50 protein-coding genes (2 of these 50 only partly in view) are annotated in these 57,671 nt (G+C 61.2%); 17 read left to right on the forward strand and 33 right to left on the reverse strand.

Annotation, left to right across the window (positions count from 1 at the left end; all coding sequences use genetic code 11):
• The 19 genes from BLT89_RS12335 to rpsB form a co-directional block, all read right to left on the reverse strand.
• On the reverse strand, positions 1-827 hold the 5' portion of the coding sequence (locus tag BLT89_RS12335; RefSeq protein ID WP_090195790.1) for a CTP synthase. 805 nt of this gene lie to the left of the window's left edge; only the first 827 of its 1,632 coding nucleotides appear in the window; it begins with the start codon at positions 825-827; its stop codon lies off the left edge, out of view.
• 156 nt (positions 828-983) lie between these two features.
• Complete coding sequence (tilS, locus tag BLT89_RS12340; RefSeq protein WP_090195792.1) at positions 984-2,303, reverse strand: tRNA lysidine(34) synthetase TilS; 1,320 nt, start codon at positions 2,301-2,303, stop codon at positions 984-986.
• Between the two features lie 58 nt (positions 2,304-2,361).
• The gene (gene accA, locus BLT89_RS12345; RefSeq protein ID WP_090195795.1) at positions 2,362-3,312 is read right to left on the reverse strand and encodes an acetyl-CoA carboxylase carboxyl transferase subunit alpha; all 951 of its coding nucleotides are present in this window, start codon (positions 3,310-3,312) and stop codon (positions 2,362-2,364) included.
• A 128-nt stretch (positions 3,313-3,440) separates the two neighbouring features.
• Complete coding sequence (gene dnaE, locus BLT89_RS12350; protein ID WP_090195797.1) at positions 3,441-6,962, reverse strand: DNA polymerase III subunit alpha; 3,522 nt, start codon at positions 6,960-6,962, stop codon at positions 3,441-3,443.
• Positions 6,963-7,073: 111 nt separating this feature from the next.
• Positions 7,074-7,673: a ribonuclease HII gene (rnhB, locus tag BLT89_RS12355; RefSeq protein ID WP_090195800.1), complete on the reverse strand. Its 600-nt coding sequence runs from the start codon at positions 7,671-7,673 to the stop codon at positions 7,074-7,076.
• A complete protein-coding gene (gene lpxB / locus BLT89_RS12360) occupies positions 7,673-8,803 on the reverse strand; it encodes a lipid-A-disaccharide synthase (RefSeq protein WP_090195803.1) in 1,131 nt (376 codons plus the stop codon). Before lpxB ends, rnhB begins: the two co-directional genes overlap by 1 nt.
• A gap of 3 nt (positions 8,804-8,806) precedes the next feature.
• Positions 8,807-9,583 carry an acyl-ACP--UDP-N-acetylglucosamine O-acyltransferase gene (gene lpxA / locus BLT89_RS12365; protein WP_090195805.1) on the reverse strand — a complete coding sequence of 259 codons (777 nt, stop codon included), beginning with the start codon at positions 9,581-9,583 and terminating at the stop codon, positions 8,807-8,809.
• Positions 9,580-10,020 carry a 3-hydroxyacyl-ACP dehydratase FabZ gene (fabZ, locus tag BLT89_RS12370; RefSeq protein WP_090195808.1) on the reverse strand — a complete coding sequence of 147 codons (441 nt, stop codon included), beginning with the start codon at positions 10,018-10,020 and terminating at the stop codon, positions 9,580-9,582. Before fabZ ends, lpxA begins: the two co-directional genes overlap by 4 nt.
• A gap of 48 nt (positions 10,021-10,068) precedes the next feature.
• Positions 10,069-11,127 carry a UDP-3-O-(3-hydroxymyristoyl)glucosamine N-acyltransferase gene (gene lpxD, locus BLT89_RS12375; protein WP_090195811.1) on the reverse strand — a complete coding sequence of 353 codons (1,059 nt, stop codon included), beginning with the start codon at positions 11,125-11,127 and terminating at the stop codon, positions 10,069-10,071.
• A 1-nt stretch (position 11,128) separates the two neighbouring features.
• Positions 11,129-11,632 (reverse strand): OmpH family outer membrane protein, encoded by a 504-nt coding sequence (locus BLT89_RS12380; RefSeq protein ID WP_090195813.1) that lies wholly within the window; start codon positions 11,630-11,632, stop codon positions 11,129-11,131.
• Positions 11,633-11,678: 46 nt separating this feature from the next.
• Positions 11,679-14,120, reverse strand: coding sequence for an outer membrane protein assembly factor BamA (bamA, locus tag BLT89_RS12385; protein WP_090195816.1), 2,442 nt, complete (start codon positions 14,118-14,120; stop codon positions 11,679-11,681).
• Between the two features lie 65 nt (positions 14,121-14,185).
• Entirely contained in the window at positions 14,186-15,538 is a 1,353-nt protein-coding gene (gene rseP, locus BLT89_RS12390; RefSeq protein WP_090195819.1) for a sigma E protease regulator RseP, read from the reverse strand.
• Positions 15,539-16,738 carry a 1-deoxy-D-xylulose-5-phosphate reductoisomerase gene (gene ispC, locus BLT89_RS12395; protein ID WP_090195822.1) on the reverse strand — a complete coding sequence of 400 codons (1,200 nt, stop codon included), beginning with the start codon at positions 16,736-16,738 and terminating at the stop codon, positions 15,539-15,541.
• A complete protein-coding gene (locus tag BLT89_RS12400) occupies positions 16,735-17,550 on the reverse strand; it encodes a phosphatidate cytidylyltransferase (RefSeq protein WP_090195825.1) in 816 nt (271 codons plus the stop codon). Before BLT89_RS12400 ends, ispC begins: the two co-directional genes overlap by 4 nt.
• Positions 17,544-18,296 carry a polyprenyl diphosphate synthase gene (uppS, locus tag BLT89_RS12405; RefSeq protein WP_408003075.1) on the reverse strand — a complete coding sequence of 251 codons (753 nt, stop codon included), beginning with the start codon at positions 18,294-18,296 and terminating at the stop codon, positions 17,544-17,546. Before uppS ends, BLT89_RS12400 begins: the two co-directional genes overlap by 7 nt.
• An 18-nt stretch (positions 18,297-18,314) precedes the next feature.
• Entirely contained in the window at positions 18,315-18,872 is a 558-nt protein-coding gene (gene frr / locus BLT89_RS12410) for a ribosome recycling factor (protein WP_090195830.1), read from the reverse strand.
• Positions 18,869-19,612 carry a UMP kinase gene (gene pyrH / locus BLT89_RS12415; RefSeq protein WP_090195833.1) on the reverse strand — a complete coding sequence of 248 codons (744 nt, stop codon included), beginning with the start codon at positions 19,610-19,612 and terminating at the stop codon, positions 18,869-18,871. Before pyrH ends, frr begins: the two co-directional genes overlap by 4 nt.
• 180 nt (positions 19,613-19,792) lie before the next feature.
• The gene (gene tsf / locus BLT89_RS12420) at positions 19,793-20,662 is read right to left on the reverse strand and encodes a translation elongation factor Ts (protein ID WP_090195836.1); all 870 of its coding nucleotides are present in this window, start codon (positions 20,660-20,662) and stop codon (positions 19,793-19,795) included.
• A 125-nt stretch (positions 20,663-20,787) separates the two neighbouring features.
• Positions 20,788-21,534 carry a 30S ribosomal protein S2 gene (gene rpsB / locus BLT89_RS12425; RefSeq protein ID WP_090195839.1) on the reverse strand — a complete coding sequence of 249 codons (747 nt, stop codon included), beginning with the start codon at positions 21,532-21,534 and terminating at the stop codon, positions 20,788-20,790.
• A 268-nt stretch (positions 21,535-21,802) separates the two neighbouring features.
• Between rpsB and map the strand changes: the two genes are divergently transcribed.
• From map to BLT89_RS12460, 7 genes are all read left to right on the forward strand, one after another.
• Positions 21,803-22,588, forward strand: coding sequence for a type I methionyl aminopeptidase (gene map / locus BLT89_RS12430; protein ID WP_090195841.1), 786 nt, complete (start codon positions 21,803-21,805; stop codon positions 22,586-22,588).
• A gap of 26 nt (positions 22,589-22,614) precedes the next feature.
• The gene (locus BLT89_RS12435; RefSeq protein ID WP_090195844.1) at positions 22,615-25,314 is read left to right on the forward strand and encodes a [protein-PII] uridylyltransferase; all 2,700 of its coding nucleotides are present in this window, start codon (positions 22,615-22,617) and stop codon (positions 25,312-25,314) included.
• A 34-nt stretch (positions 25,315-25,348) separates the two neighbouring features.
• A complete protein-coding gene (dapC, locus tag BLT89_RS12440) occupies positions 25,349-26,551 on the forward strand; it encodes a succinyldiaminopimelate transaminase (protein WP_090195847.1) in 1,203 nt (400 codons plus the stop codon).
• On the forward strand, positions 26,548-26,895 hold the full coding sequence (locus BLT89_RS12445; protein ID WP_090195851.1) for an ArsC family reductase: 348 nt from the start codon (positions 26,548-26,550) through the stop codon (positions 26,893-26,895). Before dapC ends, BLT89_RS12445 begins: the two co-directional genes overlap by 4 nt.
• Before the next feature lie 29 nt (positions 26,896-26,924).
• Complete coding sequence (gene dapD / locus BLT89_RS12450; RefSeq protein WP_090195854.1) at positions 26,925-27,962, forward strand: 2,3,4,5-tetrahydropyridine-2,6-dicarboxylate N-succinyltransferase; 1,038 nt, start codon at positions 26,925-26,927, stop codon at positions 27,960-27,962.
• A 64-nt stretch (positions 27,963-28,026) separates the two neighbouring features.
• Positions 28,027-29,232, forward strand: coding sequence for an aminotransferase class V-fold PLP-dependent enzyme (locus BLT89_RS12455; RefSeq protein ID WP_090195857.1), 1,206 nt, complete (start codon positions 28,027-28,029; stop codon positions 29,230-29,232).
• On the forward strand, positions 29,229-29,636 hold the full coding sequence (locus BLT89_RS12460; protein WP_090195859.1) for a SufE family protein: 408 nt from the start codon (positions 29,229-29,231) through the stop codon (positions 29,634-29,636). The genes BLT89_RS12455 and BLT89_RS12460 overlap by 4 nt, the downstream gene beginning before the upstream one ends.
• 63 nt (positions 29,637-29,699) lie before the next feature.
• Here the strand turns inward: BLT89_RS12460 and tcdA are convergent, their stop codons facing one another.
• The gene (tcdA, locus tag BLT89_RS12465) at positions 29,700-30,512 is read right to left on the reverse strand and encodes a tRNA cyclic N6-threonylcarbamoyladenosine(37) synthase TcdA (RefSeq protein ID WP_090195862.1); all 813 of its coding nucleotides are present in this window, start codon (positions 30,510-30,512) and stop codon (positions 29,700-29,702) included.
• Between the two features lie 155 nt (positions 30,513-30,667).
• Here tcdA and BLT89_RS12470 point away from each other — a divergent pair, with 155 nt between their 5' ends.
• The 4 genes from BLT89_RS12470 (at position 30,668) to BLT89_RS12485 (ending at position 35,833) form a co-directional block, all read left to right on the forward strand.
• Complete coding sequence (locus BLT89_RS12470) at positions 30,668-33,256, forward strand: glycosyltransferase (protein ID WP_090195864.1); 2,589 nt, start codon at positions 30,668-30,670, stop codon at positions 33,254-33,256.
• A 242-nt stretch (positions 33,257-33,498) separates the two neighbouring features.
• Positions 33,499-34,641, forward strand: coding sequence for a succinyl-diaminopimelate desuccinylase (gene dapE, locus BLT89_RS12475; RefSeq protein WP_090195867.1), 1,143 nt, complete (start codon positions 33,499-33,501; stop codon positions 34,639-34,641).
• Positions 34,635-35,444, forward strand: a complete 810-nt coding sequence (locus tag BLT89_RS12480) for a putative RNA methyltransferase (RefSeq protein WP_090195870.1) — start codon at positions 34,635-34,637, stop codon at positions 35,442-35,444. The genes dapE and BLT89_RS12480 overlap by 7 nt, the downstream gene beginning before the upstream one ends.
• A 17-nt stretch (positions 35,445-35,461) precedes the next feature.
• The gene (locus BLT89_RS12485; RefSeq protein WP_090195872.1) at positions 35,462-35,833 is read left to right on the forward strand and encodes a hypothetical protein; all 372 of its coding nucleotides are present in this window, start codon (positions 35,462-35,464) and stop codon (positions 35,831-35,833) included.
• A gap of 386 nt (positions 35,834-36,219) precedes the next feature.
• On the opposite strand, the gene BLT89_RS12490 is transcribed toward BLT89_RS12485, so the two are convergent.
• From BLT89_RS12490 to BLT89_RS12500, 3 genes are read right to left on the reverse strand one after another with little or no spacing between them, the layout of a single operon-like run.
• Positions 36,220-38,052, reverse strand: a complete 1,833-nt coding sequence (locus tag BLT89_RS12490) for a Gldg family protein (RefSeq protein WP_090195875.1) — start codon at positions 38,050-38,052, stop codon at positions 36,220-36,222.
• Positions 38,053-38,054: 2 nt separating this feature from the next.
• Positions 38,055-38,789: an ABC transporter permease subunit gene (locus tag BLT89_RS12495; RefSeq protein ID WP_090195877.1), complete on the reverse strand. Its 735-nt coding sequence runs from the start codon at positions 38,787-38,789 to the stop codon at positions 38,055-38,057.
• Positions 38,786-39,709, reverse strand: coding sequence for an ABC transporter ATP-binding protein (locus BLT89_RS12500; RefSeq protein WP_090195879.1), 924 nt, complete (start codon positions 39,707-39,709; stop codon positions 38,786-38,788). The genes BLT89_RS12495 and BLT89_RS12500 overlap by 4 nt, the downstream gene beginning before the upstream one ends.
• Before the next feature lie 195 nt (positions 39,710-39,904).
• Between BLT89_RS12500 and plsB the strand changes: the two genes are divergently transcribed.
• The 4 genes from plsB (at position 39,905) to BLT89_RS12515 (ending at position 43,875) form a co-directional block, all read left to right on the forward strand.
• The gene (gene plsB / locus BLT89_RS12505; protein ID WP_090195882.1) at positions 39,905-42,379 is read left to right on the forward strand and encodes a glycerol-3-phosphate 1-O-acyltransferase PlsB; all 2,475 of its coding nucleotides are present in this window, start codon (positions 39,905-39,907) and stop codon (positions 42,377-42,379) included.
• A 162-nt stretch (positions 42,380-42,541) separates the two neighbouring features.
• Positions 42,542-42,685 (forward strand): hypothetical protein, encoded by a 144-nt coding sequence (locus BLT89_RS17815; RefSeq protein WP_172829131.1) that lies wholly within the window; start codon positions 42,542-42,544, stop codon positions 42,683-42,685.
• 49 nt (positions 42,686-42,734) lie between these two features.
• Positions 42,735-43,154 (forward strand): VOC family protein, encoded by a 420-nt coding sequence (locus BLT89_RS12510; protein WP_090195885.1) that lies wholly within the window; start codon positions 42,735-42,737, stop codon positions 43,152-43,154.
• Positions 43,155-43,194: 40 nt separating this feature from the next.
• Positions 43,195-43,875: an SDR family oxidoreductase gene (locus BLT89_RS12515; protein WP_090195888.1), complete on the forward strand. Its 681-nt coding sequence runs from the start codon at positions 43,195-43,197 to the stop codon at positions 43,873-43,875.
• Positions 43,876-44,694: 819 nt separating this feature from the next.
• Here the strand turns inward: BLT89_RS12515 and BLT89_RS12520 are convergent.
• Together BLT89_RS12520 and BLT89_RS12525 are read right to left on the reverse strand one after the other, a co-directional pair.
• Positions 44,695-47,772 carry an efflux RND transporter permease subunit gene (locus BLT89_RS12520; RefSeq protein WP_090195891.1) on the reverse strand — a complete coding sequence of 1,026 codons (3,078 nt, stop codon included), beginning with the start codon at positions 47,770-47,772 and terminating at the stop codon, positions 44,695-44,697.
• 6 nt (positions 47,773-47,778) lie between these two features.
• A complete protein-coding gene (locus BLT89_RS12525; protein WP_090195894.1) occupies positions 47,779-48,885 on the reverse strand; it encodes an efflux RND transporter periplasmic adaptor subunit in 1,107 nt (368 codons plus the stop codon).
• A gap of 88 nt (positions 48,886-48,973) precedes the next feature.
• On the opposite strand from BLT89_RS12525, the gene BLT89_RS12530 reads away from it, so the two are divergent.
• The gene (locus tag BLT89_RS12530; RefSeq protein WP_090195898.1) at positions 48,974-49,621 is read left to right on the forward strand and encodes a TetR/AcrR family transcriptional regulator; all 648 of its coding nucleotides are present in this window, start codon (positions 48,974-48,976) and stop codon (positions 49,619-49,621) included.
• Here the strand turns inward: BLT89_RS12530 and BLT89_RS12535 are convergent.
• From BLT89_RS12535 to ppc, 5 genes are all read right to left on the reverse strand, one after another.
• Positions 49,606-50,409, reverse strand: a complete 804-nt coding sequence (locus tag BLT89_RS12535; protein WP_090195900.1) for an NYN domain-containing protein — start codon at positions 50,407-50,409, stop codon at positions 49,606-49,608. The two genes, BLT89_RS12530 and BLT89_RS12535, sit on opposite strands and share 16 nt — an antisense overlap.
• Positions 50,410-50,436: 27 nt before the next feature.
• Positions 50,437-51,216, reverse strand: coding sequence for a class I SAM-dependent methyltransferase (locus BLT89_RS12540; RefSeq protein WP_090195903.1), 780 nt, complete (start codon positions 51,214-51,216; stop codon positions 50,437-50,439).
• 41 nt (positions 51,217-51,257) lie between these two features.
• Positions 51,258-51,941 carry a tRNA (adenosine(37)-N6)-threonylcarbamoyltransferase complex dimerization subunit type 1 TsaB gene (tsaB, locus tag BLT89_RS12545; protein WP_090195906.1) on the reverse strand — a complete coding sequence of 228 codons (684 nt, stop codon included), beginning with the start codon at positions 51,939-51,941 and terminating at the stop codon, positions 51,258-51,260.
• A gap of 80 nt (positions 51,942-52,021) precedes the next feature.
• On the reverse strand, positions 52,022-52,669 hold the full coding sequence (gene adk / locus BLT89_RS12550; protein ID WP_090195908.1) for an adenylate kinase: 648 nt from the start codon (positions 52,667-52,669) through the stop codon (positions 52,022-52,024).
• A 153-nt stretch (positions 52,670-52,822) separates the two neighbouring features.
• Positions 52,823-55,459, reverse strand: a complete 2,637-nt coding sequence (gene ppc / locus BLT89_RS12555) for a phosphoenolpyruvate carboxylase (RefSeq protein WP_090195911.1) — start codon at positions 55,457-55,459, stop codon at positions 52,823-52,825.
• 145 nt (positions 55,460-55,604) lie between these two features.
• On the opposite strand from ppc, the gene BLT89_RS12560 reads away from it, so the two are divergent.
• Positions 55,605-55,940, forward strand: a complete 336-nt coding sequence (locus tag BLT89_RS12560; protein ID WP_090195914.1) for a pilin assembly protein — start codon at positions 55,605-55,607, stop codon at positions 55,938-55,940.
• 1 nt (position 55,941) lies between these two features.
• Here BLT89_RS12560 and BLT89_RS12565 read toward each other — a convergent pair whose 3' ends face one another.
• The 3 genes from BLT89_RS12565 to BLT89_RS12575 form a co-directional block, all read right to left on the reverse strand.
• Entirely contained in the window at positions 55,942-56,271 is a 330-nt protein-coding gene (locus BLT89_RS12565) for a hypothetical protein (RefSeq protein WP_090195916.1), read from the reverse strand.
• A 95-nt stretch (positions 56,272-56,366) separates the two neighbouring features.
• Positions 56,367-57,281: an alpha/beta hydrolase gene (locus BLT89_RS12570; protein WP_090195919.1), complete on the reverse strand. Its 915-nt coding sequence runs from the start codon at positions 57,279-57,281 to the stop codon at positions 56,367-56,369.
• 11 nt (positions 57,282-57,292) lie between these two features.
• Positions 57,293-57,671: the final stretch of a flavohemoglobin expression-modulating QEGLA motif protein gene (locus tag BLT89_RS12575; protein WP_090195921.1), read on the reverse strand. 917 nt of this gene lie beyond the right edge of the window; only the last 379 of its 1,296 coding nucleotides appear in the window; the start codon falls outside the window, past its right edge — the gene reads right to left on this strand; it ends in the stop codon at positions 57,293-57,295.

Genomic DNA, 57,671 nt, shown 5'->3' on the forward strand with positions numbered 1-57,671 from the left:
TCCCACTCGGACAGGTCGGCCGGCTTGCAGTCCAGCCCGAAGCGCTCGACGACAATCTCGTCCAGGCCCTGGGCGTGCAGCACGGATGGAATCTTGTAGATGGTATCCACATCTTCCAGACCGATCACCGCACGTTCCTCGACGTTGGTGAACAGGGCGATCTTGCGCCGCGAGGACAGATCGATTTCGTGGTCGGAGCGGCAGATCAGCACATCCGGCTGCAGGCCGATGGAACGCAGTTCCTTGACCGAATGCTGGGTCGGCTTGGTCTTGGTTTCGCCGGCGGTGGCGATATACGGCACCAGCGTCAGGTGCATGAGCATGGCGCGCTTGATGCCTACTTCCAGACGCAACTGGCGAATGGCCTCAAGGAACGGCTGCGACTCGATATCGCCTACCGTACCGCCAATTTCCACCATGGCGACATCGGCATCGCCGGCACCCTTGATGATCCGCCGCTTGATTTCGTCGGTGATGTGCGGGATGACCTGGATGGTCGCGCCCAGGTAGTCACCACGGCGCTCACGGCGCAGCACATCTTCGTAGACCCGCCCGGTGGTGAAGTTGTTGTCCTGGGTCATGGTCGTGCGGATGAACCGCTCGTAATGCCCCAGATCCAGGTCGGTTTCGGCACCGTCGTGGGTAACGAATACTTCACCGTGCTGGAACGGGCTCATGGTGCCCGGATCCACGTTGATATAAGGGTCCAGCTTGAGCATGGTGACCTTCAGGCCCCGCGCTTCCAGGATGGCCGCCAGTGATGCCGATGCAATGCCTTTCCCCAATGAAGAAACAACACCGCCCGTGACGAAAATGAAGCGCGTCATAAAAACCCTAGAAGTCTGCGTTTAGGCGGTCAGGCCGCCGGGGGAAAAGCTCAACAGGCTTTATCAGCCTGCCTGAAATAGCCGACTTCCACGGATCCGCTGGGGTTCCGCAAAAGTTGTATCAAGACGGGAGAGCAGTCTACCGGAAAGGCCTATCTAGCTCAAACCTTGTGCGCTGTCTGCGGGACGCCAGATGAGCTGCCACGATTCACCCGCCGCAGCCCCTGATCCGGGCAGGTTGGCGACTGCCAGCAACTCTTCGCCACGATAGAGCAACGGCAGGCGCGCTCTGGCAAAGGCCGGAATCTGCAGCTCATTGAGCAATCGCTTGAGATCACGATGCCCCCGGCCGGGGATGTACAGGGATTCACCACCCTGCCGGTAGCGAACACCCAGCGGTCCGGCTGGCGCCTCACCGGCAAAATACAGCTGTCCGTTATCGGGGAGCTGCAGCCGCTGGCGTGGATCTGGCCAGACGAGCTGGCCCGCCAGCGGGCGCAGCCAGGTCTCGGGCACCCACCACAGGCGATTGGCGCAGCGCTGCAGCTCGCCACTGGCCAGGCACCAGCGCGGCTGGGCATCAATCGCTGCATCGCGCAGGGCGTACCAGCCGGCCCAATGCGCGCTGTCCGGCAGCTCCGTCAGGGGCGCAAGAAAGGTCCGCAATAGATTGCGCTGGCGTGCCTCACTCAAACGCTTCAGCGCCTGCAGGTCCAGCGATGGCAGTGCCAGCCAGACCGGCTGCGCAGGCAGGACGACGGTGCGCAGATCCTGCTCAGCAAACTCGTCCAGCAGCGCTTGCGCCTCGGCCAGATGCCCGGCGGTGCGCGCAAGAACGTCACTGCTGGCCGGCCAGCGCTGTTCGAGCAGCGGGATTACCTGCTGCCGCAGGAAGTTGCGCGCGTATTGCACATCCTGATTGGACGGGTCCTCGATCCAGACCAGCCGATGCTGTCGCGCATAGGCTTCCAGTTCGGCACGCGAGACATCCAGCAGCGGCCGCAGCAAGCGGCCCGCACCCAATACCCGCTGTCGGGGCATGCCGGCCAGCCCCTTGACGCCGGAGCCGCGCAGCAACCTGAACAACAGGGTTTCCGCCTGATCGTCGCGATGCTGTGCAGTCAGCAGCACCTCTTCAGGCGCAAGCAGTCGTCCGAACGCCAGATAACGGGCGTTGCGGGCGGCGCGCTCAAGGCTGGCGGAGCTGCGCTGCACGCTAACCTGTTCAACCCGCAATGGCACGTCGAAGGCCTGGCAGACCTGCCGGCAGTGGTCCGGCCAGCCCTTCGCCACTGCCTGCAAACCGTGCTCGATATGGATCGCCGAAAGCGCTGGCAGCTTTTCCACCCGACCGAGGCAGGTCAGCAGATGCAGCAGAACCGTTGAGTCCAGCCCGCCGGAAAATGCCACACGCCAGGCCGGCGCATCACGCCAGGGCAACAGGGATTCAAGCAGGCGCAGTTCAAGAGATTTCATGGAATACCCGCTAGAAACAACAACGGGCCCTCAGGCCCGTTGTGCGTGCAATGCCTGATCAGGCAATGCCGTAACTCATCAGGCGCGCATAACGGCGCTCGAGTAATTTTTCCGTATCGAGCTGCTTCAGCTCCGCAAGTTGCTTTACCAGATGATCACGAATGTTCGCAGCCGTGTCTTGCGGGTTGCTGTGGGCGCCGCCCATCGGTTCGGCTATGACATTATCGACAATGCCCAGCCCCTTCAGGCGCTCAGCGGTGATGCCCATGGCCTCCGCCGCTTCCGGGGCCTTTTCTGCCGTCTTCCAGAGAATCGAGGCACAGCCCTCCGGCGAAATCACCGAATAGGTCGAGTACTGCAGCATGTTCAGCGTGTCGCAGACGCCAATCGCCAGCGCTCCGCCGGAACCGCCCTCACCAATCACCGTGGCAATGATCGGTGTCTTCAGGCGCGCCATTACCCGCAGATTCCAGGCAATCGCCTCACTCTGGCCGCGCTCTTCCGCATCGATGCCCGGGTAAGCACCGGGCGTATCGATGAAGGTCAGAATCGGCAACTTGAAGCGCTCGGCCATTTCCATCAGGCGGCAGGCCTTGCGATAGCCTTCCGGCCGCGGCATGCCGAAATTGCGCCGCACCTTCTCGCGCACTTCACGGCCTTTCTGATGGCCAATAACCATCACCGGTTCACCTTCCAGGCGGGCAATGCCCCCGACAATGGCGGCGTCGTCCGAGAAGTGCCGGTCACCGTGCAGCTCATCGAATTCGGTGAAGATGTGCTCCAGATAATCCAGGGTGTAGGGCCGCCGCGGATGACGGGCCAGACGGGCGATCTGCCAGCTGGTCAGATTACTGAAGATACTTTCGGTAAGTGCGTTGCTCTTGTCCTGCAGTCGGGCAATCTCGTCACTGATATTCAACGAGTTGTCATTTCCCACCAGTCGCAGCCCGTCAATCTTGGCTTGCAGGTCGGCAATCGGCTGTTCGAAATCAAGAAAATTCGGGTTCATGGTCTTTCCGTCTGAAACCGGCGGCCTGTTGCCCTGCCGGTTTGGTGTCATTTACGCCTTACATTACGGGATCAGGCGCCACGGGTCGATACCAATGCGGCTATTAGCTAAACATCAGCGGCCACGCATCAGCGATAGTGCAAAAAGACGTTGTCGCGTCCGAACTGGTCACGCAATGCCTGTATCAGCGCATCTGCCGGGTCGATCCGCCAGCCATCGCCGAACTGCAACAATGCCTTGGCACTGCTACCGGTATAGTCCAAAGTCAGCGGACAGGCACCCCTGTGCCTTGCACAAAGTTCGCCAAGCCAGCGCAAGCGATCACCCTGCAAACCGGCTGCATCAACCTTCAGACGCAGACTTTCGGCCAGCGCGGTACGCGCCTCTTCCAGCCCCAGCACGCGTTTGGCGCGCAAGCGCAAGCCGCCGGAAAAGTCGTCATTGCTCACTTCACCTTCGACCACCACCAGCGCATCGGTCTGCAACAGGGCCTGGGCGGCGGCAAAAGCCTCGGCAAACAGTGACGCCTCGATACGCCCGGAGCGGTCATCCAGGGTCACGAAGCCCATCTTGTCGCCTTTCTTGTTCTTCATCACGCGCAGGTTGACGATCAGCCCGGCCACTGTCTGCGTATCACGCGCAGGCTTCAGGTCGATGATGCGCTGACGGGCGAAACGCCGGACCTCGCCTTCGTACTCATCAATCGGATGCCCGGTCAGATACAGCCCCAGGGTTTCCTTTTCGCCACGCAGCCGCTCCTTGAGAGACAGCGCGCGGGCACCGCGGTGATTGGCATAAACGTCCAGATCCGGCTCGGCAAACAACCCGCCGAACAGATCGGCATGCCCACTGTCATGGCTGCGCGCGGCCTGTTCCGCCGCCGTGACCGCCTCTTCCATGGCCGCCAGCAACACCGCCCGGTTACGATCGACATTGGCCTGATAGGCCTTGAGCTCTTCATGGAAACAGGGGCCGAGCCGATCCAGGGCACCGCCACGGATCAGCGCCTCCAGGGTGCGTTTGTTGATGCGCTTGAGATCGACCCGCGCGCAAAAATCGAACAGATCCTTGAACGGCCCATGACTGCGGGCTTCTACCAGCGCTTCAACCGGGCCCTCGCCCACCCCCTTGATCGCGCCGAGTCCGTAGATGATGTGGCCATCGGCATCCACGGTAAACTTGAATTCCGAGTTATTCACATCCGGCGCGTCAAGGCGCAGCTTCATGCTGCGGCACTCCTCGATCAGCGTCACCACCTTGTCGGTGTTGTGCATGTCCGCCGACAGCACCGCCGCCATGAATGGCGCCGGGTAATGGGTCTTCAGCCAGGCGGTCTGGTAGGAGACCAGACCGTAGGCCGCCGAGTGCGACTTGTTGAAACCGTAACCGGCGAATTTTTCCACCAGATCGAAGATATTGCCGGCCAGCTCGGCATTGATGCCATTGCCGGCACAACCTTCGATGAAGCCGCCGCGCTGCTTGGCCATTTCCTCGGGTTTTTTCTTGCCCATGGCACGACGCAGCATGTCGGCGCCACCCAGCGTGTAGCCGGCCATGACCTGGGCAATCTGCATTACCTGTTCCTGATACAGGATGATGCCGTAGGTCGGCGCCAGTACCGGCTTGAGGCCATCGTACTGATAATCCGGATGCGGGTAGGCCAGCTCGGCACGGCCGTGCTTGCGGTTGATGAAGTCATCAACCATGCCCGACTGCAGCGGGCCTGGGCGGAACAGTGCCACCAGCGCGATCAGGTCTTCCAGACAGTCGGGCTTGAGCTTCTTGATCAGCTCCTTCATGCCACGCGATTCCAGCTGGAACACCGCCGTGGTTTCAGCCTTCTGCAGCATCTGGAAGGTCTGCTTGTCATCCAGCGGAATGAAATCGATATCCAGCGCCGGCAGGCCCTGCTTGGCCTGCTCGCGATTGATCGTTTCCATCGCCCACTTGATGATGGTCAGCGTACGCAGGCCGAGGAAGTCGAACTTGACCAGCCCGGCCGCCTCCACATCGTCCTTGTCGAACTGGGTTACCAGGCCATCGCCTTCGTCATCGCAGTAGATCGGCGAAAAATCGGTCAGTTTGGTCGGCGCAATCACCACGCCGCCGGCATGCTTGCCGACGTTACGCACCACGCCCTCGAGCTTGAGCGCCATTTCCCAGATTTCCGCTGCCTCTTCATCGACCTTGAGAAAGTCGCGCAGCGGCTCCTCCATCTCGAAGGCCTTTTCCAGCGTCATGCCGACTTCGAAGGGAATCATCTTCGACAGGCGGTCCGCCAGCCCGTAGGACTTGCCCTGCACCCGGGCCACATCACGCACCACCGCCTTGGCCGCCATGGAGCCGAAAGTGATGATCTGGCTGACGGCATCGCGACCGTACTTGTCGGCCACGTAATCGATTACCCGATCACGCCCGTCCATGCAGAAGTCGACGTCAAAGTCGGGCATCGAGACCCGCTCGGGATTGAGGAAGCGCTCGAACAGCAGGTCGTAAGCCAAGGGGTCCAGGTCGGTAATGCGCAGCACATAGGCCACCAGCGAACCGGCGCCGGAGCCACGCCCCGGGCCCACCGGCACTCCGTTGTTCTTCGCCCACTTGATGAAGTCCATGACGATCAGGAAGTAACCGGGGAAGCCCATCTGGATGATGATATCCAGCTCGAACTGCAGCCGGTCCAGATAGACCTGCCGCTTCTGCGCATAATCCGGCGTGGTTGCCTGCGGCCAGAGTACTGCCAGTCGCTCTTCCAGCCCCTCATGGGAGACCAGTCGCAGGTAATCATCGATGCTCATACCTTCCGGCGTCGGGAAATCCGGCAGGAAGTGCTTGCCCAGCTGCACCTCGATATTGCAACGGCGGGCAATCTCGACCGAATTGGCCAGCGCCTCGGGCAGGTCGGCAAACAGCTCGGCCATTTCCTCGGGCGACTTCAGGTACTGCTGATCGGAATAGGTACGCGGCCGCCGCGGATCATCCAGCGCCCGCCCCTCGCCAATGCAGACACGGGTTTCATGGGCCTCGAAGTCGGTCTGTTTGAGGAAGCGCACATCATTGGTTGCTACCAGCGGCACCTGACAGCGCTGGGCCAGCTCCACCGCCAGATGCAGGTGCTCTTCATCATTGACGCGGTTGGTGCGCTGTACTTCTAGATAGAAACGCTCGGGGAACACTGCCTGCCATTCGGCCAGCAGGGCCTGCGCCTCATTGCTGTTGCCCGCCAGAAGGGCCAGGCCGACCTCACCCTCGCGGGAACCGGACAGGGCAATCAGCCCCTCGGCTGCCTGCTTGACCCAGTCGCGCTCGATGATCACTTCACCATTGCGCTGGCCTTCGATAAATCCGCGGGAAATCAGTTCGGTGAGATTGCGGTAACCCTTGCCATTCATCGCCAGCAGGGTCATGCGCGTCAGCGGGCCGTCCTCGGCAGGATTGGCCAGCCAGATATCCGCACCGCAGATCGGCTTGATTCCGGCCGCCATGGCCGCCTTGTAGAACTTCACCAGCGCACACAGGTTGCCCTGATCGGTAACCGCAACCGCCGGCAAGCCGGCGGAAACCAGGGCCTTGATCAGGGGTTTGACCCGCACCAGGCCATCGACCAGGGAGTACTCGGTGTGCAGGCGCAAGTGGACAAAGCTGGCAGTCATGAAAATTCCACGGGACTCAAAAATGACAGAACCCGGATTGTACCGGCCTGCGGCTGGCGACGAAGGGCAAAATCATGCCGGAATCATTGTTTTTTCAAAGACTTCAGTGATTCAGTCGGCTTCCAGCAAGCGCCTGACCGGGGCAAAGCTGCGCCGGTGGATGGCCAGCGGGCCAAGCCGCTGCAGGGCTTCGAGATGCTCCGGGGTTGGATAGCCCTTGTGCCCGGCGATGCCGTAGCCGGGATAAAGAAGATCCAGCTCGCGCATTTCGCGATCGCGGCTGACCTTGGCCAGAATCGATGCCGCTGCAATTGCCGGCACTTTGCTATCGCCTTTGACCACTGCGGCACTGGGCACCTGCAGTTGCGGACAACGGTTGCCGTCAATCAGCGCCAGACGCGGCGTTACACTCAGACCGGCCACCGCCCGTTGCATCGCCAGCATGGTCGCCTGCAGGATGTTCAACTGATCGATTTCGGCCACTTCGGCGCGGGCGATACACCAGGCCAGCGACTTTTCGCAGATCTCATCGAACAGCGCCTCACGGCGTGCCTCCGTCAGTTTCTTCGAGTCATTCAGGCCGGTAATCGGTGCGGCCGGATCCAGAATCACCGCCGCCGTTACCACCGGCCCACACAGCGGGCCGCGACCCACCTCGTCGACACCGGCCACCAGCGCTTCGACCAGCGCAAAATCCAGTCCCAGCTGCATCAGCGCCCGACCAGCGCCAGCACGGCTTCCGCGGCCCGACTCGAGGCATCCTGGCGCAAGGTCTGCTGGATCGCCGCAAAACTTTCGGTCTGCTCCTTGCCGTTGACCAGCAGGGCGGCAACCGCCTCTGCCAGCACTTCCGGCGTGGCGGCGTCCTGAATGTACTCCGGCACCAGTTGCCGGCCGGCCAGCAGGTTCGGCAAGGAGAAGAAAGCGGTTTTCATGAAGCGGCGCAACACCCGATAGGTCAGATTCGCCACGCGGTAAGCCACTACCATGGGCCGCTTGTGCAGCAAGGCTTCCAGTGTGGCGGTGCCGGAAGCAATCAACACCGCATCGCAGGCAGCCAGTGCTTCGTGGGATTGCCCGTCAAGCAGGCGCAACTTAAGGTCGCGCCCGCTCAGCATTTGCTCTAGCTGCTCGCGGCGCGGCGCGCTGGCGCAAGGCAGCACAAACTGCATACCCGGATGCAAGCTGGTCAGCCGTTCCGCCGCATCCAGGAACAACGGCCCGAGACGGCTGACTTCGCCCCCGCGGCTGCCCGGCAGTAGCGCGACCACCGCCGACTGATCCGGCAGGCCGAGACCCTGCCTGGCCCCCTCGCGGTCCACTTCAAGCGGGATGGTATTGGCCAGCGGATGGCCGACAAAACTCACCGGAACGCCGTGCTCCTGATAAAACCGCGCCTCAAAGGGAAACAGCGTCAGCATCAGATCGCAGGCTTCACGAATCTTGAATACCCGCTTCTGCCGCCAGGCCCAGACCGATGGACTGACGTAATGCACCGTGCGGATACCGGCTCGCCGCAGTTTCAGCTCCAGCCCCAGATTGAAATCCGGCGCATCAATACCGATGAACACATCGGGACGCTGGGCAATCAGTGTGCGAATCAGGCGGCGGCGGCGAAATATCAGTTCGAACAGGCGCCCCAGCACCTCGAACAAACCCATCACGGAAAGCCGCTCCATGGGGAAATAGGACTGCAACCCTTCAGCTTCCATGCGCGGGCCACCGACACCGATGAAGCTGACATCCGGGTGCCGCGACTTGAGCGCCTGCATCAGGCCGGAGCCAAGAATGTCGCCGGAGGCTTCACCGGCGACCAGTGCCACGCGCAATGTACTACCCATCGGTTAGCGCGTGATGCCGCGGCTGGAAGCCTGTATCGAGTCACGGAACTTCGCTACCTCAGGAAACTCGGTAGCCAGTTCGGCAATGCCGGCAAGGGCCATTTCAACGGTCAGCCCCTGGCGATAGACAATCTTGTAGGCGCGGCGCAGCGCCATGATCGCCTCTTCGCTAAAACCGCGCCGCTTGAGACCTTCAACATTGATGCTGCGCGCCTTGGCTGGTGTTCCATAGGCCATCACGTACGCCGGCACGTCCTTGCCAATGGCTGTCTGCATGCCGGAAAAGCTGTGCTCGCCCATATGGCAGTACTGGTGAACCAGACTGTAGCCACCCAGAATCGCCCAGTCACCAACGTGCACATGACCGGCGATGGATGCGTTGTTGACCAGAATGCAGTGGTTGCCGATCACACAGTCATGACCGACATGCACATAGGCCATCAGCAGATTGTTGTCACCGATGGTGGTTTCCGAGCGATCCTGCACCGTGCCGCGATGGATGGTCACGCCTTCGCGAATAACGTTGTTGTCGCCAATCACCAGGCGCGTGGCTTCGCCCTTGTATTTCAGGTCGGGGGTGTCTTCACCCACCGAGGAAAACTGGAAAATCCGGTTGTTGCACCCGATACGGGTCGGCCCCTTGACGATCACATGGGGCCCGATGACTGATCCTGCACCTATCTCGACATTCGCCCCGATCATCGACCACGGGCCAACCTGAACGTCGTCCGCCAGCTTTGCTGACGGATCAATAATCGCGCGAGGGTCAATCAGACTCATACTTTCTGTTCCGCACAAATGACTTCCGCCGAGCAGACTTCCTTGCCGTCCACAGTGGCCTTGCAGGCAAACTTCCAGATGCTGCGTTTGGAGCTGAGAAAGCTGGCCTCAAGCTGCAATTGATCACCGGGTATAACCGGCCGACGAAAGCGTAATTTGTCACAACCAACAAAGAAATACAGCACGCCATCGGCAGGCTTCACGCCCATCATGTTGAATCCGAGGATACCTGCCGCCTGCGCCATGGCTTCGATGATCAGCACACCCGGCATGATCGGATGCTCAGGGAAATGGCCATTGAAGAACGGCTCATTGATGGTGACATTTTTGTAGGCAACTATCTGCTTTGCCTCGAGATCCATGTCAACTACACGATCCACCAGCAGAAATGGGTAGCGATGGGGCAAATACTCACGAATCTCGGTTATTTCCATCATAAGGAGGAGAGCCTGTTTCTTGGATTGGATAGCTGCAATAAATGCAGGTTAGGCATCAGATGAATCTTTACTGCCTGTGGTCACTGCTGGCAGCCTCTTCTCCAGCTGCTGCAGGCGCCGCGCCAGGTCGTCCAGCTGACGCAAGCGCGCCACGCTTTTTTTCCATTCGGCAGCAGGCTGCATTGCCGTGCCGGAAGAATAGGCGCCGGGTTCGCTGATCGAACGCGTCACCATGGTCATGCCGGTAACGAATACGTTATCGCAAACATCAATATGACCCACCATGCCGACCCCGCCGGCAATCATGCAATGCTTGCCGATTCTGGTACTGCCTGAGATACCAACGCAGCCGGCCATGGCTGTATGGTCACCGACCTGTACGTTATGGGCGATCATGATCTGGTTGTCGAGTTTTACCCCGTTGCCGATCACGGTATCGGCCAAAGCACCACGATCAATTGTCGTGTTGGCGCCGATTTCCACGTCGTCGCCAATGCAGACGCCGCCAATCTGGGCAATTTTCTTCCAGACGCCTTTATCGTTGGCGAAACCGAAACCTTCCCCGCCGATCACCGCGCCGGACTGGATCACCACCCGGCAACCAATTTTCACATCGTGGTAGAGGGTTACCTGGGGCGCCAGCCAGCCACCTTCGCCGATCCGGCTGCGTGCACCCACCACACAATAAGCGCCCAGGGTTACACCGGCAGCGATCTGCGCCCCGGCCTCAACCACCACGCCCGGGCCGATGCTGGCAGTCGGATCAATCCGGGCATCGGGGTCGATAATCGCGGTGGGATGGATGCCGACGCTGGCCGCAGGCTTGCGGTCGAACAAATGCGAAAGCTGGCCATAGGCCAGATAGGGATTGGCCACCACCAGCGCATTGCCGGCAAATCCTTCCGCGTCAGCCGCCGTCAGCAGAACTGCCGTTGCCTGTGTGGTTGCCAGGTATTTGCGGTACTGCGGGTTAGCCAGAAAGCTGAGCTGGCCCGCAGTTGCGTCCTGCAGTGCTGCCAGGCCATGAACCGGCAAGGCCGGATCACCAGATAAACCGGCACCCAGCCGCTCAGACAACTGGCCAAGGGTAAACACCGGGGCAGTCATGTCAGCCCTGCTTGTTCATGATCTCGATAACCTTGCGCGTAATGTCATATTGCGGTTTGACATCAACCACGGCACTACGCTCAAGTACCAGATCATAGGAACCGGCCTTCAATACCTGTTCTACGGCCTTGTCCAGCTTGGGCTTGAGATTTTTCAGCATCTCACGATCGGCAATCGCCTTGGCTTCATTGAGCTCTTTCGACTGGAACTGGAAATCACGCGCCTTCTGCTTGAATTCAAGCTCCAGCTTCTCGCGATCAGCCTGCGCCATCTTCTCGCCGGACTTGACCAGCTTGTCCTGAATGCTCTTGGCGTCGGTTTCGAGCTTTTTCAGACGATTCAGCTGGGGGCCGAATTTCTTCTCTGCGTCCACCGAGTACTTCTTCGCGACATTCGATTCAAGCAACGCCATTTGATAATTCAGTACAGCAATTTTCATTTCGGCAAAGGCTGGCATGGCTACCAGCGCTACACAGAACAGCACCAACTGGGTCAACTTACGCACAATGCACTCCTGCGATAAACAAGGTTGTAATCATTAACCAACCGGATCAGAAAGACTGACCAAGGGTAAACTGGAAAAACTGGGTTTCACTGCCGTCCGGCTCTTTCAGCGGCGTTGCGATAGCAAAGCCCAGAGGACCCATGGCGGTAATCCAGGTCAGGCCCAGACCGGTAGAAATGGCCAAATCGCCAATATCCGGTGTGTTGCAATCAACCTGATACTTGTCGCAATTGGTGCTGAACACATTACCGGCATCAATGAACCAGGTGGTGCGCAGGCTGCTCTGATCCTGGATAAAAGGCAACGGGAAAAGAAAATCAACACCACCGGTGACCAAGACGTTACCGCCAAAGGGCTGACTATCCTGATCCGGGTCCGTACAGATACCCGTTTCCGGGTTGCACTGGTAATAACCGGTTGAAGGATCATAGTTCGGCATTATATTCGGATTGGTTGTTATCAGCGGGTAAGCCAGACTCGCTACCGCCTGCGGTCCGAGTGAGCCGCTGCGGAAGCCACGCACCGAGTTGATGCCGCCGGCAAAGTAGTTCTCGTAAAACGGCAGACCTTCGGTATCGCCGAATCCATCACCGTAGCCCAGCTCGGTGTGGAAGCGCAGTGCGGTTTCCTTGCTGGTCGGGGTGAAATACTGGCCCCGGTAGTCCAGCTTGTAGAATTCCAGGTCACTTGCCGAAGGCACCGTCGATTGCAGGGAAAGACTCTGCGAATAGCCGCGGTTGGGCAGCACGCCACGGTTCAGGGTGGATTCGCCCCAGCCAATCGACGCCTTGACATTGGTGAAGTCGGCATTGCTGAAGTTGCCGCCATTGCTGTACATGAAGTCCAGGATACTCGGCACGGTGTAAGTACCACTGTTGATCGAGTCCTGGGAAACCACCAGACCGTAATTCATCGACGAGGTTTCGCTGATCGGGTAGCCGATGCTCATGCCGGCACCCAGGGTATCGACCGAATAGCTGGTGACATCGTAGTCAGCGTCGTCGTAGTTGGTCTTGTTGTAGAAGACGTTATAACCCAGGCTGACACCGTCCATGGTCCAGTAAGGGTCAACGAAACCCAGGTTGTAACTGTCCTGGTATTCACTTTTGCTCAAGCCGAAGCTGACCCGGTTACCGGTGCCGAGGAAGTTGTTCTGGGTAATCGCACCACCCAGGATAAGCCCCGCATCCTGGGCAAAACCGACGCTGGCGGTAATCGAGCCGGAAGGCTGCTCTTCTACGCTGTAGTTCACATCGACCAGGTCGTCACTGCCGGGCACCTGCGGTGTTTCTACCGTAACTTCCTTGAAGAAACCCAGCCGTTCCAGACGCAACTTGGACTGATCGATCTGGTAGGTCGAAGCCCAGCCACCTTCCATCTGGCGCATTTCACGACGCAACACTTCATCTTCAGTCTTGGTGTTGCCGCGGAAGCTGATGCGATTGACATAGGCACGCTTGCGCGGATCGACCATGAAGGTCACCACAACCGTATGGTTCTTATCATCCGGCTGCGGCACACCGGTCACGTTGGCAAAGGTATAACCGTCATTGCCCAGCCGGCGGGTAATCAGCTCCGAGGTGGTGGTCATGATCTTGCGCGAAAACACCTGTCCCGGCTGCACCAGCAGGAGTGCGCGAACCTCTTCCTCGGGAACCTTGATATCACCGCTGAGCTTCACTTCGCTGACAGTGTACTTGGCACCCTCTTCGATATTCACGGTGATGTAGACACTGGCCTTGTCCGGCGTAATGGATACCTGGGTCGAGGTGATATCCATATTGATGTAGCCGCGATCCAGATAATACGAGCGCAGCCTCTCCAGGTCGCCGGACAGCTTTTCACGGGAATACTTGTCATCGTTCTTGAAGAACGACAGCCAGTTGGTGGTTTTCAACTCGAACAGTGCGTCAAGGTCTTCTTCCGGGAAAACCGTGTTGCCCACCACGTTGATCTGGGTGATGGCCGCAACAGTACCTTCGAGGATGTTGATCTTGATGGCTACACGGTTACGCGGCTGCGGCACGGCCTCGGTCTGGATTTCCGCAGAGTAGCGGCCTTGGGACACATACTGGCGCAGCAGTTCGTTGCGCACACCCTCCAGGGTCGCGCGCTGGAAAATTTCGCCCTCGGCAAGACCGGCCTTTTCCATACCCTTGAGCAGGTCTTCGGTCTTGATCGCCTTGTTGCCTTCAATCTTGATAGTGGAAATCGAAGGACGCTCAACCACTGTCACGACCAGCACAGTACCGTCGCGTCCAAGCTGGATATCCTGAAAGAAGCCGGTCTTGAACAGGGTGCGGGTGGCATCTACCAGACTCTGCTCGTCCACCACATCGCCGACGTTAAGCGGCAAGGCACCGAACACGCTACCCGCAGACACCCGTTGCAAACCGGTGACGCGAATATCGGAAATCTTGAAGGACTCGGCGAAGGCCGCTCCGGTCATGGATATGAAGAGCAACGCAATTAGCAGCAGGCGTTTCATGAAGTCCTTTTTACCAACAATAAAATAAGAAAAAGATGTCCCGACACAATCTGCCAGAACTCAAATCAGAGGCGACCTACATCATTCACCAGCGCCAGCACCATCAATGCCACAACCAAGGCTATACCGATCTGCATGCCGAAAGCCTGCACACGTTCCGACAAAGGGCGACCACGCACCCATTCAGCGAGGTAAAACATAAGATGACCGCCATCCAGAACAGGGACCGGCAGCAAATTAAGGACACCCAGACTGATACTCAGATAGGCGAGAAAATTCAAAAACTCCCCCACCCCGGACTCGGCCGTAGCGCCCGCCACTTTAGCAATGGTTATCGGGCCACTCAAGTTTTTTACCGAGAGCTCGCCTATCAGCATCTTTTTCAGCGAGTCCAGGGTCAGCAGGCTCATCGTCCAGGTCTTGTCCAAGGCCTGGCTCACAGCCTGCAGCGGGCCATAAGTAACCTCGCGCAGCATCTCGGCCGGCCATTGCGGGGGCGTCACCCCGGCGCCCAGGTAGCCGCTACGGTCCTGGCCTTCCTCCCTGACCGCCAGCCGCAGCTCAACCTGCTGCAGCTGGCCGTTACGTTCGAAACTGATGCTCACCTGTTTGCCGGGCAAGCTCCTGACACGCTCGACCAGCGCCTGCCAATCCGGCAAATTCTCGCCATCCAGCGCCAGAATACGGTCACCCGGCTGCAAGCCTGCCGCTGCCGCAGGGCCTTCCGGATCCAGCTCGGCCAGTACATTGGCGATTGCCGGCCGCCAGGGTGTCAGGCCGATCGCCGTGATCGGATCCGGCTCCTCGGTACCCTTGAGCCAGTCCGTTACGTTCAGCTGGTGGTTCGTCTCAAGCGTTGAGTCGGGCTGCAACACGGTCAACTCAAGGGTTGTGGTTTCGCCAAGGTGACGAATCAACTGCAAATTGACCTCGGACCAGCCACTGGTCGGCTCACCATTCACCGCCAGCAACTCTTCACCTGCCTGCAAACCAGCCTCTGCGGCCAGACTGCCGGGGGCGACCGCACCGATCACCGGACGCACCTGTTGCGTTCCGAGCAAGGCAATCACCCAGAAAAACACCAGCGCAAGCAGGAAATTTGCCAGCGGTCCGGCAATCACGATGGCGGCACGCTGACCGACCGACTTGCGATTGAACGCCTGATCGAACAACTCAGGCGCCACCTCTGCCTCGCGCTCGTCGAGCATCTTGACGTAACCGCCAAGGGGAATGGCCGCGATCACATACTCGGTATCCTGGCGATCCCGCCAGCTGATAAGCGGCCGGCCAAAGCCAACGGAGAAGCGCAACACCTTGACCCCGCAACGTCTGGCCACCCAGAAATGCCCGAATTCATGAAAGGTAACCAGCACACCCAACGCAATCAGTGTGCCAAACAGCATATAAAGCGTGCTCATTTACATCCCCTGGTCTGCGTACCTGTTCAGCCAAAGGCCGGCTGCGGCCCGCGCGCGCTGATCCGCCGCCATCACATCGTCGAGACTTTCGACCTTCAGTGTCTGCTCGCGGTTCAACACATCCGCTATCAGCAACGGTATATCGGTAAAGCGAATGCGCTGTGCAAGAAAGGCCTCAACCGCCACCTCGTTGGCCGCATTGAGCATCGCCGGTGCGCTGTTACCGGCTTCGGCAGCCTGACGCGAAAGACTCAGACAGGGGAAACGCTGCTCATCCGGCGGCTGAAAATCCAGACGCGCGACCTTGAACAGATCCAGCGCCGCCACACCGGAATCTATCCGCTCGGGCCAGGCCAAAGCGTGGGCAATCGGCGTACGCATATCCGGGTTGCCCAGCTGCGCCAGCACCGAGCCATCCACATAATCCACCAGAGAATGAATCACGCTCTGCGGGTGAATCACCACTTCTACCTGGGACGGCCTGGCGTCAAACAGCCAGCAAGCCTCGATCAACTCCAGTCCCTTGTTCATCATGCTGGCCGAATCCACCGAAATCTTGCGCCCCATGGACCAGTTCGGGTGTGCACAAGCCTGCCCGGGAGTTACTGCGGACAGCTCGGCCAAAGGCGTTTCCCGAAACGGACCGCCGGACGCCGTCAACAGGATACGCCGCACACCGACCGGCCCCAGCCCACGGCTGTAGTCGCCCGGCAGGCACTGGAAGATCGCGTTGTGTTCACTGTCGATAGGCAGCAGCACACTGCCGCTTTTGCGCACCGCCTGCATGAACAGGGCGCCGGACATCACCAGCGCCTCTTTGTTTGCCAGCAAGATGCGCTTGCCGGCAGTCACCGCCGCCAATGTGGGCGCCAGCCCTGCAGCACCGACTATCGCCGCCATCACGGTATCGGTTTGCGGGTGGGCGGCCACCTCGCACAGACCGTCGCTGCCAAACAGCACCCTGGTCGTCAGTCCAGCCGAGTGCAGCGCACCTTGCAGATGCCGCGCCGAAGCGCTATCCGCGGTTACGGCATAGCTTGGGCGATGCAGCAGGCACAAGGCCTCCAGCTCTGCCAGGCGGGTAAAGCCGCTCAGGGCAAAAACCTGGTAGCGCTGCGGATGGCGCGCCAGCACATCCAGGGTACTGCGGCCAATCGAGCCGGTAGCACCGAGAACCGTTACCCGTTGCAATGGACTCACTGAACGCCCCAGCCGAACAACCAGAGCAATACCGTAAACAGTGGGACTGCCGCCGTCAGGCTGTCGATGCGGTCAAGTATTCCGCCATGGCCGGGTAGCAGATTGCTGCTGTCCTTGACCCCGGCATGCCGCTTGAACATGCTCTCGGTCAGATCACCAACCACTGAAACCGGCACCACCAGCAAGGTGGCCAGCATGCCCAGAATCAGCTCGCGCACGCTCCACTGGCAATAAATACCAACGGCCAGAGCGATCACCACGGTAGCCAGCAAGCCTCCGTAGACACCTTCCCAGCTTTTCCCCGGACTGACCTCCGGCGCCAGCTTGCGCTTGCCGAAAGCGCGGCCGGCGAAGTAGGCGCCGATATCCGCACCCCAGACCATCACCATCACCGCCAGAATCAGGGCATTGCCATGCGGCCACTGTTTGAGCAGCAGCAAACCCTGCCAGGCCGGCAACAACACCAGCAAGCCGATCAGCAATCTGGCCGGCCTACCGGCCCAGTGCCGGCTGCTCTCCGGAAAGGTCAGTACCAGCACGCTAGCCAGCACCCACCAGGCCATGCCCAGCGCCATCAGCAAGCCGGCCAGTTGCTGATAGTTGAACAGCAGCAGCAACAGGATCGCCACCACCCCGGCAAAGCCCAGACGCTGGGGCTGCTCGCTGAAGCCGGCCAGTTGCGCCCACTCCCAGGCCGCCAGGGTAATAACCGCCGCGATGAACAGCGCAAATGCCCCGCCTTCCAGCAGAAAAAAACCACCCAGCGCAACAGGCAGCATCAATAGCGCAGTGATAATCCGTTGCTTCAGCATTTTTTTCCCTCTACCTGTTCACTGGTCATGCCAAACCGGCGCTGCCGGCTGGCGTAATCCGCCAGCGCCGCGCGCATGGCTTCATGCTTGAAGTCCGGCCAGAACAGGTCGGAGAAATACAATTCGGCATACGCCAGCTGCCACAACAGGAAATTACTGATGCGGTGTTCGCCGCCGGTACGAATGCACAGGTCCGGCAGGGGCAGGTCAGCACCCGAAAGACAGCCCTGCAAGGCCTCGGCAGTAATCGCCTGGGGCTGCAATTCGCCCTTCTGCACACGCACAGCCAGCTGCTGAGCTGCCTGGACGATATCCCACTGGCCACCGTAGTTGGCTGCCACCTGCAAGACAAACCGGTGATTGCCGGCGGTCTCCGCCTCGGCCTGCTGCATCGCCAGTTGCAACTCCGGATGAAAGCGCGAACGGTCACCAATGATGCGCAGCTGGATACCGTTTGCATTCAACTTGCGCGATTCGCGGCGCAACGCCCCGAGAAACAGATCCATCAGCGCACTGACCTCATCCGCCGGGCGCTGCCAGTTCTCGCTGGAGAAGGCAAACAGGGTAAGTACCTCGACACCCGCCTCGGCACAGACCTTGATCACCGCCCGCACGGCACTGACGCCAGCCTTGTGCCCTGCCACACCCGGCAGCATGCGGCGCTTGGCCCAGCGGTTGTTGCCATCCATGATGATGGCAACATGCCGCGGCATGCCGGATGTTGCTGGAGAAGCCGGGATAGGCATTTGCATGGCAGACGACCCTCAGACAGCCATCAGATCCGCTTCCTTCTGCTTCACGGCCACTTCAATCTCGGCCACGAACTTGTCGGTCAGCTTCTGCACCTCGTCGGCGGCACGACGCTCTTCGTCTTCGCTGATTTCCTTTTCCTTGACCAGGTCTTTCAACTGGCTCAAGGCATCACGGCGAATGTTGCGCACCGCCACGCGGCCATCTTCGGCCGCATCGCGGGCCTGCTTGGTAAAGCCCTTGCGCGTTTCTTCGGTCAGCGCCGGCATGGAAATCAGCAGCAATTCGCCCAGGTTGGTCGGGTTGAAGCCCAGTCCGGAGCTCTGGATAGCCTTGTCCACCGCAGCCAGCATGCTGCGCTCGAACGCGACCACCTGCAGGGTACGGGCATCCTTGACCGTCACGTTGGCCACCTGGTTCAGTGGTGTATCTGCGCCGTAGTAAGGCACCATCACGCCGCCGAGAATGCTCGGATGGGCCTGACCGGTACGGATACGGCTAAAGGCATGATGCAGCGACTCCAGACTCTTCTGCATACGAACCTGGGCGTCTTTCTTGATCTCGTTGATCATTGTGCTTCCTCCTCGATCAGTGTTCCTTCGGTACCACCGAGCACAATGTTGAGCAGGGCACCGGGTTTGTTCATATTGAATACGCGTAGCGGCATGTTGTGATCGCGACACAGGCAAATGGCCGTCAGATCCATCACACCGAGCTTGCGATCCAGGACTTCGTCATAGGTCAGCCGCTCGAACTTTTCAGCCTGCGGATCCTTGAAGGGGTCGGCAGTGTACACGCCATCCACCTTGGTCGCCTTGAGCACCACATCGGCATCGATTTCGATGGCACGCAGGCAGGCTGCCGAGTCCGTGGTGAAGAACGGGTTGCCGGTGCCGGCGGCAAAGATCACCACTTCACCGGTCTTCAGGTGTCGCATGGCCTTGCGCCGGTCGTAATGGTCGGTGACGCCGACCATGGAAATCGCCGACATCACCAGCGCCGGGATATTCGAGCGCTCCAGCGCATCACGCATGGCCAGGGCATTCATTACGGTCGCCAGCATGCCCATGTGGTCACCGGTGACCCGGTCCATACCTGCCGCACTCAGTGCCGAACCGCGAAACAGGTTGCCACCGCCGATAACCAGCCCTACCTGTACGCCAATGCCGACCAGCTGACCGACTTCCAGCGCCATACGGTCGAGGACTTTCGGGTCGATACCGAACTCTTCGGCACCCATCAAGGCCTCACCGCTGAGCTTGAGCAGAATGCGGTTATAGCGAGGTTTACGACCACTCACCTGCTGAGCCATGATGAATTTCTCCTTTTGGCGAACGATTAAGTATGGGCTCCGGCATTGCGCAGCAGTACTGCCAGAGCCGGCAACAGCGCTAATGATGCACCGCCGGGGAAGATAAAACACCCTCCCCATTTCGACAAAAAGGCTGCGCGCGTGAGCGGGCAGCCTCTTCGAAGCAGGACTGGAAGCCGGTTACTGCTTGCTGGCAGCGACCTGTGCAGCCACTTCTTCGGCAAAGTTGTCGACCGGCTTCTCGATGCCTTCGCCAACCTGGAAGCGGGTGAAGGAAACGATTTCCGCACCCGCTTTCTTGGCCAGAGCGCCGACCTTGACTTCCGGATCCTTGACGAAGGCCTGCTCGACCAGACTGGCTTCGGCGAGGAACTTCTGGATGCGGCCACCGACCATCTTCTCGACGATCTCAGCCGGCTTGCCCTTGATCTTGTCTTCGTTGAGACTCATGAACACGGCTTTCTCGCGCTCGATGGCTTCAGCGGAAACTTCGCTGGGCAGCAGGAATTCCGGGTTGCTTGCTGCAACGTGCATGGCGATATCCTTGGCCAGATCGGCGTCACCGCCTTTCAGAACGACCAGAACACCGATCTTGTTGCCGTGCAGATAGGCATTCACCACATCGCCTTCGGCGCGGGCCAGACGGCGGATGTTGACGTTTTCGCCACACTTGGCCACCAGCGCCTCACGGGCCGACTCCTGGGCAGCGATCAGCGGTGCCGCGTCTGTCAGCTTCTCGGCAAAGGCCTTGTCGATGCTGCTGGCAACGAAGTTCTTGAAGTCGTCCTGCAGGGCGAGGAAGTCAGTCTGCGAGTTGACCTCAAGGATCACCGCCGACTTGCCATCTTCGGCAACCTTGACGCTGATTGCGCCTTCGGCAGCAATGTTGCCGGCCTTCTTGGCCGCCTTGATCGCACCGGAAGCACGCATGTCGTCGATCGCTTTTTCGATGTCGCCACCGGCCTTGGTCAAGGCCTTCTTGCAATCCATCATGCCTTCGCCGGTGCGCTCGCGCAGTTCTTTAACCAGGGCTGCAGTAATTTCTGCCATCTTGCTATTCCTCTCGAACAGGTCATTAACCTTCGCGTCCGTCAACGCGGACATACAATTCTCAGGTGGCAAAAAGGGGGCCTAGACCCCCTTCTGCGCACCGGGTAACGCTTGGCGTTCCGGCCTTAGCCTTCGGCTTGCTCGGAAGCAGCGGCGGCTTCTTCGATGAACTCTTCGGTACCGCCACCAGTATTGCTGCGGCCACGAATAATGGCATCTGCCATGGCGCCCATGTACAACTGGATGGCACGGATAGCGTCATCGTTGCCCGGGATGATGTAGTCAACGCCTTCCGGGCTGCTGTTGGTATCAACGATGCCGATTACCGGGATACCCAGCTTGTTGGCTTCGGTGATGGCAATGCGCTCGTGGTCTACATCGATAACGAACATTGCGTCAGGCAGGCCGCCCATTTGCTTGATGCCACCCAGGCTGCGATTGAGCTTTTCCAGATCGCGACTGCGCATCAGCGCTTCTTTTTTGGTCAGCTTGGCAAAGGTACCGTCCTGGGCCTGGATTTCCAGGTCATGCAGACGCTTTACCGAAGCACGGATGGTCTTGTAGTTGGTCAGCATGCCGCCCAACCAGCGATGATCCACGTACGGCGAACCGCAACGTGCAGCTTCTTCAGCGAGGATCTTCGAGGCGGAACGCTTGGTGCCGACGAACATGATCTTGTTTTTGCCGGAAGCCAGCTTCTCAACGAAAGCCAGGGCTTCGTTGAACATCGGCAGGGTCTGTTCCAGATTGATGATGTGAATCTTGTTGCGCGAGCCGAAAATGTACTTGCCCATTTTCGGGTTCCAGTAACGGGTCTGGTGGCCGAAGTGCACACCGGCCTTCAGCATATCGCGCATAGTGACTTGGGACATGATAGTTCCTTGATTAAGTCGGGTTAGGCCTCCACGCATCCCGCCCTCCAACCCTTGCGGGCACCCAGGAAGACGTGTCGATACGTGTGCGGATTTGTGCTTTACCGGCGTAGTGCCCGCAAAGCGGCGCGTTTTATACCACAAGCGAGCCCGGAACGAAACAGGAAACTAAGACCGCTTGTGGCTGATCGGCCTGTCGCAGTCTGCTAGAATCGCCCTCCCCGCATTCAGCCAGCGCGTTCCCACGCCTCCAGAATAGAGAGTTCACATGACGGTCAGCATCAAGTCGCCCGAGGAAATCGAAAAAATGCGTGTCGCCGGTCGCCTGGCCGGAGAAGTCCTGGAGATGATCGGCGAGCACGTCCGTCCCGGCATCACCACCGAGGAACTCGACCGTATCTGCCACGACTACATCGTCAATGTGCAGCAGGCGATTCCTGCGCCGCTCAATTACAAGGGTTTTCCCAAGTCGATCTGCACTTCGGTCAACCATGTGGTCTGTCATGGCATCCCCAATGATAAGGCACTGAAGGACGGCGACATCGTCAACATCGACATCACCGTGATCAAGGATGGCTACCACGGCGATACCAGCAAGATGTTCATGGTCGGCAAGACCCCCGAATGGGCGGACAAGCTGTGTCGCGTAACCCAGGAGTGCCTGTATAAGGGCATCGAACTGGTCAGGCCGGGCGCGCGGCTGGGCGATATTGGCGAGGTGATCCAGAAGCACGCGGAAAAGCAGGGTTACTCGGTAGTGCGCGAATACTGCGGCCACGGCATCGGCGCGGTATTCCACGAAGAACCGCAAGTGGTGCATTACGGTCGTGCCGGCACCGGCATGGAACTGCGCCAGGGCATGACCTTCACTATCGAACCGATGATCAACCAGGGTCGCGCCGAAACCCGCCTGCTCGGCGATGGCTGGACTGCCATCACCAAGGACCGCAAGCTCTCTGCGCAATGGGAACACACCATTCTGGTCACTGCGGACGGCTACGAAGTGCTGACCCTGCGCAATGATGAAAACTTCCCGCGCACCCCGGCCGCCTGAGCAGCCCTGACACAGGACACATAGCGATGCCGCAGGTTGATCCGGAACTGTTCGACCGCGGCCAGTTCCAGGCCGAACTGGCCCTGAAGAGCTCGCCCATAGGCGCCTTCAAAAAGGCTATTCGCCTGGCCCGTGAGGTGCTGGACGAGCGCTTTGTCGCCGGCCGCGACATTCGCCGGCTGATCGAGGACCGCGCCTGGTTTGTCGACCAGATCCTCAAGGAAGCCTGGAAGCAGTTTGCCTGGAGTGACCAGGCCGACATTGCCCTGCTCGCCGTCGGCGGTTTCGGGCGTGGTGAACTGCATCCCTACTCCGATATCGACCTGCTGATCCTGCTCGACAACAATGACCAGGAACTGTTCCGCGAACCGATCGAGGGCTTCCTTACCCTGCTCTGGGACATTGGCCTGGAAGTCGGGCAAAGCGTGCGCTCGGTTGCCCAGTGTGCCGAAGAGGCCCTGGCCGACCTGACGGTGATCACCAACCTGATGGAAAGCCGCACCATCGCCGGCCCCGAGCACCTGCGCCAGCGCATGCAAGAAGTCACCTCGCCGGCACACATGTGGCCGAGTCCGGAGTTCTATCTGGCCAAGCGCAAGGAACGCCGCCAGCGCCACGCCAAATACAACGACACCGAATACAACCTCGAGCCCAATGTGAAAGGTTCACCTGGTGGCCTGCGCGATATCCAGACCATTCTGTGGATAGCCCGCCGTCAGTTCGGCACGCTGAAACTCGAGGCCATGGCCGCCAACGGCTTTCTGATCGAGTCCGAATACCGCCTGCTGGCCTCGGCCCAGGAGTTTCTCTGGAGCGTGCGCTACGCCCTGCACATGCTGGCCGGCCGCTCCGAAGACCGCCTGCTGTTCGATTACCAGCGGCGCATCGCGCCAATGCTCGGTTTTCAGGACGGCGAGGACAAGCTGGGGGTCGAGCGGTTGATGCAGAAGTACTACCGCAAGGTGATGGTGGTCGCCGAGCTGAATGACCTGATCATGCAGAACTTCGAGGAAACCATCCTGCGGCCGACCGAGCCCGGCCCGGCGATACCCCTGAACAGCCGCTTCGTGCTGCGTGACGGCTTCATGGAGGCGACCAACCCGAACGTTTTCAAGCGCACGCCATTTGCCATTCTCGAAGTCTTCGTGCTGCTCGCCCAGCACCCGGAGATTCGTGGCGTACAGGTCGACACCATCCGTCTGCTGCGCGACGCGCGCCACCTGATCGATGATGATTTCCGTCGTGATATTCGCAATACCAGCCTGTTTATCGAACTGTTCAAGTGCCGCGAAGGCATCCATCGCAACCTGCGGCGGATGAACCATTTCGGCATTCTGGGCCGTTACCTGCCGGAATTCGGGCATATCGTCGGGCAGATGCAGCATGACCTGTTCCACATCTACACGGTTGATGCGCATACCCTCAACCTGATCAAGAACCTGCGCAAGTTCAGGCACCAGGAAGTTGCGGACGCATTCCCCCTGTCGAGCAAACTGGTGGGCATGCTGCCCAAGCCGGAACTGATCTATATCGCCGGCCTTTACCACGATATCGGCAAGGGCCGCGGCGGCGACCATTCCGAACTCGGCGCCATAGACGCCCAGGCCTTCTGCGAGCGGCATGGCCTGCCGGCATGGGACACGCGACTGATCGTCTGGCTGGTGAAAAATCACCTGGTGATGTCGACCACCGCGCAACGCAAAGACCTTTCCGACCCGCAGGAGATCCTCGAATTCGCCCAGCTGGTCGGCGACCAGACCCGCCTGAACTACCTCTACGTGCTGACCGTGGCCGATATCAACGCCACCAACCCGACGCTGTGGAACTCCTGGCGCGCCAGCCTGCTGCACCAGCTGTACAACCTGACCGAGCAGGCACTGCTGCGCGGACTGGACAACCCGCTGGATCGCGAAGAACAGATCCGCCAGACCCAGGCCGAGGCCCTGGAACTGCTCGACGAGACCGAAATCGACGAGGACAAGGCCGAGCAACTGTGGAACCAGATGGGCGATGACTATTTCAGCCGTCACACACCTGCCGACGTGGCCTGGCATACCGCGGCCATCCTGCAGCACCCGGCAGATGGCGACCCGCTGGTACTGATACGCGAAACCACCGAAGTCGGGCTGGAAGATGCCACGCAGATCTTCATCTACGCACCGGATCAGCACGATTTCTTTGCCGTCACGGTGGCCGCCCTGGACCAGCTCAACCTGAGCATTCAGGATGCGCGGATCATCACTTCCACCAGCCAGTTCACCCTCGATACCTATATCGTGCTGGAAGCCGATGGCCGGGCCATTGGCAACAACCCGGAACGCATCGAGGAAATTCGTAACGGACTGGTGGCAGCCCTGAAGAACCCCGACGAATACCTGTCGATCATCCAGCGTCGCGTGCCGCGCCAGCTGAAACTGTTTGCCTTTGCCCCGCAGGTGTACATCTCCACCGATACCGTCCGCCAGGTCAGCGTCCTGGAGCTTGAAGCACCTGACCGCCCCGGCCTGCTGGCACGCCTCGGGCAGATATTTCTCGAGTTCGACCTGTCACTGCAGAACGCCAAGATCTCTACCCTCGGCGAACGCGTGGATGACGTGTTCTTCCTCACCGATGCCAACAACCAGCCACTGACCGACCCGGCACTCTGCGCCCGCTTGCAGCAGGCGATCATCAGCCAGCTGCAGGAAGCCAACGGAACCACGCCGGTCAGCAGCCTCAGTTTCTGATATCCCGGCACTGCCAGATCAATACGGACCAGCCATGAATCACGCGCTCAACCAGCTGCAACCCTATCCCTTCGAGAAGCTGCGCAGCCTGCTCGGCAGCGTGCAGCCGGCGCCCGACAAGACGCCGATTGCCCTGTCCATCGGCGAACCCAAGCACAGCTCCCCGGCCTTCGTCGCCCGGACCCTGGCTGACAATCTGGACCAGCTGGCGGTGTACCCGACCACTATCGGCCTGCCGGCCCTGCGCGAAGCCATCACCAGCTGGTGCCAACAGCGCTTTGGCCTGCCGGTCGGCTGGCTGGATGCCGCGCACAACGTGCTGCCGGTCAATGGCACCCGCGAAGCGCTGTTCGCCTTTACCCAGGCCGTGGTCAATCGCACGGACGAGGCACTGGTGCTCAGCCCCAATCCGTTCTACCAGATCTACGAAGGCGCGGCCCTGCTCGCCGGCGCGCAGCCGCACTACCTGGCGTGCCTGGCGGAGAATGGCTTCAATCCGGACTACGACGCCGTACCCGCGGAGATCTGGCAGCGCTGCCAGATCCTGTTTCTCTGTTCGCCAGGCAACCCGACCGGCGCGCTGACACCGCTGGCTACCCTGAAGAAACTGATCGCCCTGGCCGACCAGCATGATTTCGTCATCGCTGCCGACGAGTGTTACAGCGAGCTGTACTTCGACGAGGAGAATCCGCCACCCGGCCTGCTCAGCGCCTGCGCCGCACTGGGCCGCAGCGACTTCAAGCGCTGTGTGGTGTTCCACAGCCTGTCCAAGCGTTCCAACCTTCCCGGACTGCGCTCCGGTTTCGTCGCCGGCGATGCGCAGATCCTCAAGGCTTTCCTGCTCTACCGCACCTACCATGGCTGTGCCATGTCGGTGCCGACCCAACTGGCCAGCATCGCCGCCTGGAACGATGAAGAGCACGTGCGCGCCAACCGCGACCTGTATCGCGCCAAATACGATGCCGTGCTGGCCATTCTGCAGCCGGTGATGGACGTGCAGCGGCCTGACGGCAGCTTCTACCTGTGGGTAAAAACCCCCGGCGATGACATCGCCTTTACCCGCGACCTGTTCGAACAGCAGCACGTGACCGTGGTGCCCGGCTCCTACCTGTCACGCGCCGTCGAAGGCCACAACCCCGGCGCCGGCCGGGTGCGCATGGCGCTGGTGGCACCCCTGGCCGAATGCATCGAAGCCGCCGAGCGCATCCGTGACTTCCTCAAAGGACTACCCTCATGAGCATCACCCTGTACGGCATCAAGGCCTGCGACACCATGAAGAAAGCCCGCACCTGGCTCGATCAGCAGGGCGTGAACTACAGCTTCCATGACTACAAGACCAGCGGCATCGATGCCGCCAGTCTGCAGCAGTGGTGCAACGAACACGGCTGGCAGGTCATCCTCAACCGTGCCGGCACCACCTTTCGCAAGCTCGACGAAGCGCAAAAGACCGACCTCGATCAGGACAAGGCGATTGCGCTGATGCTCGCCCAGCCGTCGATGATCAAACGCCCGGTGCTGGATCTGGGTGGCAGGACGTTGGTCGGTTTCAAGGCCGAACTCTACGCTGCGGCATTCAACTAATCCGTTCTTTTACCACCAGGGAATTTTCCATGACGACACAACTCTTCAGCCTGGCCATCGGCGTCGGCACCCAGAACCAGCAAGGCCAGTGGCTGGAAATCTTCTATCCGCAGCCGTTGCTCAACCCACCGGCCGCACTGGCCGAGGCCATCGCCGGCCCGCTCGGTCATGCGGGCGGCAACCACAGCTACAAGCTGGATGCCTGCCAACTCGCCAGTCTGGCTGAAGCGGTGCAAGCGGCTGGTTACAAAGCCGAAGCCGAACTGCTGCAGCGCCTCAGCCACAGTGCAAAGCCACTGGTCGCCACCCTGCTGGAAAACGATGCTGCGCCGACCTCCACCCCCGAGGCCTACCTCAAGCTGCACCTGCTCTCGCACCGGCTGGTCAAGCCGCACGGCTTGAACCTCAGCGGCATTTTCCCGCTGCTGCCGAATGTCGCCTGGACCAGCGAAGGTGCCATCGACCTGGGCGAACTGCCTGACCGCCAGCTGGAAGCACGCATCAACGGCCGCCTGCTGGAAGTGTTCTCGGTGGACAAGTTCCCGAAGATGACCGATTACGTGGTGCCGAGCGGCGTGCGCCTGGCCGACAGCGCGCGCATCCGTCTGGGTGCCTATGTCGGTGAAGGCACCACGGTAATGCATGAAGGCTTCATCAACTTCAACGCCGGCACCGCAGGGCCGGGCATGATCGAAGGCCGCGTGTCGGCTGGCGTGTTTGTCGGCAAAGGTTCGGACCTGGGCGGCGGCTGCTCGACCATGGGCACCCTGTCCGGCGGCGGCAACATCGTCATCAGCGTTGGCGAAGGCTGCCTGATCGGCGCCAATGCCGGTATCGGCATTCCGCTGGGCGACCGCAATATCGTCGAATCCGGCCTGTACATCACTGCCGGCACCAAGGTGGCGCTGCTCGATGAACAGAACCAGCTGGTCAAGGTGCTCAAGGCCCGGGAACTGGCCGGCCAGCCGGACCTGCTGTTCCGCCGCAATTCGCAGAGTGGCGCGGTCGAGTGTAAAAGCAACAAGACCGCGATCGAGCTTAACGAAGCGCTGCACGCCCATAACTGAGCCTGATGCAGGGTGGACAAGCGTATTGCGCGTTGTCCACCCTACGCGTGGAGACCGCGAGCCGATGAACCTCCCCTCCCCCTGGCGCGCTGACTTTCCCGGCATCCTGGCCCTTGAAGCCGAGGGGCAGACCTATCTGGACAGTGCTGCCACGGCGCAGAAGCCGCAGGCGGTGATTGATGCGCTGGCCAGTTACTACGCTCGTGGCAGCGCCAATGTGCATCGCGCCCAGCACCTGCCGGGCGAGCGCGCCACCCGCGCCTTCGAGGCGGTACGCGAGCAACTGGCCGGCTGGCTGAATGCGGCCAGTAGCACGGAGATCCTCTTCACCCGGGGCACCACCGAGGCCATCAATCTGCTGGCCTATGGCCTGGAAGGGCAATTTCAGCGCGGGGATGAAATCGTCATCAGCGCGCTGGAGCACCACGCCAATCTGCTGCCGTGGCAACAGCTGGCGCTGCGCAAACAACTCAAACTGCTGGTACTGCCGCTGGACGCCAATGGCGACCCCGACCTGCAGGCTGCCAGCCAGCTGATCGGCCCGCGCACCCGCCTGCTGGCCATCAGCCAGCTGTCCAATGTCCTTGGACGCTGGACGCCAATATCAGCACTGTTGCAACTGGCGCGCCGCCACGGCGCACTGACCGTGGTGGATGGTGCCCAGGGCGCCGTGCATGCACAGCCCGACATGCAGGCGCTGGATTGCGACTTCTATGCCTTTTCCGCGCACAAGCTGTATGCCGCCGACGGCGTCGGCGTGCTCTATGCCCGGCAATCAGCAGCCAGACTACTCAACCACTGGCAGTTCGGCGGCGAGATGGTGCTGGAAGCCGATTACCAGCAGGCACGCTTCCGTCCGGCACCGCTGGGCTTTGAAGCGGGCACCCCGGCGATCGGCAGCGTGCTGGCCCTTGGCGCCGCCCTTGGCTATCTGCAGCAGCTGGACAGCGGCGCCGTACTGGCCCATGAGCAGGCGCTGCACCTGCAACTAGTGGAAGGCTTGCGCCAACGCCCGGGGGTTCGCCTGCTCGGCGACCCGCAACTGGCGCTGGCCAGTTTCACCGTCGACGGCCTGCACGGCAGCGACCTGGCGCACCTGCTCGGCGAACAGGGCATCTGCCTGCGCAATGGCCACCACTGCGCCATGCCGCTGCTCAAGCAGTTTGGTCTGAGTGGCGCGCTGCGGGTTTCCCTCGGCCTGTACAACAATGGCGATGACCTGCAGCGTTTCTTCGCGGCGCTGGATCAGGCCATGGAGCTGCTGCAATGAGCCTGCCGCCGCTCGCCAGCGAAGCACTGCAGAGCTTCGCCGCCTGCCAAAACTGGGAGCAGCGCGCGCGCCTGCTGCTGGCCTGGGGCGCCAGACTGCCGGCGCTGGATGGGCAGCAACAGTGCGCGGCAAATCTGGTCAGCGGTTGCGAAAGCAAGGTCTGGTTGGTCGCCGAACAACGTGAGGGCCGCTGGCAGTTCCGCGCCAGCAGCGATGCACGGCTGGTCAGCGGACTGCTGGCGGTGCTGCTGGCGCGGGTCAACGGCCTGACTGGCGACGAACTGCAACAGCTGGATCTGCCCGCCTGGTTCAGCCAGCTCGGCCTGGCGCGGCACCTGTCCCCCTCGCGCAGCAACGGCCTGACCGCCGTGCTGCAGCGCATGCAGCAATTGGCACTGGGCTGACTGTGAGTGCGACAACGGTGGGAGTGGCGACTCGCCACGACAAGGCGTAGCAGCGCGCAGCGGTCAATCGACCTGCTTGCTGCGCTCCGCCGGCCGCCGCACGCCAGCCACCAGTTTGTCCACCGCCCGCGCCGCGGCAACCATGCCGAAGCTGGCGGTGACCATGGTCACTGCACCAAACCCCCCTTCGCAGTCGAGTTTGACCCCCTCACCCATGAAGCTCTTGCTCTGGCACACCGTGCCATCGGCCTGCGGATAGCGCAGTTGCTCGGTGGAAAACACGCAGGGCACGCTGTAATTGCGCCCCCGGGTGCGGGAAAACCCGTAGTCGCGACGCAACGTTGAGCGCACCCGGGCAGCCAGCGGGTCGTTGAAGGTCTTGTTCAGGTCAGCCACCTGGATCTGCGTCGGGTCGATCTGCCCGCCGGCACCGCCAGTGGTAATGATCTGGATCTTGCGCCGCTTGCACCAGGCGATCAGCGCCGCCTTGGCCGGTACGCTGTCAATGCAGTCAATCACGCAATCCATCTGTCCGGTAATGCACTCAGGCATATTCTCGCGGGTAACGAAATCGGCCACCGCGTGCACCACACAGGCAGGGTTGATCGCCCGGATACGCTCGGCCATCACCTCGACCTTGGCCCGGCCGACGTTGCCGGCCAGCGCATGCAATTGCCGGTTGCTGTTGCTGATGCACACGTCATCCAGATCGAACAGGCTGATTTCACCCACCGCCGAACGCGCCAGCGCTTCCGCCACCCAACTGCCCACTCCGCCAATGCCAACCACCGCCACATGGGCCGCCGCCAGCCGTTGCACACCGGTATTGCCATACAGCCTGGCAATCCCGGCAAAGCGTTGTTGATCAATACTCATGCAGCCCTCCGCAACAGGCGCACAGTATAAGCAAGCAGCCCTGAAGCCACGAACAATCCGCCACCTTGCTATACAGCCCAGAGGCTGCGGAGTAGCATTTACACCACTCTGGCTTCGCTTACTCCCCCTCTTTTGTCCGGTAGAACTTTCCAACCATGCGCAAACGCAAGATAGGCCTCAACCTGGTGGTTTTCGTGGCAGTTGCCGCCATTTTCACCGGACTCTGGGCTTTGTATAACCGCCCGATCAGCGTGCCCGACTGGCCTGACCAGATTTCCGGCTTTTCCTTCTCGCCCTTTCGCCAGGGCCAGAGTCCACAGGACAACCGCTATCCCAGCGCCGAACAGATCAGCGCCGATCTCGAATTGCTCAGTCGCCAGACCGACAACATCCGCACCTATTCGGTGGACGGCAGCCTGGCAGAGATTCCGCAGCTGGCCGAAGAACTCGGCTTGCGCGTCAGCCTGGGTATCTGGATCAGCCCGGACCAGGAACGCAACGAGCGGGAGATTGCCAAGGCCATCGAACTGGCCAACAACTCGCGCAGCGTGGTGCGGGTGATCGTCGGCAACGAGGCGCTGTTCCGCGAGGAAGTCGAAGTCGATGAACTGATTGGCTATCTGGACCGGGTGCGCGCCGGGGTCAAGGTGCCGGTGACCACTGCCGAGCAGTGGCACGTCTGGCAGGAGTACCCGGAACTGGCCGGGCATGTCGATCTGATCGCCGCCCATGTGCTGCCCTACTGGGAATTCGTGCCGATGGAGGACTCCACCGAGTTCGTGCTGGAGCGCGCCAAGGAGCTGAAAAAGCTGTTCCCGAAGAAGCCGCTGCTACTGGGTGAAGTCGGCTGGCCGAGCAATGGCCGCACCCGCGGCGGTGCCGAGGCCAATCAGGCGGATCAGGCCATCTACCTGCGCACGCTGGTCAATACGCTGAACGCCAAGGGTTACAACTACTTCGTCATCGAAGCCTTCGACCAGCCGTGGAAAGCCACCGATGAAGGCTCGGTGGGTGCCTACTGGGGCGTGTACAACCTCAATCGCCAGCCCAAGTTCCCCTTCACCGGTCCGGTGGTGGAGATTCCGCAATGGCGCCTGCTGGCCATTGCCTCGGTGGTACTGGCGCTGCTGGCGCTGGCGTTGATGCTGATCGACGGCAGTTCGCTGCGCCAGCGCGGGCGCACCTTCCTCACCGTGGTCGCCTTCGCCGGCGGCACGGCGCTGGTGTGGATTGCCTACGACTACAGCCAGCAATACAGCACCTGGTTCAGCCTGATGGTCGGCGGCCTGCTCGGCATCGGCGCCCTGGGCGTGTTTGTCGTGCTGCTCACCGAAGCCCATGAACTGGCCGAAACGGTGTGGACCAGCCAGCGCCGGCGCGCCTTCAAGCCGGTGGTGGATGATGCCGCCTACCGGCCCAAGGTCTCGATCCACGTGCCCTGCTACAACGAGCCGCCGGAGATGGTGAAGCAGACGCTGGATGCCCTGGCCAACCTGGATTACCCCGACTTCGAAGTCATCATCATCGACAACAACACCAAAGACCCGAAAGTCTGGGAGCCGGTGCAGGCTTATTGCGCACAACTCGGTCCGCGTTTCCGCTTCTTTCACGTGGCACCGATCGAAGGCTTCAAGGGCGGCGCGCTGAACTACATCCTGCCGCACACTGCCGCCGATGCCGAAGTGATCGCGGTGATCGATTCCGACTACTGCGTAAGCCCCAACTGGCTCAAGCACATGGTGCCGCACTTCAAGGACCCGCAGATTGCCGTGGTGCAGTCGCCGCAGGATTACCGCGATGGCGACGAGAGCCTGTTCAAGAAGCTCTGTTATGCCGAGTACAAGGGCTTCTTCCACATCGGCATGGTTACCCGCAACGAGCGCGATGCGATCATCCAGCACGGCACCATGACCATGATCCGCCGCAGCGTGATGGATGAACTGAAGTGGGCCGACTGGACCATCTGCGAAGACGCCGAGCTGGGTCTGCGGGTATTCGAGAAAGGCTATTCGGCCGCCTACTCCTATGAGAGCTATGGGCGCGGGCTGATGCCCGACACTTTCATCGACTACAAGAAGCAACGCTTCCGCTGGGCCTATGGCGCCATCCAGATCATGAAAGGCCATGCAGCCAAACTGATCCTCGGCAAAGGTTCACAACTCACCCGCGGCCAGCGTTATCACTTCATCGCCGGCTGGCTGCCGTGGATTGCCGACGGCCTGAATATCTTCTTCACCCTCGGCGCCCTGCTCTGGTCGGCGGCGATGATCATCGTGCCGCAACGGGTCGACCCGCCGCTGATGATCTTCGCCATCCCGCCGCTGGCGCTGTTCTTCTTCAAGTTCGGCAAGATCATGTTCCTCTACCGGCGCGCGGTCGGCGTCGACCTCAAGCGCTCGTTCCAGGCCGCCGTGGCCGGCCTGGCGCTGTCCCACACGATCGCCAAGGCGGTGCTGTACGGCGCCTTCACCAAGACCATCCCGTTCTTCCGCACGCCGAAAATGGCCACCAACCAGGGCCTGCTGGTGGCGCTGATGGAAGCCCGCGAGGAGGTCTTCGTCATGCTGCTGCTGTGGGGCGCGGCGCTGGGCATCAGCCTGGTGCAGGGCTTCCCCAGCCCGGACGTGAAGTTCTGGGTCGGCATGCTGCTGGTGCAGTCCCTGCCGTATCTGGCCGCACTGATCATGGCGCTGACCTCATCGCTGCCGCGGCCTGCCGAAGAGGAAATCACCCAGACGGCATAATCCGTCCGGCCTGCGCAACGGCGGCCAATGGCCGCCGTTTTGCTTTAACATGGCGCCTTTATTTTCAGTTAGCTCCTGTAGGGTGGGTTAGGTCCGAGGCCGTAACCCACCAACCGGCCGCGAGACCGGCCAAGACGATGCCTTTTGCATCGATGGCGGGTTACGCCGCTGCGCGGCTAACCCACCCTACAAAGGGCACCACACTTAACGGGTACAAGCCCAGAGCCGTCCGGAGTTTTTGCATGACCACCCTGTCACCCACCCTTGAACTGGCCTGCGACCTGATTCGCCGCCCTTCCGTCACACCGCTCGACGAAGGTTGCCAGGCGCTGATGATGCAACGCCTGCAGGCCGCCGGCTTCGCGCTGGAGCCGATGCGGATCGGGGAAGTGGATAACTTCTGGGCCCGCCACGGCGCTGAAGGCCCGGTACTGTGCTTTGCCGGGCATACCGACGTGGTGCCGACCGGGCCGCTGCAAAGCTGGCAGCACCAGCCGTTCGACGCACTGATCGATGCCGACGGCATGCTCTGCGGGCGAGGCGCCGCCGACATGAAAGGCAGCCTGGCGAGCATGATCATCGCCGTCGAGCGCTTCGTCGCCGACTATCCACAGCACAAGGGTGCCATCGCCTTCCTGATCACCAGTGACGAAGAAGGCCCGGCGCAGCACGGTACCCGCGCCGTGGTCGAGCGCCTGCGCGCCCGTAACGAACGGCTCGACTGGTGCATCGTCGGCGAACCGTCGAGCAGCAACCTGCTCGGTGACGTGGTGAAAAACGGCCGCCGCGGCTCACTCGGGGCCACCCTCACCGTGCGCGGCAAGCAGGGCCATGTGGCCTACCCGCAACTGGCGAAGAATCCGATCCATCTGGCGGCACCGGCACTGGCCGAACTGGCAGCCGAACACTGGGATGCCGGCAACGATTTCTTTCCGCCCACCAGCTTCCAGATCTCCAACCTGAATGCAGGCACCGGTGCGACCAATGTGATCCCCGGTGACCTGACGGCGATCTTCAACTTCCGCTTTTCCACCGAATCGACGGTCGAAGACCTGCAGCGCCGGGTCAGCGAAATCCTCGACCGGCACGGCCTCGACTGGCATATCGACTGGGCGCTGTCGGGCCTGCCGTTTCTTACCGAACCTGGTGAACTGCTGAATGCCGTTGCCAGCAGCATCCGCCAGGTGACCGGTCGTGAAACCACACCGAGCACCAGCGGCGGCACCTCCGATGGGCGCTTTATCGCCACTCTCGGCACCCAGGTGGTCGAGGTCGGGCCGGTGAATGCCACCATTCACCAGATCGATGAGCGCATCCTCGCCAGCGATCTCGATCTGCTCACCGAGGTTTACTACCAGACCCTGGTACACCTTCTGGCATGTTGATTTGTCCGCTCTGCCATTTGTTGCTCAATCCAGGCGACAGTGGCCTGACCTGCGCCAACCGGCACAGCTTCGACCGTGCCCGCCAGGGTTATTACAACCTGCTGCCGGTGCAGTTCAAGAACAGCCGCGAACCGGGTGATAACCCGGCCATGGTCGAAGCACGCCGGCGTTTTCTCGATGGCGGCCACTACGCTCCCCTGGCCAAACGCCTCGCCGAGCTTGCCGCCAACTATCAACCGGAAACCTGGCTGGATATCGGCTGCGGTGAAGGCTATTACACACAACAGATTGCCGAGGCGCTGCCCGCTGCCGAAGGCTACGCGCTGGACATTTCCCGCGAAGCGGTGAAGCAGGCCTGCCGGCGCAACAAACAGGTCAACTGGCTGGTCGCCAGCATGGCGCGGGTACCGTTAGCCGATGCCAGTTGTGACCTGCTGGCCAGCGTGTTCAGCCCGCTCGACTGGCAGGAAGCCGTGCGCCTGCTGGCTCCGGGCGGCGGCCTGCTGCGTATGGGACCGACCCGTCAGCACCTGTATGAGTTGCGCGAAAAACTCTATGACCAGGTGCGCGATTACGATGACGAGAAACACCTGACGCTGATCCCGCACGGCATGCACCTGGCCCACAGTGAAACACTGGAATTTCCGCTGCAGCTGCAGACTGCCGAGGCGCGCGCCGACCTGCTGGCCATGACCCCTCACGGCTGGCGCGCCAGCGCCGAACGGCGCGCCGCAGTGATCGCAGAAGACTTAGAGGTCACTGTCTCCATACGCTACGATTGGATCCAGCGGAGCACCATCTGATCCCCACGAGAGTCCCCATGCGCCAGCCTGATATCGAGATCTACCTGAGAGACGCCGAACACCCGGCCATCGCCGCCTGGCTGTCCACCGCCATCGCGCCCTGCAGCCCATGGCAACAGAAAGGCCAGACCTACAAGTGCCGGGCCGGCGACATCCCGGTGACCTGGCTACCCAAAGCCGTCGGCAAATGGCACAGCCTGCTGCTGGAAAGTGCCAACACCCCCTGGGCCGATGACCTCGAATGCGCCCGCGCCGCCTTTGCCGCACTCGGCGTGGAAGTGCGCTGCGCACCGGGTGGCTGGAGCGAGGAAGACGGTCTGGAAGATGCCGACCGCTGGCTGCGCATCAGCAGTGATGGTGAGGAAACCATCACCTGGCGCACGGGCTGACAGCCACAAATTCGATGGCCGCAGGGTGGGCTGCAGCCCACCAGAGCAATTACGCCAAAAAGCGCTGGGCTGAAGCCCTGCCGCAGATTGACCCTTGTTCTGCATTAGCTCTCGGCTGCTGCTTTTGTAGGAGCGGGCTTGCCCGCGAATAAAACCCGCGCCGTACACCTCTAGCAAAGCAAGAGCATTCGCAGGCAAGCCAGCTCCTACAGCTACAGGGTGCTCGTCGATTCAGCAGCGCTGCGAAAAGACTTGCTAGCAAGTTGAAGCTCGCGCCGGAGCGCCCACAGGCACAAATCGTAGGGTGGGCTTCAGCCCACCGAAATAATCTGCACAGGAGCTGGTGGGCTGAAGCCCACCCTACGCAAGCCATGGCACCAATCCGATCAGTGCCTGCGCCTTCTCCACCACCACAAAGCCAGCACCAGCAGCGTCAGCACTGCCGGTACCAGTACGATATTCAGCAGCTTGAGCGTGCGCCCGAGGGATTCGATATCGGCATTGAGCTGGAAGCGCACATCGCGCAGTTCCTTGCGCAGCTTGACCTTCTCCTGCATGAACTGCTGCACCGCGGCCTGCTGCTCCGGGGTCAGTTCCAGGGTCTTTTGCGGGTCGTCATTGGTCTGCAGTTCGGCCAGCTTCTGGTCGGTTTCGGCCAGGCGCTGCTGCAGTTCCTCTTCCTTCTGGCGGAAGCTGCTTTCCGCTTCGCGCTGCAGCGCCGTGACCACCTCGAACGGACGCGTGAAGCGACCACGTGAACGCACGCTGATCAGCGCATCACTGCCGCTCAGGTTGTCCAGTGCATTGATGGTGAAGGTGGCGTTGTCCGCCCACGGCTGCGGAATACGCTGGCCGAAGAAATCCTGCACCTGCACCCACATGCGGTCGCTGAGCAGGTCGGTATCGGCGACTACGATGACATTGATGCTGTCGGCGGACTGCAGGCCATCCTTGATGCCTTCGATACCCTGCGGGTAAGCCGTTTTTGCCGGGCCACTGAGGCGTGCTGCCAGGGTGTAGCGCTCACCCGTGGGCTTGAGCTCGCGGAACAGTACTTCCGGGTTGGCGAGGTTCTCGAAGCGCTCGACCGTCAAAGGCATGGCATAGGTCGAGCTCTGCAGCAGCGGCACAAAGGTGGTGCTGGCATCGGGCAAGGGCTCGAGAATACCGGCGGTGGCCAGGGTCAGGGTTTCCAGTCCGGCAGTCACCACATCGTCCTGATCCAGCGCCGTATGCGGCAGGCTGACCCAGCCCGGATGACGCACCGGAGCCTGCTGCGCGCCGGCATTCACCGACAACGCATAGGAACCGTCAGCCAGTACCTGTTCCGGCAACAGACGTATCCCCCAGGCCTTGAACAGTGACTGCAGGTCGGAATCACGCAGTGCCGGCTCACCGGGCAGCATCGGCTGCGAGTGGTCGGCTTCGCTCAGCGGGTCGACAAACACCAGCAGCTTGCCGCCGCGCAGAACAAACTGGTCGATGGCATACAGGGTGGCATCCGGCAGACCCTTGGGGTGCACCAGCATCAGCACCGAAACCTGCTCGGGAATCTGGTCGATGCCGGCCTTGAGGCTTTCCACCTGAAACTGCTGGCGAATCTCTTCCAGCACCATCCAGGCCGAAGCGGGCTGACGGGTCAGCGGATCGAAACCGCCATTCAGCGGCAAGGCGCTGAGCAGGCCAACCACCGGATGCACCGGTTTGGACAACCCCTGCAGCAGACGGCTGATGTCGTACTCGAGGAATTCTTCCTGATCCGGTGAGAAGAACGGAATGACCTGCTGATTGTCAGCACCACTGCTGCCAACCAGACCGAAGTACAGCTGATCCCCGCCCTGATTCAGCGGCACGCCTTGCAAACCGTTCTCGGCAGCCTGGTCTTCCTCTTCGGAAAACGGCTCCGGATCGACGATATGCAAACGGATCTTGCCGTCTGCTTCACGCTCGTAGGCGCGCAGCAGTTCCTCGACGCGGCGGGCATAGTTGCGCAACGGCGCCAGGTCCTTGGCGGCGTTATCCGAGAAATACAAGGTCAGATCGACCGGCTCGCCGAGCCCGTCAATGATGCGCCGGCTGCCATCGGACATGCTGTACAGCTGCTGCTCGGTCAGATCGAGCCGCGCGTGGGTGATGGTCTGGCCGGACAACAGGTTGAACGCCACAAAGGCCAGGGCAATGGCCAGCAGGCCGGCACCGGAATACATCAGCTTCTTCATGCTCAGTCAGCCTTCTTCAGATCAATCACCACCGCTGTAGCGGCCAGCCAGGCAGCAATCAGGGTGATAAAGAACAGCAGGTCACGCAGGTCGATCACGCCATTGCTGATCGCGGCAAAACGCGTCAGGAAACTCAGCGAGGCGACCCCGTCAATCAGCCACTGCGGCGCCCAGCCGCTGAACAGGTCGAGCACCATCGGCAAGCCGCTGACGATGAACAGAAAGCTCAGGCTCAGGGCCAGAATGAAGGCAATCACCTGATTCTTCGCCAGCGCCGACATGCACGAGCCGATGGCCAGATAGGCGCCGGCGAGCAACCAGCTGCCCAGGTAGGCGGTAACAATCGCGCCATTGTCGGGGTCGCCCAGGTAATTGACGGTGATCACCATCGGAAAGGTCAGCAGCAAGGCCAGGCCGGCAAACACCCAGGCCGCCATGAACTTGCCGGTCACCGCCTCGAAACGGGTGATCGGCAGGGTCATGAGCAATTCCAGGGTGCCGGATTTGCGCTCTTCGGCCCACAGGCGCATGGCGATTGCCGGCATCAGCAACAGGTACAGCCACACGTGGAAATCGAAGAATGGCGCCAGGTCGGCCTGGCCGCGCTCGTAGAAGCCGCCCAGATAGAAAGTGAACACGCCGGACAGCACGAGGAACATGACGATGAATACATAGGCCAGCGGCGTGGCGAAATAGCTCGCCAGCTCGCGCCTGAACACGACCGGTAACTGGCTCATGCCACCTCCCCCCGGGTCAGCGAGCGGAACACTTCATCCAGCCGTCCGCGCTCCACATCCAGCTCCTTGATGGCCCAGCCGCGGGCCCGAACCAGTTCATTGACCTGAGGGAAAATCACCGCCCCCGGCTTGGCCAGCAGGGTCAGGCTGTGCTCGCGCTCGTTCTCTTCGATCGCGAGCACCCCCGGCAAGGCTGCCAGCGCCGCTTGGTCCAGCGGCATGTCACTGACCAGCGACACCGCCTGGTGATAGCGCGAACGGCTTTCCAGCTCGAACGGTGTGCCATCGGCCACCAGCCGGCCCTGGGCAATCACCACGGCCCGGGTGCAGACCGCGCTGACTTCCTCAAGAATATGCGTGGAAATGATGACGATCTTGTCCTGCGCCAGGCTCTTGATCAGCTGGCGCACCTGATGCTTCTGGTTCGGGTCGAGACCATCGGTCGGCTCATCGAGAATCAGCACCTGCGGATCATGCAGGATCGCCTGGGCCAGCCCGACACGGCGTTTGAAGCCCTTGGACAGGGTGTCGATGGTTTGCCGCTGCACCGCTTCCAGCTCCAGCTGGGCAAGCACTCTGGCCACCCGCTGCAGCTTCTGGGCAGCGCGAAAGCCGCGAACTTCGGCGATAAAGTCGAGAAAGCCGCGCACCGTCATGTCGCCATAACAGGGCGCACCTTCGGGCAGGTAACCGATCTGCCGCTGTACCTGCAGGGTCTGCCGGCAGATATCGGCGCCAAACACGCTGGCCGTTCCTGCCGTCGGCGCAAGAAAACCGGTCAGCATTTTCATGGTGGTGGACTTGCCGGCACCGTTGGGGCCGAGAAAACCCAGCACTTCGCCGGGCGCCACCCGGAAAGACAGATCGTCCACCGCGGTGTGGCGCGCAAAGCGCTTGGTCAGGTGCTTTAACTCAATCATGAACTCATACCCGATAAATGAATCTGCAACCCCGGGCTGCCCGGGACGCGGAAAACGCTGGCGGACTATAGGTATCCGGCCATTGGCAACGCAAGGCCGGGCTGGCAGCCCGAAGTATTTTTTTACAGCATTTTGCCCAGCCTGTGCTATTGCGCCACACTAGCAGCCCCGCGCTGCAAATTTCAAAGAGCCACCATGACCCGTTCTCCCGTTAGCCGTTTTCTGTTCAGCAGTCTGCGTCGCCTTCTTTATGTCTGGGTTCGCTCGGAAACCATCAACCAGCCGGCCTTCAGCCTCAAGCTGGAGCCCGGCAAGCCGGTGGTGTACGTGCTGCAGCGCGAGTCGGTCAGCGATCTGGCGGTGGTTGACCACGAATGCAGCCTGGCCGGGCTGCCGCGACCGGTACAACCGGTGCAGGTCGGGGCCAGCCAGGAGCCCAAGGCTTACTTCTACCTGAGTCCGGAAGCTGACTGGCTGGGCCGGCAGGAAATGCCCGGCAGCTCACCAACTCTGGTCCGTCTGCTCGCGGCGGTCGAGCAAGACCTCCAGTGCGATGTACAAATCGTGCCGGTCAGCGTGTTCTGGGGGCAAACACCCGATCGCGAGACCAGCCCGTGGAAGCTGCTGTTTGCCGATAACTGGGCGGTAACCGGGCGCCTGCGCAAATTGCTCAACATCCTGCTGTTTGGCCGCATGACCCGCGTGCAGTTTTCCGACCCGGTACAGTTGCGCGCACTGGTTGAACAGAGCAAAGCCCACGAGCGCACCCTGCGCATGGTGCAGCGGGTTCTGCGCGTGCACTTCCGCAACCTGAAGACCGCCGTGATCGGTCCCGACCTGTCGCACCGGCGCACACTGGTCAAGGGCCTGATCGACGAGCCACAGGTACGCCAGGCGATAGAAAGCGCAGTCAGCACGGAAGGGATTTCCACAGAAAAAGCCGAGCAGCAGGCACTCAGGTACGCCAACGAAATCGCCTCGGATTACCGCTATGCCACCATCCGCTTTCTGGAAACCCTGCTGTCATGGTTCTGGAACAAGCTCTACGAAGGTATCAAGGTCAGCCATATCGAGCAGGTGCAGGAGTCTGCACAGGGCCATGAGGTGATTTATGTGCCCTGCCACCGCAGCCACATTGATTACCTGCTGCTGTCCTATCTGCTGTTCCGCAACGGCCTGACGCCACCGCACATCGCCGCCGGGATCAACCTCAACATGCCGGTGATCGGCGGCCTGCTACGGCGTGGCGGGGCCTTCTTCATGCGCCGCACCTTCAAGGGCAACCCGCTCTACACCGCGGTGTTCAACCAGTATCTGCATACCCTGTTCAGCCGCGGCTTCCCGGTCGAATACTTCGTCGAGGGCGGGCGTTCACGCACCGGACGCATGCTGCAACCCAAGACCGGCATGCTGGCCATGACCCTGAGCAGCTACCTGCGCAACGCACGCATGCCAATCGTGTTCATCCCGGTATACATCGGCTACGAGCGGGTGCTGGAAGGCCGTACCTATCTGGGCGAGTTGCGCGGCGCCAGCAAGAAGAAGGAATCGATCTTCGATATTTTCAAGGTCATCTCGGCGCTCAAGCAGCGTTTCGGCTCGGTAGCCGTGAACTTTGGCGAGCCGATCTACCTGACTCCGTTCCTCGACCAGCAATATCCCGACTGGCGCAGCCAGCAGGGCGCCCCCAAGTACCGTCCCGACTGGTTACCCGCTGTGACCAGCCAGCTGGGCGAGCGCATCGGCCGCCACCTCAACGACGCCGCCGCGATCAACCCGGTCAACCTGGTGGCACTGGCGCTGCTTTCAACCAGCCGGCTGGCCCTCGACCAGAAGAGCCTGGTGCAGGTGCTCGATCTGTTGCTGACACTGCAACGCCAGGTGCCCTATTCGCCACACGCCACCTTGCCCGAAGGCAACGGGCAAACGCTGATCGATTACGTGGTGAGCATGGATCTGCTGGCCGTGCAGTCGGACGCACTGGGCAAGATTCTCTATCTGAACGAACAGAACGCGGTGCTGATGACCTACTACCGCAACAACATCCTGCATATCTTCGCCCTGCCCGCCCTGCTCGCCAGCTTCTTCCAGAACAATGACCGCCTCGAGCGCGAGGAAATTCAGCAATACGCCAAAGCGGTCTATCCGTACCTGCAGTCCGAGCTGTTTATCCGCTGGCCGGTCGAGGAACTGGCTCCGGTGATCGACCAGTGGCTGCAGGCCTTCGTCGAGCAGGGTTTGCTGCACCAGCAAGGCTCGGTGTTTGTGCAGCCGGCGCCAAGTTCCCAGCAGTACGTCATGCTCACCCTGCTGTCACGCGCCGTGCTGCAAACCCTGCAACGCTTCTACATGGCCAGCGCACTGCTGCTCAACGGCGGGCAAAATCATCTGAATGCCGAGGAACTGGAAGGCCTGTGCAGCGTGATGGCCCAGCGCCTGTCGATTTTGCACGGACTCAACGCCCCCGAGTTCTTCGACAAGAGCCTGTTCCGCCACTTCATCCAGTCGCTCATCGAGCAAAAAGTGCTGCTGCCGGACGCCGACGGAAAACTCGGTTACCACGAAAAACTCGGCACGCTGGTCGAAGGCGCCGCCATGCGCCTGCTGTCGGCCGAGATTCGCCTGTCGATTCGTCAGGTAGCCACCGCGCCACAAGCGGATGCTGAATGAAACAGCGTGGCAGGCAGAAACTTCCTGCTACATTCAGTTTTGCAAGACTCGCTGACCGGCTGGCAGTAACCGCCACGCCCACAGCAAGTGGCAACAGCGGTTGGGCAATGCCCGACCGCCTGCCTCGATAGCTTGATTGCCCAGCTCACCAGGAGCAATACCATGACCCTATGCCCCATCGCCGTGGTCGCCGGCTGCCAGAAATGCCCGGCGTTTTCCATCTGCCCGCTGAAATCCGTGCTGGGTGACCAGGACAAATCCAGCCAGGCCAAACCCGCCAGCAAAAAGCCCGGCAAAAAAACCTGATCGCCTACGCAATGCCTGATCCTGCACGGGTCAGGCCTGGAGGAGCCGCATGTTTACCTACGTATGTCTTGGCTGCGACGATCTCCGGCGCTCTGTGCCATTTTACGATGCGGTGCTCGGCGCCCTCGGCCTGTCACGCTGTGATACCGGTGACGACAGTGACTGGGACGGCTGGGTTGGCTGGGGCACCTATGAAGAAGATGGCCTGCAGGAAGTCGCCCTGTGGCTCTGCCAGCCCTTTGACGGCCAGCCGGCGACTGTCGGCAACGGCAGCATGGTTGCCCTCAAAGCAACTTCCTGGGCGCAGGTAGAGCGGTTCCATCAGGCCGCACTGGCCCATGGCGGCAGCTGCGCAGGCCCGCCCGGGCTGCGTCCGCAGTACAACCCCGATTTTTATGCAGCCTATGTGCGCGACCCTGACGGCCACAAACTGGCCGCCGTCTGCCGCGGGTTTACCGCTGCGCAATAATCCCAGCCGCTCGACTCCACACACCGGAAGCCAGCCTGACATGCCCCAACTACTTGCCGGAAAACGCGTGCTGATTACCCAGGCCGAGCAGTTCATGGGCCCGGAACTCTGTGCGGTGTTTGCTGCCCACGGTGCAACGGTGATCGCAGACAACCGCGAACTCGGCGAAGCGGGTGCGCCGCAGCGCATCGTCAGTGATGCCGGCAGGATTGATGCGCTGGTGGCCAATCTGTCCATTGCCGCCCCGGCAACCCCGGCCGAGCAGGTCGGCGACGATGAATGGGCGGCGGTGTTTGCCGCACTGGTAACCCCCATGCCGCAACTGGTACGGGCGGCGCTGGTGCAGATGATCGAACGCCGCTCCGGCAAAATCCTGCTGATGGGCAGCGCCTCGGCACTGCGCGGGATGAAACGTGCCTCCACTTACAGCGCTGCCCGTGGTGCGCAACTGGCCTATGTGCAGGCGGTGGGGGTGGAAATGGCCGCGCACAACATCCAGATCAACGCCATCGCGCAGAACTTTGTCGATAACCCGACTTACTTCCCCGCCGAAGTGCAGGCCAACCCACGCTTTCAGGAACGCCTCAAGCGCGAAGTACCACTGGGTCGCCTGGTCGCCGCCAGGGAAGATGCCGAGTTTGCCGCTTACCTGTGCAGCGAATCGGCCAACTGCTTCGTTGGCCAGGTTTTCCCGGTTTGCGGGGGCTGGGTGCAGCGCTGAGGACTAACTGCGGCGGCAGGTGAAATCCCGGTGTGGCGGCAGTCGTAAGATTTCGCGGATCAACGGATTCCCGATGGCTCCCATGCTCCTGCGTGGGAGCCTGGCTTGTAGACGCTGGAGCGTCGAGGGCTGCATTCCCACGCAGAGCGTGGGAACGATCAAACACTGCGCTTCGCTACGTTCCGGGTTCGTTCGCTCCGTCGGCGTTCCAGGGGCACGCTGCGAAGGGCCGTCCCTGGCCCATCGCAGCTCTCGGCTTTGGCATCCTGCGTCGCTCTATCTCCTGCATCCATGCAGTCGTCGCGGCATCCCTGCCGCTCAACCCCTTCCACACCGATTCCGCTCACCCTTCTGACGGGACTGTCAGTCCGTGCAAGCAAGTAGTATTTGTGATTTCTAGATGGCTATCGAAGCGCGGACGATGGTTCGGCTGGCGATCAGTTCCCCATCAGAAGGCCGAACGTAGGTGCCGTGCAGAGGGGCATTTGGCATGGATGCCAAATGAGGAACGATGGGCCATGGATGGCCCTTCGAGACGACCCTCGGAGCGGTGCCGTAGTGAGGGAAGTCGCGCGCAGCGCGACCCGGATGCCGGGGTGTGTTTCTTTGCTTCCTTTCTTTGCACAAGCAAAGAAAGGGAGGCGCCCGGCGGGGCGCAATAGAAACCATCAATCAACTTCGATAATCGGCCTTGCGAATAACAAGAATCAGCAACGGATTTCCAATCCAACACGCCCGTCGACCCTCAAACAAACCCACAACTCAAACAATAAAAAACGCCCCGGAAACAGGGGCGTCTTTACTCAGCTGGCAAGGCAGTTAATCCACCGGCTGCGGCACCGGCCCTTCGCCTTCTTTGACCCGGTACCAGGCCGAGTACAGCGCCGGAAGCGCCAGCAGGGTCAGACCGGTGGCCACGATCAGACCACCCATGATCGCCACCGCCATCGGTCCGAAGAAGGTACTGCGGATCAGCGGGATCATCGCCAGCACGGCCGCCAGCGCCGTCAGTACGATCGGCCGGAAACGTCGCACCGTGGCATCAATGATGGCCTGCCGGCGCGGTGAGCCATCGGCGATATCCTTCTCGATCTGGTCGATCAGGATCACCGAGTTGCGCATGATCATGCCCGACAGGGCAATGGTGCCGAGCATCGCCACGAAGCCGAACGGCTGGCGGAACACCAGCAGGAACAGCACCACGCCGATCAGCCCGAAAGGCGCGGTCAGAAACACCATGGCTGACAGCGAGAAACTGCGCAATTGCAGCATCAGCAGGGTCAGCACCACCACCAGAAACAGTGGCAATCCGGCGTTCACCGAAGCCTGGCTATCCGCCGAATCCTCCACGGTACCGCCCACATTCAGCTCGTAGCCGTCCGGTAGTGCCGCCTGGATATCCGCCAGGGTCGGCATGATTTGCGCCGTCACCGGAGCCGGCAGGCTGCCGTCATAGATGTCGGCCCGCACCGTCACCGTCGGCAGACGATCGCGGCGCCAGATGATGCCTTCCTCGAAGCCATATTCCAGGGTCGCCACCTGCGACAGCGCGACACTCTTGCCGCTGTCGGTCTGCACCGACAGGCTCGGCAACTGCGACAGCAGGCCACGCTCACTCGGCGTACCGCGCAGCAACACCTCGATCTGCTCGTTGCCCTCGCGGTAGTTGCTTACCGCCTGGCCGGAAAGCAGGCTTTGCAGGGACTGCGAAATATCGGCGGTCGAGACGCCGAGTGCCCGTGCGCGGTCCTGATCAATCTGCAGACGTACCACCTTGCTCGGCTCTTCCCAGTTCAGGTGCACGTTGACCACGTGCGGGTTCAGCCGCACCTTGTCCTCGACTTCACGGGCAATCCTGCGCACCTCGTCGATATGCTCGCCAGAAAGCCGGAGCTGGATCGGATAACCCACCGGCGGGCCGTTTTCCAGACGTGAAATACGCGAGCGTACGGCCGGGAACTGCTGGTCAAGCACATCGATCAGCCAGCTGCGGATCTTCTCGCGCTCCTTGGCCGACTTGGTCAGCACGACAAACTGGGCAAAGCTGGCCTGTGGCATCTGCTGATCCAGCGGCAGATAGAAGCGTGGTGCCCCCGCGCCGATATAGGCCACATAGTTTTCGATACCCGGCTGGGCCTGCAGCAGCTTTTCCAGACGGGCGGCCTCGACCTCGGTTGCCTTGAGCGACGAGCCTTCAGCCAGCTTCAGGTCAACCATCAGCTCAAAGCGCCCGGATGACGGAAAGAACTGCACCGGGATGAAGCGGAACAGCGCCACCGAGACAATGAAGGCGGCAAAGGTCATCAGCAGCACTTTCTTGCGGTTATCCACGCACCAGCCAAGGACGCTGCGAAAACGCCGGTAGAACGGTTTGTCGTACGGGTCGTGGGTGTGCTCCCCGGCTTGCAGCGGGTGTGCCGCAGGCAACAGGCGAAAGCCCAGATAGGGCACAAACACCACGGCAGCAAACCACGACACCACCAGGGCTATGGTCACCACAGAAAAGATCGAACCGGTGTATTCGCCGGTGCCCGACTTGGCCGTGGCAATCGGCAGAAATCCTGCTGCAGTGATCAGCGTACCGGTAAGCATGGGGAACGCCGTATTGCTCCAGGCAAAGCCGGCCGCCTTGATGCGGTCGAAGCCCTGCTCCATCTTCACCGCCATCATCTCTACGGCAATGATGGCGTCATCCACCAGCAAACCGAGGGCAAGAATAAGCGCACCGAGAGATATCTTGTGCAGACCGATATTGAAGTAGAACATCAGGCAGAACGTCATGGCCAGCACGATGGGAATCGACAGCGCCACCACCAGACCGCTGCGTGCGCCCAGCGAGAAAAAGCTCACCACCAATACGATCGCCAATGCCTCGGCCAGCGCACGCAGGAACTCGCCGACGCCGCGCTTGACCGCCACCGGCTGGTCAGAAACCTTGCTCAGCTCCATGCCCAGCGGCAGGGTTTGCTGCAGGCGGGCGAACTCTTTATCCAGCGCCGCACCGAGTACCAGAATGTCACCACCGTCCTTCATCGAAACCGCCAGGCCGATGGCGTTTTCACCCATGAAGCGCATGCGCGGCGCGGGGGGATCGTTGAAGGCCCGATGCACATCCGCCACGTCGTTGATGCGGAAGGTCCGATCGCCAACCCGAATCGGAAAATTGCGAATTTCCTCGACCGAATTGAAGCGCCCGGTGACGCGCAATTGCACCCGTTCCTGCGCCGTCTCGAAGAATCCGGCTGGTGCCACGGCATTCTGCTTGTTCAGCGCCATCTGTACCGCTTCCAGAGGCAGGCCCAGCGTGGCCGCCTTGGAGTTGGACAGCTCGATCCAGATCTTTTCGTCCTGCAGGCCGAGCAGCTCGATGCGGCCTACATCCTTGACCTTCTGCAGTTGCAGTTGCAGGCGATCGGCGTAGTCCTTGAGCACTGCATAGTCGTAGCCTTCACCGGTCAGCGCATAGATGTTGCCGTAAACCGTGCCGAACTCGTCATTGAAGAAAGGTCCAATCACGCCCTGTGGCAGGGTGTGGCGGATATCGCTGATCTTCTTGCGCACCTGATACCAGGCTTCCAGGTTCTCATCCGGCTTCAGCCACTCCTGGGTAAAGAAGGTCACTTGCGATTCACCCGGTCGCGAGTAGGAAACAATTTCCTTGAACTCGCCGGCTTCCATCAGCTTCTTTTCGATGCGGTCAGTGACCTGCAGCGCAACTTCCTCGGCACTGGCGCCCGGCCAGATGGTGCGGATCATCATGGCGTGCCATGAAATGGGCGGATCTTCGGCCTGTGACAACTTGGTGTAGGCAATCGCCCCGGCAACGCTGAACAGCAGAATCAGATAGAGCACGACCTGGCGATTCTTCACCGCCCAGATGGAGAGATTGAAGTTCATGCTTCGTTACTCCCCGCCGGCCAGGCTGAGTGGACGATTGTCGCGATCCACCGGACGCACTTTCACCCCTTCGTTGAGTAGCTGCACACCGGCGGAAACCACCCAGTCGGACTCCTGCAGGCCGTGCAGAATGGGTACTTCCTCCTCGCCATAGGGGCCAGCTGTGACCGCCACGCGCTTGAGTGTCAACTCCACCGGATCAACAATCCACACATAGGACTGGGCACCATCCGCAGTCAGCGCCGGGAGCGGCACGGAGAGTGGAATATCACCGGCAGGACTGACGTAGACCTGCGCGCTCTGGCCCAGGTCGACCGGCTTGCCATCGTTTTCGGTAATCGCTACCCGGGCCGCATAGGTGCGCGTCTGCGGGTCGGCAGCAGGAGAGATTTCGCGCAGCTTGCCGGACAGAAACACGCCCGGACGCGACCATAACTTGATGCGCACCGCCTGGCCGATGCTGAACTGACCGATGTTGCCTTCAGGCAGGCTGATCAGAATTTCCCGCTCGCCATCGGCCGCCATGTTGAACACGGTCTGACCAGGCGCCACGACCTGACCCACTTCCAGCATGCGCCGGGAGATCACCCCGTCTCTGGGCGCACGCAGCACGGCATAGCCGGCCTGGTTGGCGCTGACGTTGTATTCCGCCTGCACCTGCTTCAGGCGTGCCTCACCTGCCTGATAAAGGTTCTCGAAATTCTCGTACTGCGAACGGCTGACCAGTTGCTTCTCCAGCAATTGCTGATAGCGATCCCGTTCGGCACGCACCAGCTTGAGATTTGCTTGCGCAGCAGTGACCTGCGCCTTCATCGCCGCCAGCTTCAACTTCACGTCTTTCGGGTCCAGTTCGGCCAGCACCTGGCCCTGCTTCACCTGATCGCCACTGTCCACCAGACGCTTGACCACTTCGCCGCCAATGCGAAATGCCAGATCCGGCTCATAGCGCGCACGCACTTCACCCGGATAGGTTTCCAGCTGCGCCTCTGCCGACTGCGGGTGTACCACCATCACCGGTCGCGGGCGCTGCTCTTCAGCCTGTTCCTTTCCGCAACCTGACAGAAACACCGCAAGCGCCAGAGAAACTGCAACAGTCGAGACAGGTCGAAGCATGGCGAATAACCTTCCGGAAAACAGGGATTTATATTATTGAACTGTCGGGTATAGTAATAACCAGTCGATCAGGAGTCCAGCACTACTAATGAACGCCCCAATTTCACCGGCAGCGCCTGCTACTGCGGGTCGTCCCAAGGATCCGCTCAAGCGCGAGGCCATTCTCAACGCGGCGAAAAACCTGTTTCTCAGCAAGGGTTACGAAGGTAGCAGCATGGATGCCATTGCTGCAGAAGCCGGCGTCTCCAAGCTCACCGTTTACAGCCATTTCAATGACAAGGAAACCCTGTTTTCTGCCGCCGTGAAGTCAAAGTGCGAAGAGCAGCTGCCCCAGCCGTTCTTCGAGCCGGCAACCGGTTCATCCATCGAAAATGTGCTGTTGAACATCGGTCGCGGCTTCTATCACCTGGTCAACAGCCCCGAGTCGATCGAATTGCATCGGGTGATGATGACCCAGGCCAATGTCGACAACAAACTGTCACAGATGTTTCTCGATGCCGGCCCGCAACGCGTCATTCGCGAAATGGAGCGCCTGCTGACCCAGGCCAACCAGAAGCACCAACTGCAGGTTGCCGACCCTGCCAAAGCGGCCGAGCATTTCTTCTGTCTGATCAAGGGTAGTGACAACATCCGGCTGTTGATCGGCTGCAACCCGGACCTGAAAAGCCCTGCAGCCGTGGAAGCGCACATCCGGGATGTGGTGGGGCTGTTCTTGCGCGCCTATCGCTGCCCCTGAGCAGAGGCTTCCCGGCGTTTATTGCGCACGTACGGGTGATTGTTGATTTTTTTGATTTCAAACAGGTCGATGGCTGCAAAAAGATCGGCGAGCTTTGCATAACCGAAGTTGCGCGAATCGAAGGATGCCTGGTTACCTATGCGGCTACCGACAATACTCAAGGGCGCCCAACCATCATCCTGCTCGGCAAAAGCCACTGCATTGCGCAGCAGGTTCATCAGCCCGGTATCACCCTTCAGCTGATTGGCGGTTTTTTTGGCGGACTGCGCAAGCACTGCCGGCGCGAGATCAGCAGCGCCCTTCAGCGCCTGTTTGGCCGGTGCTTCTGCAGCTTCAACCACCTCAGCTACCGGCTCAAGGTCATCCAGATACAAAAACCGTGAACAGGCCTTGACGAAGGGTTCCGGTGTTTTTCGCTCACCAAAGCCAACTACTTTTTTGCCTTCGGCACGCAACCGGTTGACCAGTGGCGTGAAGTCGCAATCGGAAGACACCAGGCAAAAAACCTCTATCGGCTTGGTGTACAGCACGTCCATCGCATCAATCGCCATTGCCATGTCAGTGGCATTTTTTCCCTTGACCAGATCGAACTGCTGTACCGGCTGGATGGCATGCTCGTGCAAAACATCAACCCATGACTCCAGCCGGGTGCTTTTCCAGTTGCCGTACGCCCGCCGGATGGATACAGCCCCCAGCGAAGCCAGTTCGGCAAGAATATGGCCGACCTTGCGGCTTGGCGCATTGTCGGCATCGATAAACATGGCCACTCGCTGATTGGTTTCGTGCATGGAACCCCCTACTGAGTTCTCTGCAGCCTAGCCTTTAAGTGACTTCTTCGGATAGATGTCGTAACGACTCGACTTGCCTTCCAGCGCATAGCCCGGCTTGCCGCCCTCCACCGCCGGGGCCTTGCGGGGGCGCTTTACCACCACACGGTGCGAAGCCAGCGCCAGCGCTGCCTCGAGCAAGGCTGGTGCATCCGCATCGGCACCGACCAGCGGGCGGAACAGGCGCATTTCCTTTTTCACCAGCGCACTCTTGTCGCGATGGGGAAACATCGGGTCGAGATAGATGACCTGCGGCGCCTCTGCGCTCCAGCTGCGCAGCAAGGCGATGGCATCGCCACAGTGCAGGTGCATGCGCGCCACGATCGAGGCTACCTCGGCGTCCAGCGCGGCACGCTGCAGACCGTCCTCGAGCAAGGCAGCGATCAGCGGCTGGCGCTCGATCAAGTCAACACGGCAGCCGAGCGTTGCCAGCACAAAGGCATCACGCCCCAGTCCGGCCGTAGCATCCAGCACCGTCGGCCGGATGCCCGGTTGCAGGCCCACCGCCCTGGCAATCAGCTGTCCGCTGCCGCCACCGTGCAGGCGTCTATGGGCAGCGGCACCCTCGACAAAATCCACCTTCACCGGCCCGGGGCCGTGCTCGATGCACTCAAGCAGTTGCAACCCGCCGGCACCGACCTGCAAGGCGAATTCGGCATCGCCAAGCATCGGCAGACCGAGACGGGCAGCCCAGTAACCGGCGGCCTCGGCCCAGCCGGGATCGAGGGCCTCGACGCGTACGCGCGGTGCAGGTGGCTGCTCAGCCATCGAATAACTCTCCAGCGATTGCATGGGGCCGAAGGACTACTTCAGGCCGGGAATTTCTTCGGTGTGGCCACGTTGTCGCGCAGGTAAACCGGCTGCGCCTGCTCGGCAGGCAGCGCCTCGCCCCGCTCCCAGGCAAACTGCGCCAGCTGCAGCAAGTCCTGCGCATGGGGCAACAGCTCTCCAGCAGACTGCTCTACCTGACCGGGCAGGCGTCCAGCGAAGGTGGCCCAGCCGGTGCCGGCACCAAACCACTGGCCCGCGGCCAGACGCGGCAAACTGGCACGCTCGGGCGCCAGCACGGACTCCTCTCCCTGCAGGCACATCTCGCCCTGCTCCAGCTGATAGCAGCCCCAGTACACCTCATCCATCCGCGCATCGATGGCAGCCGCAACCTGACGGGCGCCGAACTCGCGCTGGGCACGCTGCGCCAGCACTGCCAGATTCGATACCGGCAGCACCGGGCGCTGCAGGGCAAAACCCAGCCCCTGCACCACACCAATGGCAATACGCACCCCGGTAAAGGCGCCGGGCCCCCGGCCAAAAGCGATGGCATCAATCGCCGACAAGGCAATCCCGGCTTCGGCACGCAAGGCTTCTATCATGGGCAGCAGGCGCTGGGCATGCAGGCGCGGAATGACCTCGTAATGGCTGATGACCTTGCCATCGTGCAGCAGGGCAACGGAGCAGGCTTCAGTGGCAGTATCCAGGGCCAGCAGAGTGGTCATCGACAGGGTCCGGCAGGGGAAAGGCAGGCAGTATAAACGCCGACGGCCCGCAAGCGGGCCGTCGGTTGCAGTGCAATTTCTCAGCTCAAGGCAGCCATCACCTTGGCAGTAATCTCTTCGACCGAGCCAACCCCGGGAATGGCGCTGTACCTCGGCGTACCGTCCTTCGCTGCTACCGCCTGGTAGAAACCGATCAACGGCTTGGTTTGCGCGTGATAAACCGACAGGCGATGACGCACGGTGGCTTCCTGGTCATCTTCACGCTGAATCAGCTCCTCACCTGTTTCATCATCCTTGCCGGCCACTTTCGGCGGATTGTGTTCGGTGTGGTAAACCCGCCCGGACGCCGGATGCACGCGACGGCCGGAAATACGCCCGACAATCTCTTCATCCTCGACGGCGATTTCAACCACATGATCAATGGTTACACCGGCCTGCTGCATGGCTTCGGCCTGGGGAATGGTGCGTGGAAATCCATCGAAGAGGAAACCCTTGGCACAATCGGGTTGGGCTATGCGCTCCTTGACCAGATTGATGATCAGGTCGTCAGACACCAGACCGCCGGCATCCATCACGCTCTTGGCCTGTACGCCGAGTTCAGTGCCGGCCTTGACTGCCGCACGCAGCATGTCGCCGGTGGAAATCTGCGGAATGCCAAATTTTTCAGTAATGAAGCGAGCCTGGGTACCTTTACCGGCACCGGGCGCTCCCAGCAGAATCACGCGCATCAATGTGCTCCTCAAGATTGGTCTATGTTTTTGCAGATTCGCCTCTTGCGGGCAATCCTGGATTCTGGCGGGCAGGCAGTCGACCCAAAGGGTGCCAAGATACACAGCAGCACCCCGCGGCACAAGCCTGCCCAAAGTAGGGGGTGCCCGTGATCAACCGGTATTGCGCAATCCTGCAGCAATCCCGGCCACGCTGACCAGCATGGCCCGCTCCAGGGTGCCGGAAGCATTCGCCGGTTTGCTTCGCGAACGCGCCAGCAGCTCTACCTGCAGCAGATGCAGCGGGTCCAGATAGGTATTGCGCACGCTGATCGACTCCAGCGTCTGCGGGCTATGGGAAAGCAGCTGCGACTGACCGGTCACAGCCAGCACTGCAGCACTCGACTGCGACAAAAAGCCGCGCAATTTTTCGCCCAGCGGTCGCAATTCATCCGCCACCAGCCGCTCGTCATATAGCTGCGCGATCGTTGCATCGGCCTTGGCCATGACCATTTCCAGCATATCGATGCGCGTGCGGAAAAACGGCCACTGCTCGCGCATGTCCTTGAGCAAGGCCATTTCACCGCGCCGGATTGCATTATCCAGTGCGGTTTCCCAGCCCAGCCAGGCCGGCAGCATCAGGCGCATCTGGGTCCAGGCAAAAATCCACGGAATGGCGCGCAGGCTTTCCACCCCGCCCTCGCGGCGCTTGGCCGGCCGGCTGCCCAGTGGCAGCAACGCCAGTTCCTGCTCCGGCGTCGCCTGACGGAAATAGGCCACAAACTGTGGATCCTCACGCACCACCGCACGGTATGCGGCTACTCCGTCTGCTGCCAGCCGGCCCATGGCCTCGCGCCAGGCTGTCTGCGGTGCCGGCGGCGGCAACAGGGTTGCCTCCAGTACTGCGGCCAGATAGAGGTTGAGGTTCTGCTCGGCAATTGCCGGCAGGCCGAACTTGAAGCGGATCATTTCGCCCTGCTCGGTGGTACGGAAGCGTCCGGCCACCGAGCCCGGCGGTTGCGACAGAATCGCCGCATGTGCCGGGCCGCCGCCCCGGCCAACGGTGCCGCCACGGCCGTGAAACAGCAGCAACTCGACTCCATGTTGCCGACAAACGGCAACCAGCGCTTCCTGGGCACGGTACTGCGCCCAGGCGGCGGCCGTGGTACCGGCATCCTTGGCCGAATCCGAATAGCCGATCATTACTTCCTGCGGCCCTTCCAGGCGCTGGCGATAGCCCGGCAAGCCGAGCAGGCGGTCAATGGCCGGGCCGGCGTTTTCCAGGTCGGCCAGAGTCTCGAACAGCGGCACGACGCGGATCGGCCGCTGCATCCCGGCCTCCTTGAGCAGCAACTGCACCAGCAGTACATCCGAGGGCGCAGCGGCCATGGAAATTACATAGGAGCCCAGCGAGGCCGGCGGCGCCTCTGCCACCACCTTGCACGTCGCAAGAACCTCCATGGTCTCGGCAGAGCCCTGGAAATGCACCGGCAACAGTGGCCGCGGGTTATCCAGTTCGCGCAGCAAAAACTCGCTGCGTGTCGGTTCATCCCATTGCGCATAACTGCCCAGCTGCAGATAGGCAGTTATTTCATCCATCGCCGCGCTATGCCGTGCGGAATCCTGACGAATGTCCATGCGCAGCAGAAACAGGCCGAAGCTGCTCACCCGCCGCAGGCAGTCGAGCAAGGCTCCGTCGGCAATCATGCCCATGCCACAGTCATGCAGCGACTGGTAACACAGCTGCAGCGGCTCCCGCAGCGACTGATTGTCCTGAAACACTTCCGGCGGTGGCTGGATATCCGTCTGCAGGGCTTGTTCGGCCCAGCTGCGGGTCACGCGCAAACGCTCACGCAGCTGCTTGAGCAGGGCACGATATGGCTCGGCGCAATCGCCCACCCGCGCCAGCAGGGCGGCATTGGCCTGCTGCATGGACAGTGCGCTGGCGAGTTCGTCGATATCGCGCAAAAACAGGTCGGCGGCCATCCAGCGCGCCAGCAGCAAGACCTCACGGGTCACCGTAGCCGTTACATTCGGATTGCCATCGCGGTCACCACCCATCCAGGAGGCGAAGCGAATCGGTGCTGCCGCCAGCGGCAGGCCTTGCCCGGTCGCCGCCTGCAGCGCCCGGTCAGCCTGGCGCAGGACATTCGGCAACGCCTGCCACAGGGAGTTCTCGATAACGGCAAAGCCCCATTTGGCCTCATCCAGCGGCGTGGGCCGGGTCTGGCGAATTTCATCGGTGAACCAGGCCTCGGCCACCAGAATGCCCAGGCGCTGGTGAATCCGCTCGCGCTCCGCCGCTGACAGGTCACTGTGATCCTGCTGCGCCAGCTGTTCGGCAATCGCATCGTATTTCTGGATCAGCGTGCGCCGGGCGATTTCCGTGGGGTGCGCGGTCAGCACCAGCTCGATATCCAGCGCACTCACCTGCTGCCACAGCAGCTCCGCCGGCTGGCCGCTGGCCAACAGTTTCTCCAGCAGCGCCGGCAACGCCAGCAGCTCGAACGGTTGCGCCTCACCGGGCTGGCGCCGGTGGACCTGATGATACTGCTCGGCAATATTGGCCAGATTGAGAAAATGACTGAAGGCCCTGACTACCGGCAGCAGCTCCTCGCTTTCCAGCCCGTCGAGGGTTGCCGACAACTGCTCGGCACCCTCGCTACTGCCCTGCCGAGACTGCTTCGCCCCCAGACGCAGACGCTCGATCTTGTCGAAGAACGCCTCTCCCAGTTGCGTGCGCAGGGTATCGCCGAGCAACTGCCCCAACAAATGGACATTTTCCCGCAAACGGGCATCGATCTCTGTCAAAACACACCTCGAACCAGCTGGCCTGTAAACTTGCCGAACCTTGAACCAACCACCCTGCAGGCTGACAAAGTCAGTCTAGGCTGATGCTTACAACCCGTTGAAAAATCCGCGGGCTGTGCACAACAAGGCTTCTATCGAGGTATATATGAAAATCCGTGAACTTGCCCAGCATTGGCAGCGTAACGCCACCGATGAGCTGTCCCCGACCCGCTATCAGCTGCGTCTGGGTCTGGAAGCCGGCGCCCGGCTGGAAGCACTGGCCGAGATGTATCCGCTACGCAGTGCCGAGGAACTGCTCGGCGAGCTGGTCGCCGCAGCCCTGGAAGAACTGGCGGCCAGCCTGCCGTACGTCAAGGGCAGCAGGATTATCGCCACCGACGAGCAAGGCGACCCGCAGTACGAGGATATCGGCCCGACACCGCGCTTTCTGGCCCTGACCCACAAGCACATGGAGGCTTTGCGTCAGGTCGGCGGGAAATGACTCAGGGCTTGGTGATCTGCGGCGTTTCCTCACCGACACAGCGCACTGCGCGCTTGCGCTGATCGACCAGCACGCCGCTGAGGCCCTTCTGCTGCATGTCGAACAGCACCAGCACACCATCAAAGCACTGGGCGATCTGGTCGGCCGGTGCCAGCGAGACCTTGTAATCGACCCCTTCGATGGTCTTGAGCATGGTGAACTCGCTCAGCAGCAGCGCGTCCTCTTCCTTGGCAAAATGCAGATAGCCGTAGTACCAGAGCACCATCACGGTGCCGAGAATACTGGCAATGCCGGTAAGAATCAGCGGAATCGGGTTACGCTCTTCACTCATGTCAGCTCACTTGCTCGGTAAAAGGTTCAGGAGTTAAACGCTATTTTGCGGGCGCCAAGGATACCGCACCTGCCCGGCAAACTGGCAGCAGCAAGTCATTGCGGGGATTCACCGAGGGGCGCCTCGGCCAGGCGCCGCAACCCGCTGAACCCGGCCGGGTCCTGCAGATAGCCGAGCATCACCTCACGCCAGACCGGCTCGCTGAAGGTTTCCACATGGGCGCCGCGGGTCAGCTGCAATACCCGGGGTGGCCGGGCCGCCTTGTACAGCGTGATACCGCTGGACAGCGGTACTACCTGATCGTCAATGCTCTGGAATATCAGCACCGGCAATCCGCCCAGCTGCGGCATGGCGAATTGCGCACTGTCGGCCTGCGGCACCATCCAGCTCAGCGGCACCTGCAGCGGCCAGGTCAGCCAGGCACCGGCCAGCACATTGCGCGCCACATCCTGATAGTTGGCCGGCGTGCCATCCAGCACCACGGCCTGCAGCTGGGCACGCCGCGCCGGATGTGTGGCCAGATAATGCACACCCATCGCGCCACCGAGGCTCTGCCCCAGCAACACCAGCGGCTTGCCCTGCACCTCGGGAGCTTGCTGCAGCCAGGCAAACGCCGCCTCGATATCGCCATACACCGCCGGCAGGCTCGGCTCGCCCCCGGACAGGCCATAGCCGCGATAATCCAGCAGCAGCACCTGATAGCCCTGCTCCGGCAACCAGTAACTGCCGCCCAGATGCCAGGCCAGATTGCCGCCATTGCCGTGCAGATGCAGCACCGTCCCCTTGACCGCCACGCCCGGTTTGGCCGGCAGCCACCAGGCATGCAGCCGCGTGCCATCGGCGCTGGTCAGTTGCACATCACGGTATTCAAGCCCGGCAGCCGTTGGCGTCAGCGGCAGACCCGGCTCGGGATAGAACAGCAGCTCGCTGCAACCCTGCAGGAACAATGCTGCCAGCAGGAAAAACAGCCCGCGAAGGCCTGGTAGACGAACGGCAAGCCGCGAACCCATGACGTCAGTTCCTAGAGGATATTCGCGTAGTCCGCTTCGATGCGATCCAGGCTCAGGTGGTTGAGGAAGTTGGAGAAACACATCCAGGCCGACAGCGCACTGAGGTCGCTGAACTGCTCCGGCAGGTACTTGGGCGGCACCACCAGTCCTTCATCCACCAGCTGGCGCAGGGTACGCATGTCTTCCAGGGTGGTTTTGCCGCAGAACAGCAGCGGGATCTGCTCCAGCTTGCCCTGACGCACGGCCAGCTGGATGTAGTTGTAAACCATGATGAAGCCCTTCAGGTAGGACAGGTCCTTGGTGAAGGGCAAGCCGGTGGGTGTCGAACCACGGAAAGCGCGACTGGCATTGCTGTAGCTGTATTCCAGACTGAAGCCCTGCTCCAGGTAG

The organism is Pseudomonas pohangensis (assembly GCF_900105995.1).
GTDB classification, from domain to species: Bacteria; Pseudomonadota; Gammaproteobacteria; order Pseudomonadales; family Pseudomonadaceae; genus Aquipseudomonas; species Aquipseudomonas pohangensis.

Bases quoted from the DNA above. Each gene is read 5' to 3' on its own strand.
- BLT89_RS12455 (WP_090195857.1), top strand. From the start codon at position 28,027: ATGAACCTCCCCTCCCCCTGGCGCGCTGACTTTCCCGGCATCCTGGCC.
- dapE (WP_090195867.1), top strand. From the start codon at position 33,499: ATGACCACCCTGTCACCCACCCTTGAACTGGCCTGCGACCTGATTCGC.
- fabZ (WP_090195808.1), bottom strand. From the start codon at position 10,020: ATGATGGAAATAACCGAGATTCGTGAGTATTTGCCCCATCGCTACCCA.
- lpxA (WP_090195805.1), bottom strand. From the start codon at position 9,583: ATGAGTCTGATTGACCCTCGCGCGATTATTGATCCGTCAGCAAAGCTG.
- BLT89_RS12525 (WP_090195894.1), bottom strand. From the start codon at position 48,885: ATGCTTCGACCTGTCTCGACTGTTGCAGTTTCTCTGGCGCTTGCGGTG.
- dnaE (WP_090195797.1), bottom strand. From the start codon at position 6,962: ATGACTGCCAGCTTTGTCCACTTGCGCCTGCACACCGAGTACTCCCTG.
- map (WP_090195841.1), top strand. From the start codon at position 21,803: ATGACGGTCAGCATCAAGTCGCCCGAGGAAATCGAAAAAATGCGTGTC.
- BLT89_RS17815 (WP_172829131.1), top strand. From the start codon at position 42,542: ATGACCCTATGCCCCATCGCCGTGGTCGCCGGCTGCCAGAAATGCCCG.
- adk (WP_090195908.1), bottom strand. From the start codon at position 52,669: ATGCGCGTGATTCTGCTGGGAGCGCCCGGTGCCGGTAAAGGTACCCAG.
- lpxB (WP_090195803.1), bottom strand. From the start codon at position 8,803: ATGGGTAGTACATTGCGCGTGGCACTGGTCGCCGGTGAAGCCTCCGGC.
- BLT89_RS12515 (WP_090195888.1), top strand. From the start codon at position 43,195: ATGCCCCAACTACTTGCCGGAAAACGCGTGCTGATTACCCAGGCCGAG.
- BLT89_RS12485 (WP_090195872.1), top strand. From the start codon at position 35,462: ATGCGCCAGCCTGATATCGAGATCTACCTGAGAGACGCCGAACACCCG.
- BLT89_RS12490 (WP_090195875.1), bottom strand. From the start codon at position 38,052: ATGAAGAAGCTGATGTATTCCGGTGCCGGCCTGCTGGCCATTGCCCTG.
- BLT89_RS12470 (WP_090195864.1), top strand. From the start codon at position 30,668: ATGCGCAAACGCAAGATAGGCCTCAACCTGGTGGTTTTCGTGGCAGTT.
- rnhB (WP_090195800.1), bottom strand. From the start codon at position 7,673: ATGCAGCTGGGACTGGATTTTGCGCTGGTCGAAGCGCTGGTGGCCGGT.
- BLT89_RS12540 (WP_090195903.1), bottom strand. From the start codon at position 51,216: ATGGCTGAGCAGCCACCTGCACCGCGCGTACGCGTCGAGGCCCTCGAT.
- BLT89_RS12560 (WP_090195914.1), top strand. From the start codon at position 55,605: ATGAAAATCCGTGAACTTGCCCAGCATTGGCAGCGTAACGCCACCGAT.
- tcdA (WP_090195862.1), bottom strand. From the start codon at position 30,512: ATGAGTATTGATCAACAACGCTTTGCCGGGATTGCCAGGCTGTATGGC.
- tilS (WP_090195792.1), bottom strand. From the start codon at position 2,303: ATGAAATCTCTTGAACTGCGCCTGCTTGAATCCCTGTTGCCCTGGCGT.
- BLT89_RS12500 (WP_090195879.1), bottom strand. From the start codon at position 39,709: ATGATTGAGTTAAAGCACCTGACCAAGCGCTTTGCGCGCCACACCGCG.
- frr (WP_090195830.1), bottom strand. From the start codon at position 18,872: ATGATCAACGAGATCAAGAAAGACGCCCAGGTTCGTATGCAGAAGAGT.
- dapD (WP_090195854.1), top strand. From the start codon at position 26,925: ATGACGACACAACTCTTCAGCCTGGCCATCGGCGTCGGCACCCAGAAC.
- BLT89_RS12400 (WP_090195825.1), bottom strand. From the start codon at position 17,550: ATGCTGAAGCAACGGATTATCACTGCGCTATTGATGCTGCCTGTTGCG.
- tsf (WP_090195836.1), bottom strand. From the start codon at position 20,662: ATGGCAGAAATTACTGCAGCCCTGGTTAAAGAACTGCGCGAGCGCACC.
- rseP (WP_090195819.1), bottom strand. From the start codon at position 15,538: ATGAGCACGCTTTATATGCTGTTTGGCACACTGATTGCGTTGGGTGTG.
- BLT89_RS12435 (WP_090195844.1), top strand. From the start codon at position 22,615: ATGCCGCAGGTTGATCCGGAACTGTTCGACCGCGGCCAGTTCCAGGCC.
- lpxD (WP_090195811.1), bottom strand. From the start codon at position 11,127: ATGACTGCCCCGGTGTTTACCCTTGGCCAGTTGTCTGAGCGGCTGGGT.
- BLT89_RS12510 (WP_090195885.1), top strand. From the start codon at position 42,735: ATGTTTACCTACGTATGTCTTGGCTGCGACGATCTCCGGCGCTCTGTG.
- BLT89_RS12495 (WP_090195877.1), bottom strand. From the start codon at position 38,789: ATGAGCCAGTTACCGGTCGTGTTCAGGCGCGAGCTGGCGAGCTATTTC.
- bamA (WP_090195816.1), bottom strand. From the start codon at position 14,120: ATGAAACGCCTGCTGCTAATTGCGTTGCTCTTCATATCCATGACCGGA.
- uppS (WP_408003075.1), bottom strand. From the start codon at position 18,296: ATGCCTATCCCGGCTTCTCCAGCAACATCCGGCATGCCGCGGCATGTT.
- dapC (WP_090195847.1), top strand. From the start codon at position 25,349: ATGAATCACGCGCTCAACCAGCTGCAACCCTATCCCTTCGAGAAGCTG.
- BLT89_RS12530 (WP_090195898.1), top strand. From the start codon at position 48,974: ATGAACGCCCCAATTTCACCGGCAGCGCCTGCTACTGCGGGTCGTCCC.
- BLT89_RS12535 (WP_090195900.1), bottom strand. From the start codon at position 50,409: ATGCACGAAACCAATCAGCGAGTGGCCATGTTTATCGATGCCGACAAT.
- BLT89_RS12565 (WP_090195916.1), bottom strand. From the start codon at position 56,271: ATGAGTGAAGAGCGTAACCCGATTCCGCTGATTCTTACCGGCATTGCC.
- BLT89_RS12460 (WP_090195859.1), top strand. From the start codon at position 29,229: ATGAGCCTGCCGCCGCTCGCCAGCGAAGCACTGCAGAGCTTCGCCGCC.
- rpsB (WP_090195839.1), bottom strand. From the start codon at position 21,534: ATGTCCCAAGTCACTATGCGCGATATGCTGAAGGCCGGTGTGCACTTC.
- BLT89_RS12480 (WP_090195870.1), top strand. From the start codon at position 34,635: ATGTTGATTTGTCCGCTCTGCCATTTGTTGCTCAATCCAGGCGACAGT.
- pyrH (WP_090195833.1), bottom strand. From the start codon at position 19,612: ATGGCTCAGCAGGTGAGTGGTCGTAAACCTCGCTATAACCGCATTCTG.
- tsaB (WP_090195906.1), bottom strand. From the start codon at position 51,941: ATGACCACTCTGCTGGCCCTGGATACTGCCACTGAAGCCTGCTCCGTT.
- accA (WP_090195795.1), bottom strand. From the start codon at position 3,312: ATGAACCCGAATTTTCTTGATTTCGAACAGCCGATTGCCGACCTGCAA.
- plsB (WP_090195882.1), top strand. From the start codon at position 39,905: ATGACCCGTTCTCCCGTTAGCCGTTTTCTGTTCAGCAGTCTGCGTCGC.
- BLT89_RS12520 (WP_090195891.1), bottom strand. From the start codon at position 47,772: ATGAACTTCAATCTCTCCATCTGGGCGGTGAAGAATCGCCAGGTCGTG.
- BLT89_RS12570 (WP_090195919.1), bottom strand. From the start codon at position 57,281: ATGGGTTCGCGGCTTGCCGTTCGTCTACCAGGCCTTCGCGGGCTGTTT.
- BLT89_RS12445 (WP_090195851.1), top strand. From the start codon at position 26,548: ATGAGCATCACCCTGTACGGCATCAAGGCCTGCGACACCATGAAGAAA.